The organism is Micromonospora sp. NRRL B-16802 (genome assembly GCF_001279555.1).
Classification (GTDB): domain Bacteria; phylum Actinomycetota; class Actinomycetes; order Mycobacteriales; family Micromonosporaceae; genus Micromonospora; species Micromonospora profundi.
Map to the genome: position 1 here is coordinate 1 of NZ_LGEB01000062.1, position 56,941 is coordinate 56,941.

Here is a 56,941-nt window from a genome sequence, read left to right on the forward strand (position 1 = left end):
CCGGCCTGAGGATGCCACCGGTCACACCCAGAAACCCGCCACCAACGGACATACCACCCACACCACGCCCGCAGACGCCGGCCGAACCGGGCACCCAGGGCGATGATCGACTCGGGTTCCTTGAAACCGGGGCATCCACCCCAGCCGGACACACCGATTACAAGGAACCCGAGTCGATCAAACACTGCGGTCGCCTCCGGCCACCGCGCGAAGCCCATCCCGCTGCACAAATGCCCCCAAAACCGCGCTGGGACCGCGCCGGGACCGCCCCTGGGACCGCGCCGGGACCGCCCAGCCCTACAACTCCGGTCACCTGCACCAGCCGGCAGGGCAGGCAGACACGCAGGCTCGGGCGGGCGTTAGGGCATTAGGCGGGCTTTGACCTTTGCCGCGCACAAGTCCAGCACCGTCTGCGCGTCCAGGCCCAGGCTCTCGATGGCCACCAGGGCCGTGAAGGCGACGTCGGCCAGTTCGGCGGCTACGTCCTCGCGGGTGTGGGTGACGCCTTTGCGGGGGTTCTGCCCGAGTAGGCCGATCCACGCCGCTGACGCCTCCCCCGCCTCCTCGGTGAGTTTGAGGATGCGACATGTCAGTTCCGTCTGGCCGGTGCCGTTGGCCGCGTCCAACCAGCTGCGCGAGGCGCGCGCCGCATCCCAGATCGACTCGTTCACGTCGACCAGTCAACCGGACCGCCCCGGCGGACCAGGCGACCGGGTCGCTCCCTGAGTGGCTGGTCAGTACCGCCATTGACAGTGTTCGACGGCGGTCCTAGGTTCAGGGCGCTACCGGCCGGTAGGCAACCGTCCCGCCTGCGTCCGTCCGATGGGGAGCATCGATGCTGTCCGTACCCGTTCGTACCCTGCGCCGCCTGCTCGCCACCACCGCGACGCTGACCCTGGCGGCCAGTCTCGCCGGTGCCGCGCCGGCCAGCGCCGCCACCCACGATCCGCGTGGCAGCCAGCCGCTGCCGGGCTACACGTTCGAGAATCCGCCGCTGGCGCCGCTGGTGGTGGCCGGCAAACCGACGACGATACGCCAGGGCGTACACCGTCACGCCGCGTACATCATCGAGGTTCCGGCCCGGTGGAACGGTGACCTGGTGCTGTGGGCGCACGGCTACCGCGGCCAGGGCACGGTGCTCTCGCCGGAGCCGCCGGCCTTCGACCTGCGTCAGCGGGTGCTGGCCCAGGGGTACGCGTGGGCGTCGTCGTCGTACGACCGCAACGGCTTCGACATCCGCTCGGGGGTGCTGAGCACGAAGGACCTCGCCGACCACTTCGGACGGACGGTGCGCAAGCCCCACCGCACGTATCTCGCCGGGGTGTCGATGGGCGGGTACGTCATCGGTCGCTCGCTGGAGCAGTACCCCGGCTTCTACGACGGCGGGCTGCCCATGTGCGGGGTGCTCGGCGATCAGACGCTTCTCGACTTCTTCCTCGACTACAACCTTGTCGCGCAAGCGTTGGCCGGGGTGTCGGCCTATCCGACGCCGGCGGACTACCTGACAAACGCGGTGCCCCGCATCCAGGTGGCGCTGGGTCTGGCGGGGCTCACGCCCACCGGGCAGGACACCACCACCGAGCGCGGCAAGCAGTTGCGGGCCATCACGGTGAACCGGTCGGGCGGGCCGCGTCCCGGCGCCGATGCCGCCTTCGCGGTGTGGAAGGACTTCCTGTTTTCGATCGCGGTGACCGACGGCGGCACCTCCCCCGCCCAGCGGCCCGGTCAGATCTCCACGAACCTGCTCACCCGCTACAGCCCGAACAGCCCCGTGAACGTCAACGCGACAGTGCAGCGGGTCGCTCCGGAGAATCTCGCGCAGCGGCTCCTGCCGACGCTCACCGAGGTGCCGAAGATCGCCGGCCGTCCGAGCGCGCCCGTGGTGAGCCTGCACGGCCTGGGTGACCTGTTCGTGCCGTTCAGCATGGAGCAGGCGTACGCCACCGACGTGGCGCGGCACGGTCGTAGCCGGCTGGTGGCGCAGCGGGCGATCCGCACGGCACAGCACTGCGAGTTCGGCCCGGCCGAGGCCGGCGCCGGCTGGGATGACCTGGTGTCATGGGTACGCACGGGCAAGCGCCCGGCCGGCGACACGGTGACCGACCCGGCGGTGGTGGCGCGACCCGACTACGGCTGCCGGTTCAGTGACCGGGCAGCGTACGCCGCCGGCGTCGGCACCCGCCGCCTGTATCCGGCCTGCTGACGGTACGCGGACACGACGACGCCGGCCGGCCCCGTAACGTGTGCCGGCCGGCGCGTGTGTGCGGGTGTTACGAGAGCTGCTGGACGAGGTCCGCCGCCTGCTCCTCCCACTGCGCGTACGCGTACGGGTAGGCGGAGACCTGGACGGTCTGCGCCGCGGTGGTCAGCGGCATGTCCTGCCAGCCGCCCACGTTCTTCAGGGAGTTGAAGAACGCCGTGGCGGAGTATTCCGGGTCGGTGATCTGCTCGGGCGTGCCCCAACCCGACGACGGGCGCTGCTGGAACAGGCCCTGCGAGTCGTGGTCGTTGTACGCGCCCAGGTGGCCGAGGTTGTACAGCTTCGACTCCTGCAGCGAGGTGGCGATGCCGATCACCGCGCCACGGTCGCCGACGCCGGTCTTCTTGGCGACGTCGATGATCTCGCGGGCGTTCTCGATCTGCGCGTCGTCGAGCGGGATGCGCGACTGGGCGCCCTCGACGCCGTGCGGGATCAACTCCTCGCGGCTGGGCTTGCCGGCCGGCGGCTTGCTGGTCGGGGAGCCTGTGGTGAGGCCCGACTCGACGGGCTGGTCGTCCTGGCGGGCTTCCGTTGCGGCCTTGCCGGTGGCAAGGTCGATGGCGGCGACGGCACCCTCGTGCGGTCCGGAGGTGACCGGGGCGGCGACCGCCGTGGGGGCCAGCGCGAGTCCGCCGAGGGCGGCGATGCCCACCACGCTCAGCGCGGTCTTGCGGTGTTTGTCCTTAGCGATGGCCGGGAGCCATCGAGTGAAGTCGACCTTCACGATGGTTGCCCTTTCGATCGTGCGGAACGCTCCGGGGTGAACGCTCCTCGGGAGATGACCGCGGAGGGTGTTTGGCTCCGGCGGTTCAGGGGACACAACAGGGTTGCGGTGTCGGTCATTCCGGATATGCGCAGTGCTCGCCGAGATGGGGTTCCGGTCACTCGCGGGCATGGGACAGTGCGCCCAGCACGGCCGAAATAGGTGACGGCGCACACCGACGCTCAGCGCGCTGATCGACTCGTGTTCCTAGAAACCGGGTGTCCGGGCGCATCGGATGCCCCGGTTTCCAGGAAGGCGAGTCGATCAACGACACCCGAATGCCCTGAGCGAGGACCAGGGGACGTCGGACGTAACAGCCGGTGACGGCTAACCCATGTCACGGTCGGTAACGGTGCGACGGTGAACCCGGTCGCCCGTCGCCGCTCAGGCGTCGCGTTCCGTTCCGAAGCCGTCCAACCCGGCCCGTTCCTCCGGCGTACGCAGCTCCTCGAAGACGGTGATCTGCAGGTCGGCGGGTGCCTCGAGGCGGGAGTTCAGAGACTGCCACGGGGTGAGGGTGGGCGGCGCGATCTCGGCCGCCCCGGCGGCGACAAGCCGGGCGGTGGTCGCCCTGGCGTCGTCCACCTCGAAGGCGACCCGGATGCGGGGCGCGACCTGCCGACCCACCTCGACCTCGTCGATCATGCGTTTCTGCGCCGGGTTGGCGATCTCCAGCGTGGCGCGGCCGGCGTCCAGGATCAGGACCCGGGCGTCCCCGTCGCCGCTGAACGCCGCCTCCTCGGGCAGCCCCAGGGCGTCGCGGAAGAACGCGACAGCGGCCTCGTAGTCCTCGGCCTCCACCACGAGGCGCAGCTGACGGACGACGGGCGCGGGCTGATCTGCGGTCATGACCGCAGATCGTAACGTCGGTCGGCGACGGTAGATTCAGGCAGTCCGGAAGGGGTCGAGGATGGCCGACACAGACGAGGCGTACGTGCTGCGGCCGGTCGGCCGGGTCGTCTCGCCGCTGACCGACGCGGCGAGCGCACCCCGGCAGGGCGACGAGGGTACGCCGGCCGCCTGGCTGGTCTTCGACACGTCGGTCGAACGGGCTCTGCGTGACCTGTCGGTGGGCGCGGACCTGCTGGTGCTGACCTGGCTGGACCGCGCCCGCCGAGACGTGCTGGCGGTCCACCCGCGCGGCGACGAGAGCCGACCGGAGACCGGTGTGTTCAGCACCCGCTCCCCGCACCGCCCCAACCCGATCGGCCTGCACCGTGTCCGGGTGTTGGCCGTCGATGGGCTGCGGGTGCAGGTGGCCGACCTGGAAGCCCTCGACGGCACCCCCGTGCTCGACGTCAAGCCGGTGCTCGGCGCGGTGAACGAACGCTGACCGTCGACCGACGCGCCAGCCCACAGCGCGACCCGTCGACCGACGCGCCAGCCCGCCCACCGCAGCGCGCGCCGGCCGCTGCGGCGGCGTGCCGGAGGTCAGTGACCTCGGGCGATCCACTCCTGCAGGTGGGGGACCTCCGCGCCGATGGTCGTGTCGTCACCGTGCCCGGTGTGCACGACGGTGTCCGCCGGCAGGGTGAGCAGACGGGTGCGGATCGACCCGACGATGGTGTCGAAGTCGCTGTACGAGCGACCGGTGGCACCCGGCCCGCCGGCGAAGAGCGTGTCGCCGGTGAACACCGCGCCCAGGTCCGGGGCGTAGAAGCTGCACGCGCCGGGGCTGTGCCCGGGAGTGTGCAACACCCGCAGCGTGGTGCCGGCCACCTCGATGTCCTGCCCGTCGTGCAGTTCGCCGTGCGGCGGCAGGTGGGGGTGGACCATGTCCCACAGGACCCGGTCGTCGGCGTGCAGCAGCACCGGAGCGCCGGTGGCCCGGGCCAGCTCCGGCGCGACCCGTACGTGGTCGTCGTGCGCGTGGGTGGCCAGGATCGCCCGGACGCGACGGTCACCGACGAGCGCGAGGATCGCCTCCACGTCGTGCGGCGCGTCGAGGATCACGCACTCGGTGTCGTCGCCGATCACCCAGACGTTGTTGTCGACGTCGAACGTCTGCCCGTCGAGGGAGAAGGTGCCGGCGGTGACCGCGTGGTCGACCCGGGCGGTCATCAGAACACCACCACCGAACGGAGCACGTCGCCGTGGTGCATCCGTTCGAACGCGTTCTCGACCTGGTCGAGGGCGATCTCCTCGGTGACGAAGGCGTCCAGGTCGAGGCGGCCCTGCAGGTACAGCTCGGTGAGCATCGGGAAGTCGCGGCTGGGCAGGCAGTCGCCGTACCAGCTGGACTTGAGGGCGCCGCCGCGACCGAAGACGTCCAGCAGCGGCAGCTCGACCTGCATCTGCGGGGTCGGCACGCCGACCAGGACGACGGTGCCGGCCAGGTCCCGGGCGTAGAACGCCTGCTTCCACGTCTCCGGTCGACCCACCGCGTCGATCACCACGTCGGCGCCGAAACCGCCGGTGGCGGCCTGGATCGCCTCGACCGGGTCGGTCTCGGAGGCGTTCACGGTGTGCGTGGCGCCGAACTTACGGGCCCACTCCAGCTTGCGGGTGTCGGTGTCCACGGCGACGATCGTCGTCGCGCCCGCGAGGAGCGCACCGGCCACCGCCGCGTCGCCGACGCCCCCGCAGCCGATCACCGCGACCGAGTCGCCACGGGTGACGTTGCCGGTGTTCATGGCCGCGCCAAGCCCGGCCATGACGCCGCAGCCGAGCAGGCCCACAGCGGCCGGCCGGGCGGCCGGGTCCACCTTCGTGCACTGGCCCGCGTGCACGAGGGTCTTCTCGGCGAACGCGCCGATGCCCAGCGCAGGGGTCAGCTCGGTGCCGTCGGTGAGGGTCATGCGCTGGTGGGCGTTGTGGGTGTTGAAGCAGTACCACGGCCGCCCCCGCCGACAGGCCCGGCAGTCGCCGCAGACGGCCCGCCAGTTGAGCACCACGAAGTCGCCCGGGGCAACGTCGGTGACGCCGTCGCCCACCTGCTCGACGACGCCTGCCGCCTCGTGGCCGAGGAGGAAGGGATAGTCGTCGTTGATGCCGCCCTCGCGGTAGTGCAGGTCGGTGTGGCAGACCCCGCAGGACTGGATCCGGACGATCGCCTCACCGGGCCCCGGGTCGGGCACCACGATCGTCGTGACCTCGACCGGTGCGCCCTTGCTGCGGGAGATGACTCCCCGGACTTGCTGGCTCACTTCGCCTCCTGCTGGTGGTGTGCGGCGGGGACCGGATGCCGGCAGGTGGTGAACCGGGCGCGGCGGTGGGCCCCTGCCGAACCTACCGCGACGACCACGGCCGTCCCAGCCGCCCCGGCGGCGGGTTATCGCGGGTCACGTGGGGTACGCGGGCCGCAGTTCCGACCACGGCCACCAGGAGTGATCATGAAACTCGCGCATCTGCCGCTGCGGGTCAGCATCGGCGCGTACTTTCTCAACTCGGGTTTGGGCAAGCGCAACCTGGAGGGTGAGGCGGCGGCAGGCATGCACGGGATGGCGGTGGCGGCCCTTCCGCAGCTCAAGCAGTTCGAGCCGGCGCGTTTCGCCAAGCTGCTGTCGCGCTCGGAAATAGCCTTGGGGGCTGCCCTGCTCACGCCGTTCGTCCCGACGCCGCTGGTGGGGTTGGGCCTCACCGCGTTCGGCGCTGGCCTGGTGCAGCTGTACCTGAAGACACCCGGCATGCGCGAGCCGGGCAGCATCCGCCCGACCCAGCAGGGCGCCGGGCTCGCCAAGGACGTGTGGCTGGTCGGCGCCGGGCTGACGATGGTGCTGGAAGGGCTGACCCACGGGCGCCGACGCCACTGACCCCGGCGGTGACCGGACCTCGTGCGGTACGGCCGTTCTACCGGCCGATGCGGCCTCGCAGCCGCGACGAGCCGCATCGTGCGGCCACACCGCTGGAACTCCTCTTCGACCTCTGTTTCGTGGTGGCCGTGGCGCAGGCCGCGACCAACCTGCACCACGACGTCTCCGACGGTCACCTCCGCCATGCGGTGACCAGCTACGCAATGGTGTTCTTCGCGATCTGGTGGTCGTGGATGAACTTCACCTGGTTCGCCTCGGCCTACGACACCGACGACGACGTTTACCGGATCACCACCCTGGTGCAGATCTCCGGGGCGTTGATCCTCGCGGCCGGGGTGCCGCGGGCGTTCACCGACGGCGATTTCACGATCATCACCTACGGGTACGTGGTGATGCGGCTGGCGGCCGTCGTGCAGTGGAGCCGGGCCGCCGCCGGCGATCCCGCCCACCGCGCGGCGGCCCGCCGGTACGCCATCGGGGTGACAGTGGTGCAGCTCGGCTGGCTGCTGCGGCTGGCCCTGCCCGACGGGTGGGGCATGGCGACGTTCGTGGTGCTGGGGCTTGCCGACCTGCTGGTGCCCGCGGTGGCCGAGCGCCCCGGGATGACCCCGTGGCACCCCGGGCACATCGGCGAGCGGTACGGGCTGTTCACCCTGATCGTGCTCGGCGAGGCGGTCCTGGCGATCTCGGTGGCGATCCAGACCGGCGTCGACGCGGGCAACCACGGGCTCTGGTCACTCGCGGCGGCCGGCGCGGTAATCGTCTTCGCGCTCTGGTGGCTCTACTTCGACAGGCCGACAGAGACGCCGGACCGGCTGCCGTACTCGCTGGTCTGGGGTTACGGCCACTACCTGATCTTCGCGGCGGTCGCGGCGGTCGGCGCCGGCCTGACGGTGGTGGTCGACGACGAGCGGCACCTCGCCCACGTTTCCGGAACCACCGCCGGCTACGCGGTGGCCATCCCGATCGCCGTGTTCCTGCTGACCGTGTGGGTGCTGCACGTCCGCCGGCAGCAGCATGGCGCGGTGGTCGTGGCGTACCCGGTCGTCGCCGGGCTGGCGCTGCTCGCGCCGCTGGGGCCGGCCCGCGTGCAGGTGCTCGCGCTGCTGCTTGTCGCCCTGGTAGCGCTCACAGTGGTGCTGCGCCGACGCGACGACGGTGCCGCGCCGGCGCGGACCCGGCCTGACGTCACGACGCCGCACGCGAAGCCGGCCGGCGCGGACCCGACCTGACGTCACGACGCCACCCGCAAAGCCGGCCGGCGCGGACCAGTGCTGGCCTTCACGCGGGCGACACACGCACCCGGACCGAATATGCGGCCCGCCGTTCGGGCGCGGCGGCCCGGAAGTCGGCAGAATTGCGGCATGCTTCGCCGCCGATGGCTGTTGGCCGACCAACTCGGGCCACATTTCCTCGACGACCTCGACCAGCCGGTGCTGCTGGTCGAGATCCGGGAGTTGTTCCGCCGTCGGCCGATGCACCGGCAGAAGGCACATCTCATCCTCTCGGCGCTGCGGCACCGCGCCGCCGAACTGGGCGACCGGGCGCTGCTGCTGCGGACGGACACGTTCCGGGAGGCCCTGGCGCAGGTCGCCGAACCGGTCGAGGTGTGCCATCCGCACTCCTGGGCGGCCCTGCGCTTCGCCCGCTCGGTGCCCGGGCTGACGGTGCTGCCGGCGCGCGGCTTCATCACCAGCCAGGACGACTTCGCCGTCTGGGCGGACCGCACCCGGCGCGGCCCTCTCCGGATGGCCGACCACTACCGCCACGTCCGCCGCCGGCACATCGTGCTGACAGGGCCGGCCGGCGGGGCCGGGCCGGCACGCCGCCCGCGCGCGGAGGGCCACGCCGTGCCGGCGACACCCCCGCCACCGCCGCCGATCGTCGAGGACGACATCGACGCGCAGGTCCGCCGCGACCTGGACCGGTGGGCGGCCGACGGCGTGCGGTTCGTCGGGAGGGACGGCCCCCGGCAGCACCCCGCCACCCACGCCGAGGCGCAGGCACGGCTGGAGCACTTCCTGACCCACCGGCTACCCGAGTACGGCCGCTGGGCCGACGTGATGAGCGCCGAGGACCCGCTGTTCGCGCACTCCGCGCTCTCGTCCTCGTTCAACCTCGGGCTGCTGCACCCGGAGCCGGCCGTACGCGCCGCCGAGCAGGCGTGGCGGGACGGCACCGCCCCGCGCACCGCTGTCGAGCCGTTCATCCGGGGGCTGCTCGGCTGGCGGGAGTTCCTGTGGCAGTTGTACTGGTACTTCGAGCCCCGGTTTCGGGGCTCGAACTGGCTGGCGGCCACCGAGCCGATCCCGGACTGGTTCGCCGAGCTGGACGCCGACGCTGTGGAGGCGCGCTGCCTCGCGGACGTGCTCGCCGCCGTCCGGGACCGTGCGTGGACGCACCAGACGCCCCGGCTGCTGGTGCTTGGCAACTACGCGTTACAGCGCGGCTGGCGTCCGACCGAGGTGGCGGACTGGTTCCGGCGCTGCTTCGTCGACGGCACCGACTGGGTGATGAACACGACGGTGATCGGCATGAGTCAGTACGCCGACCTGGCCAGGGTGGACACCCGCCCGTACGCGGTGGACGGCACCGACATCGACGAGATCAGCGACTACTGCGGCGGCTGCCGGTACGTGCCGGAGCGGGCGCTGGGCGACCTGGCCTGCCCGTACACCGGGGGGTTCGAGAGTTTCCTGCACCGCAACCGGGAGCGGCTGGTGGCCGACCCCCGGCTCGCCGCGGAGCTGGCGCGCCGCGACGAGCCGGAGCACCGCGAGGCGGTGGTGGCGCAGGAGGAGAAGCGGGGCGGCACCGCCCCGTGACGGGCCGCCCGGTCAGCGGTCGGACGCTCGCGTGAAGGTCATGATCCAGTTGGTCTCCCAGGTCTGCTCGCCGTCGGTGGAGAACGCCTGCTCCCAGCGGGCAGTGGTCGCGCCGATGTCCGACCAGATGAACCGACATCGGACCGGTCGCCCCTCGTGCTTGTCGTCGGCGTAGAAGCGGCCGACGCCGTCGACGAAGCGACCCACCATCGGCGGCTGCTCCAGCACGCCGCTGTCGCCGCTCATCCAGTAGATGGACCACTGCTGCCGTGCCGGGTCGAAGATCCTGATCGTGGCACCGGCGGAGCCCCTGGTCGGGAACGTGATCTCGTCGAAGTGGCCGCCGCCGTCGAAGAAGCCGTGGGCGACCGACACGCCGGGAAACTCCTCCCACTCGTCGGAGCCCACAAGCCGCTCGCGCAGCCGCCGGTTCACGACGTTCCAGGTGCCCACGAAGAAGTCGAAGTCGCCCATCAGCGGCCCACCGGCCCTTCGGCGCGCGTGTCGTTCAGGTAACCGGTCAGGTCAGGGCTCGCTGGCGCCAGCATGTGCCGGACCCAGGCGCCCCGCTCGTGCTCCAGCACCGCCAACTCCCACACGCAGCCCACGGCAGGGCGGCGCAGTGCGACGAAGTGTGCGGGGTCCAGGTCGGGGCACTCCAGCGCCGGCTGTCCCGCCACCGCGACGCGGATCTCCAACGCGTTGTCCCACACCCAGGTGTAGGCCAGCAGGTACGCGCCGGTGTCCGCGCCCCGGTGCAGCACCACCCACCCGGCGCCGGGGGTGCCGTCGCTCGGGACGTCCTTCAGCAATGTGGGCAGCAGGTCGTACGCGGCCTTCTCCACCTCCGGTTCGATGGGCCGTTCCGGCTGGTCGATGTGGTAGCGCTTGAGTTGCCGGCCGTCCACAGTGATCGGTGGAGGCGTTGTCAGATCCTTGTCGCGAAATGCCATGCCGGGACGGTACGGCCGGTCCCCTGACAGCTAGTGTCAGTGAAGTGCGGGCCAGTCGACTTCTCTCCCTCCTCCTGCTGCTCCAAGCGCACGGACGGCTGACGGCCGCGCAGCTCGCCGAGCGGCTGGCCGTGTCCCCCCGCACCATCTACCGGGACGTGGAGTCGCTGCACGCCGCAGGCATCCCGCTGTACGGGGAGGCCGGGCACGCCGGCGGCTACCAACTGGTCGACGGCTGGCGCACCCGGCTCACCGGCCTGACCGCCGAGGAAGCCGACCGGCTCTTCCTGGCCGGGCTGCCCGGCCCGGCCGACGAGCTGGGCTACGGCGACGTGGTGGCAGCGCTGCAACTCAAGCTGCACGCCGCGCTGCCACCGCCACTGCGCGACCGGGCCACCCAGCTCCAGCAGCGCTTCCACCTGGACACCCCCGGCTGGTACGCCGACGGCGACGCGTCCCCGGAACTGGCCCGCACCGCCGAGGCGGTCTGGCGTCAGCACCGCATCGAGGTGCGCTACCGCGGCTGGCGCGGTGAGGTGACCCGCGTGCTGGAGCCATACGGCCTGGTGCTCAAGGGCGGCCGGTGGTACGTGGTGGCCACCCAACCCGGCCGGGCCGCACCGGCGACCTACCGGGTCAACCAGATCCTCGCCCTGACCCCGCTGGCGCAGGAGTTCGAGCGACCGGCCGACTTCGACCTGCCGGCCTGGTGGCGGGCGCACGTCGTGGGGTTCCGGGCCCGCCTGCACCGCGACGAGGCCACCGTCAGGCTCTCCCCCGCCGGCCGCGAGCGGCTACGGGAGGTCGGCAGCGATCCGGTGGTGGCCGCCGTGGATGCCAGCGCCGGGCCACCCGACGCGCTGGGTTGGGTGACCGCTGTGCTGCCCATCGAGTCGCTCACCCATGCCCACGGTGACCTGCTGCGCCTCGGCGCCGACGTGGAGGTGCTGACCCCCGTCGCTCTCCGCGAGCGCCTGGCCGCCACGGCGGCCGGGCTGGCGGCCCTCTACGCCCCCACCGGACAGCCGGCGCGATAGTCCGCTGCTTCCACAGTGGAAGCCGGCGGGACATCGACTGTCGGCATCGTGTGCCACTCTGGGGACCGTCACCCGCGGTCACCGGAGGTGAGGGCTACGTTACGGCTACGTGCACTGGTCGCCGTCCCCGGTACCGGGCCGGTGACCCTCGACGTCCCCGCCGGCACGACGACGGCGCTTGTGGGGGCACCTGCGGTCGGCACCGCGGTGGCCCGGGTGCTTGTCGGGCTCGCCGCACCGGTCACCGGGCGGATCATGGTCGGCGTCCGGGACGTGACGGCGCTGCCGCCGCCGCGTCGGCAGATCGGCTACGTGCCGGCCGGCGGCGCGCTGCTGCCGCAGCTCACCGTCCGCCGCAACATCGAGTACGGCCAGCGCAAACGCGAGCGGGTGCACGAGGTGGCCGACGACTGGACGTCCACTGTGGTGGACCGGCTGGAGCTTGCCCCGACGCTCGGACTGCTACCGCACCTGCTCTCCGACGCCCAACGGTTCCGGGTGGCGCTGGCCCGCGCGGCGGTGTGCCTGCCCGAGGTCCTCGTGGTCGACCTGCCCACCGAGCCGGCCGGCGGCAGCCGCCTCGGCGACCTGCTGCCACGACTGTCCCCGCCGGACGCGCCCGGAGTGGCGGTGCTGGTGTGCACGGCCGACCCGGCCGCCCTTGCCGAGATCCCCCGGCGGCACGAGCTGGTCACCGAGGCCGACGGGGCGCCCCGGTGACGCCGGGCGGCCGGACCACCCGGCGTACCCTGCTGCGCGCCGCCACTGTCGGCGCGGCCGCTACCGTCGCCGGCTGCGCCGGAAGCACCCGTTCGGTGCAGGTGGCGGTGGTGTGGAGCGGCGGCGAACTGGACCGCTTCCGGCAGGTCGTGAAGGGCTACGGCCCTTCGGTACACGTGGTCAGCGCCGGCAATGACATCGACGCGTTCCTGCGCGCCCGGCATCTCGCCGGCACCGCACCGGACGTGGCGATCCTGCCGCGTCCCGGCCTGGTCACCGAGTACGCCGCCCGGGGATGGCTGCGGCCCGTGCTCCCGTCCGACGAGTACGCGGTGCCCGCCGGGCTGAACGATCTGCTGAGGACCGGCGGACACCGCTACGGCGTGTGGGTGAAGGCGGCGCACAAGTCCCTCATCTGGCACCTGCCTTCGGTGCTGCCCGACCCGCCGACCAGTTGGGACGAGCTGGTCGCGCTGACCCGCCGGCTCGGCACGCTCGCCGTGCGGGGGGACGGCCCGGCGCCGCTGGCGATCGGCGCGGCCGACGGCTGGGTGCTCACCGACTGGTTCGAGAACGTGCTGGCCGACCTGGCGCCCGCCGCGTACGACGCCCTGGCCGGGCCGGACGCCGACTGGCGGGGCCGGCCGGTGCGCGACGCCCTGGACCGGCTCGCCGAGCTGTGGAGCATCGACGGCGCGTTCGTCGGAGGCGGCCGTCGCGCCCTGCTCACCCAGTACGAGGAGTCGGTGATCCAGGTGGTGCGCTCCCGCCGTGCGGTAATGGTCTTCGAGGCCGACTTCACGGCCGAGGTGGGCAGCAGGTTCCGCAGCGGCTCCGAGGAGGCGGCCGCCTTCCGGTTCCCCAGCGCCGAAAGCGGCGGCCCGCTGATCGTCGGCGGGGACGCGGCTGTCGTGTTCGCCGACGCCCGGGGCGGGGTCGAGCTGGTCGAGTGGCTGACCAGGGCCGACTCGTTCCACCCCTGGCTTCATGCCGGCGGCTACCTGTCACCGAACACCACGATCCCGCTGGCCGACTACACGAATCCGGTCCGCCGCCGGTTCGCCGCCGAGATGCGCGATCCGGGCACGCTGCGGTTCGACCTCTCCGACCAGCTGCGCGGGGCGTTCACCGGCTCCGACGGCGTGGGCATCTGGCGGATCATGCAGGACTTCTTCGCCGACGTCACAGGTGGCGTACGCGCCGCCGAGGCGGTCCGGCGTGCCACCGGGCAGCTCGCCGCGGCGGCCCGCAGCGCGGGAGGTGGCCGATGAGCGAGACCCAGGTGCTCGGCGAGTTCGCGGTGCTCGACGACGTCGGCCCACCGCGCCGTGGCCGCGTGTACCCGGCGGCCGGAGCGACGTCCGCGCTGCTGTTGCCGGCCGCGCTGCTGCTCGGCGGGCTGTTGCTGTGGCCGGTGCTGCGCACCCTGCACGCCAGTGTCACGACAGACGGCCGCTGGGTCGGCGCGGAGCACTTCCGCACCGCCCTCGCCGCGCCGGGCACCGGCGCCGTGGTCGGACGGACAGTGCTGTGGGCGGTGCTGGTGCCGGCGGTGGTGACGGCGCTTGGTTACCTGCTCGCCGTCGCATCACGTCGCTCCCAGGAGGGCGGGCTCGTCCGGCTGATCCTGCTCGTGCCGGTAGCGCTGCCGCTCGTCGTCACCGGCGTGACGTTCCGGCTGATGTACGACCCCGACCCGGGCCGTGGCCTGGCCACCCTGGTCGCGGCACGGCTGACCGGCCGGTCCGCCGAGGACGTCCCCCAACTGCTCGGGCCGCGCCTGGTCACTGTGGCGCTGATGTCGGCGTTCGTCTGGGCCTGGGTGGGGTTGGCGGTGCTGGTCTTCCGAGCCGCACTGGACCGGGTGCCGCCGAGCCTGGCCGACGCGGTACGCGCCTACGGCGGCGGTCGCCGGCACGTCCTGTGGGACGCGCAGTGGAGGCCGCTGCTGCTGCGTACCGTCGCTGTGGTTTTCGCGCTTGTGGCGCTCGGCACCAGCCGGACCTTCGACCTGATCCTGGTCATGACGCCCGGGTCGGTGCGCGACGACGCGGCGGTGCTGGCGCTGCGGGTCTGGCAGACCTCCGGTGGCACCACCACCGGGCCGGGCGCCGCGCTCGGCGTCGTCTGGCTGGTGGCGGTCGTCGCCGGCATGCTGGTGGCCGCTCTCTTCGTCCGTCAGGCGTGGCCGCCGCCGCGCGTCGAGGCCGGCTCGGAGCCCGCCGCGCTGGCACCGCCACGACGGCTGTTCCGGCTGCTCGCCGCGGCCGCCGCGGTGGTGTGGCTGATACCGCTCGTCGTGCTCGTCGCCACCTCGGCACACGGGCAGGTGGACGCGGCGGCGCGCGGCTGGTGGTCGACGCCACCCGGTGCGGGCTCCTATCACGCCCTGCTGACCAGCGGTGAGCTGTGGCGAACGCTGGGCTTCACGCTGCTGCTTGCCACAGTGGTGACCGCCACGGTGCTGGTCATCGCGCTGCTGGCCGCGTACCCGCTGGCCTGGCTGACCGGGCCTGCCGCGCAGGCGACCGGCCTGCTGCTGATGGCCGCGACCATCGTGCCGGTGCAGGTGATCGCCGGCCCGGTCAACGAGGTGCTGGGCGTGGTCCTGTCCTCGGGGACCGCCCGAGGGTTGGCTCTTGTGCACGTGGCGCTGGGCGTGCCGTTCGCGGTGCTGGTGCTGCGCAACGCGTTCGCCGACCTGCCCGCCGAGCAGGTGCGCGGCGCCCGGCTGGGCGGTCGACGGTGGTGGGGCGCGCTGCGCCGGCTGGGCCGGCACAACCTGCCCGCCGTTGTCGCCGTCTCCGTTCTGGAGTTCGTCCAGGTTTGGAACGACCTGGTGGTTGGGTTGCTGTTCAGCGGGCCGGAGGCCACGCCGCTGGGGTTGTTCCTGGCCGGGCAGACCCGAGGCTTCGTGTCCAACAGCGGCGTCTTGGCCGCCGGGTCGGTGCTCGCCTCGGTGCTCCCGGTGGTGCTGATGGTGCTCGCCCGGCGGCAACTCGTCGCCGGCCTGGTCTCCGGCGGTGTCCGGTGACCAGGCCCGGCGGCGCTGGTCGAGGGCCGCGCTGGCCGGTGCTCATCGCGGTCGGCACGCTTGTCAGCGGGGTGCTCGGCAACCTCGCCAGCAATCTGCTGTCCGAGCTGGCCGCCAGCGTGCTCGGCCCGGCGAGCATCGCGCTTGCCGTCAGCGGCGCGGCCGGCTTCGTGGTGTTCGAGATGCGCCGACGCCGGGCCGTGCGCGAGACCGGCCCGGAACCCACCGACGTCGTCACCGCACCCGTCACCGACGTGCCGACGCTGCCGTATCCGGCCGGGTTCACGGGCCGCGACGAGCACGTCCAGACGGTGCTCGGCCTGCTCGCCCACGAACACGCGGTGGCGGTGCTGGGCCGCCGGGCTGTGGGCACCTCCGCCTGCGCCGTCCAAGTGGCGAACCTGTGCCGGGACGACTACCCGGACGGCCAGTACCACCTCGACCTGCGTCGGGGCGGTCGGCCCCGCACCGCCCGCCAGGTGCTCACCGCGCTGGCGGGTGTCCTGGGCACCGCGCCGCCCGCCTCGGGCCGGCCGGACGCCCTCGCGGCCGCCGCCGCAGCGCTACGCCGCAGGCTCGACGGCCGCAAGATCCTGCTGGTGCTGGACAACGTCGACAGTCCCGAACAGGTACGGCCGCTGCTGCCACCCACCGCCCGCACCTGCCGGCTGTTGTTCGCCGGTGGGCCCGCGCTCAGCGGGCTCAGCGGGGTGGTCGCACACTGGATCGCCGAGCCGGGCCCGGACGAGGCGGTCGAGCTGTTCGCGGCGGCCGGCAGTGCCGCGCCCGCCGCCCGGGCCCGCCGCGCCGACCCGCGCACCGATCCGGCGGTACGCGACATCGTCGACCTGTGCGGCAGGCAGCCCCGCACGATCCGCGCGCTGGGCTACCGCACCGCGCAGCACGGCTGGCGGCACTCGGACGTGCTCGACGCGCTGCGACGCGCGGTGCACACCCCGCCGCACCAGCGGGTCGCCGTGTCGCCGGCAGCCCAACTGGTCACCGAACGCGACATCGCGTACCGGGCGTTGACCCGCGAGGCCCGCCGCCTGTACAGGCTGATGTCGCTGACCCCCGCCCCGGTGGACCGGCCGACCATCACCGCGCTGGCCGCCCGGCACCCCGACCGGGTGACCGCGCTGCTGGACCAGCTCGCGGCCGCCGCGTTCGTGGTCGGCGCACCCGGTGACCGGTACGAGATCCGGCCGCTGCTCGCCGCGAACGCCCGGCTGCACCTGCGCGCCGCCGAACCGTCCCGGACCCGTGTCGCCGCGCAGGCCCGGCTGACCCGGCACCTGGCCCGTCGGGCCGAGCGGCACGCGGCCAACCTGGCCGTGCTCGGCTCACCGCCGGACCGGGAGTGGTCACTGCCGCTGGACGACGACCCGTACGGCTGGTTCGACCTGCACCAGGAGCTGCTGCTGGCGGTGGTACGGGTGCCGGCCGGCGCGGCCGAGACGCTGCCCCGTCGGGTACGCCGCTGGTGGTTCCGGCTGGCCGTGGCGCTGTGCGGATGGCTCGCGCACGTGGAACGGCTCGACGAGTGGGAGCAGGTCTGCCGTACCGTGCTGGCCACCCCGACCGCCGACGACCGGCCGGAGATCGCCGGGTGGGCGCACAACGAGCTGGGCGTGCTGCGTCGACGCCGACACGACCCGCAGGGCGCCGCCGCCGCGCTCACCCTCGCGGTTGCCGAACGGGGTCGGCGCGGCACCGCCCAGGCCCGGATGAACCTCGGTCTGGCCCTGCTCGACCTGGGGCAGCTCGACGACGCGGTGGAGCACCTGGAGCTGTCCCGCCGGCACCGCTCCTCGGCGGACCGGGCCGGGCACGCCCTCACCGACCTGGGTCTCGGCGCGGCCCAGCTGGCGCGGGGCGAGCTGGACACCGCCCACCACCACCTCGTGCGTGCGGCCAACACGTTCCGGTCGGTGGGTGACGCGCGCGGCTACGCGGCGGCCCTGACCAACCTCGTGCTCGTGCACGCCACACTCGGCGAGCACCTGGACGCCGCGCAGGCGTGGCGGGCGGCGCTGCGCGAGTACGAGTCGGTGAACGATCCGACCAGCCGGGCAGCGGCATTGCTCAACGCCGGGGCGACGCTGTTGACAAGCGCACCGGGGCAGGCGCGGGCGGCATACGAGTTGCTTGCCGAGAGCCGGCGGCTGCGTGAGGCCGGCCGGCCGACCCCGGGGCTGGCCCGGACCCTGCTCTACCTGGGCGACGCCGCCGACTCGCTGGGTGACCGCGCGGAGGCGCGGCGGCACTGGGTGGACGCGGCATCGGTGGCCGAGGAGGTCCACGACGAGCCGGTGCTGGCCGCCGCCGACACCCGGCTGGACGACTCCGACGCCGTGCGGGACGCCTCCGACGCCGTGCCGGGTGACTCCGACGCCGTGTTCGGCGACACGTGACCGCCGCCGACGGGCGACTCACCGCCGACGGCACGGTCTGGGAGAGTGTGTGACCGTGGATGCGCTCACGGTACGGGGACTCAGTCGCAACTTCGGCAACCTGGTGGTGCTCGACGACGTGAGCTTCGCGCTGCCGGCGGGCCGGATCGCTGTGGTGCTGGGCCCCAACGGCAGCGGCAAGACCACCCTGCTGCGTTGCGTGGTGGGCGCCGACCGGCCGGACGCCGGTGAGGTGCTGGTGCAGGGCCGCCGGGCCGACGAGACCGATCCGCAGGTACGGGCGCTGGTGGCCGCCGCCCTGGACGACATCGACTTCTTTCCCGACCTGTCAGTGGTCGAGCACCTGGAACTTGTCGCGTACGCGCACGGGGGCAACGCCGAGCCGGTCGAGGAGGTGCTCGTCGAGCTGGGCCTGGAGCCGGCCCGCGACCAACTGCCGGTGACCCTGTCCAGCGGGCAGCGCCGCCGGCTGGCCCTGGCGTCCTGCTTCGTACGCCCCCGTCGGGTGCTGATCCTTGACGAGCCGGAGCAGCGGCTGGACGTGCGTGGCCGGCAGTGGCTGGCGCAGCGGCTGCGCCGGGAGCGGGACGCCGGCACCGCAGTGCTGCTGGCCTCGCACGACCCGGAGTTGATCGACGCGGTGGTCGACGAGCGGATCGAGATCGGCCGGTGACCGCACCACCTGCCACGATCGCCGACGCGCCGGTCGAGGTGCCCAGCGCCCGTCAGGTGCGTACGCGCCTGCGTCTGGCCCGCCGTCGTCACCACGAGCACTCGCTCGGCGACGTGCTTGGCGACGCGTACGTCATGGTGCTGTTCGTGGGCATGTACGGCTGGTTCGCGATCAGCGCCAGCCGCGACATGCTGGCCTCCCCCACCGTCGGCCGGGCCGATCCGGGGGTGCGGTGGTGGCTGGCGGTGGCGGCGCTGCTGGCCGGCGCCGGGCTGGCCTGGCGGGGTCTGCGGGCGCTCGGCCCGCTGCTTGTCACGCCGGCCACGCAGAGCTGGGTGACAAGCGCCCCTGTCGACCGGCGGGCCTGGCTGGCGCCCCGCCTCGGTGTCCTGCTGGTGGGCGCGGCGACCGGCACGGCGCTGCTCGGCGTGGCAGTGGCGGTGCTGGGCGGCGTCACCGAGCCGGGCGCCCTGGGCTGGGCGGCAGGCGCCGGCGCCGGGTGGGGCGCTGCCGCGCTGGCCCTGAGCGTCGTCGCCCAGGGTGACCGGGCGGGCCGGCGGTGGCCGACGCTCGTCGGCGTGGTGCCGATGGTGGCGGCTGGCGTCGTCACGGCCGTGGTGGTGCTCGCCGGTCGACTCGGCAACGGGCTGCCCCAGCCGGCGACGCTGCCGACGGCCGCGCTGGTCGCCGTGGGGGTGCCGCTCGCTGTCGCCGGCACGCTCTTCGCGGTCCGCGCGCTGCCCCGGGTGGACAGGGCCACGCTGACCACCGGCGCGCAGTTCGCCAATGCCGCCGCCACGGCGACGATCCTGCTCGACCCGAGCATGCTCACCAGCCTGATGGAGAGCCGCCGGTGGCGTCGCATCGGCCGGGTGCGCAGCAGCCGGATCCGGCCCGGGCCGAGCTGGTGGGCGCTGTTGCAGGTCGACGTACGTCGGTTGCGCCGTCACCCCAGCGCCGTGCTGATCTGGGCTGCGCTCGTCGGCGTCCAGTACGCTGCCGCGCTCGCCCTGCCCGGGCTGGCCGGCGCGGCGCAGGTCGTGTTCGCCTACCTCGCCACCGACCGGCTCACCGGGGGCCTGCGGTCGATCAGCCGGTCGCCGGGGTTGCGCCGGGCGCTCGGCGGAAGCGACAACCTGCTGCGTGGAATCCACGTGGTGGTGCCGGCGATCGGTGCGGGCCTGTGGTGGCTGCTGACCCTGCCGACCGTCGAGGCCGGGCCGCCCTGGCTGGCGCCGACGTTGGCGCTCGGCGTGGTGGCCGCCGCCTGGCGGGCTGGCACCCGACCGCCGATCAACTACGGCGGCGCGACTGTCAACACGCCGTTCGGGATGGTCCCGGTGGACCTGCTGCGCCAGGGGTCACGTGGGCCGGCGTTGCTGGCCGTGCTGGTGCTCGTGCAACTGTTCCTGGGCTGACCAGCCCTGCCGACGTGCGGGCCGGTGTCGGCGTTTCAGCTGGTGGCGCGGGTCAGATCGCGCAGCGCGGCGGCGACCTGCGTGACGCCGTTCTCGATCTCGGTAGTCGTGCGGGCCGCGTAACCGAGGACCAGACCCGGCCGGTACGGGCGCTGACAGTGCCAGGTCAGAGGTTGCACCTTCACGCCGCGCGCCAGCGTCGCCGCCGCCAGGTCGGTGTCCGCCACGGCGCCCGGCACGGTGATCATCAGGTGCAGCCCGGCCGCGGCACCGTGCGCGGTGGCACCCGGCAGGTGCCGGGCGACGGCGGCGATCATCGCGTCCCGGCGGCGGATGTGCCGGCGGCGCAGCAGCCGCAGGTGCCGATCCAGCGCGCCGGAGGTCATCAGCTCCGCCAGCACCAGTTGCGGCAGCACCGCGTTGCCCAGATCGGCGTTGCGTTTCGCGGCCACCACGGCCTCGCGCCAGCGGGACGGCACGAGCAGCCAGCCGACCCGCAGCGCCGGGGCGAGCAGTTTGGACACGCTGCCGGTGTAGCAGACCTGCTCGGGCACCAGCCCGTGCAGCGCCGGCACCGGTGGACGGTCGTAGCGGTGCTCGGCGTCGTAGTCGTCCTCGATGACCACACCGCCGGCCCGCGCCCACTCGACGAGCCGCCGGCGGCGGTCACCGTCGAGCACCACGCCGGTCGGGAACTGGTGCGCGGGGGTGAGCAGCACCGCCGGTACGCCGCTTGCGGCCAGTTCGTCGACGCGCAGTCCGGCGTCGTCCACGGCGATCGGCGGGGTGGCCATCCGCCAGTTGTTCAGATGCTGGCGTACTCCGAGTGAACCCGGGTCCTCGACGGCGATCCGGTCGATGCCGGCCGGACCGAACGCCTGGGCGAGCAGCCCGAGCGACTGGGACACACCAGCCACGATGATCACGTCGGAGGGGTCGACGGCGATGCCGCGGCTGCGGGCCAGCCGGGCGGCCACAGCCTGCCGCAGCACGGGCGCGCCGCGCGGGTCGCCGTAGCCGAGGTCGGCCGCGGCCAGGCGACGCAGCACGGTCCGTTCGGCGCGCAGCCAGTCCGCGCGGGGAAAGGCCGTCAGGTCGGGTACGCCGGGTGTCAGGTCGATGGTCGCGCGGGCCGCGCGTACCGCGTCGAAGATGTCGCTGCCCGGAGCCGGCGGGAAGAGCGCCGCAGGTGCCGGCGCGGCGGTCGGGGCGGGTGCCGGCGGGGCCGGCGCGGCGGGACCGCCGACCACCACGGTGCCGGCCCGTCCCCGGCCGCTGAGGTGGCCCTCCTCGGTGAGCCGCTGGTACGCCTCGGTGACCACACCCCGGGAGACGCCGAGGTCGGCGGCGAGCACGCGGGTGGCGGGAAGCCTGTCGCCGACCGGAATCCGCCCCTCGGCGATGGCCTGCCGCAGCCGCGCGGCAAGCCAGTCGGCGAGGCCGCCGGGCGGCGCGTCGGCGATGGTCAGGTGCAGAAAATCCGACCCGGCCGATATGGACCCCTCGGACGCGTTCGGTTTGGCCCTGCTCATCGGTCCATCGTGGCAGCAGAGTGGGCAGGAGACCGCCCGCCCACCGCGCCGGAGGACAACCGTGACAATCCCGTTCCTGATCACCACGCTTGTCGTGGTGGTGACCCCGGGCACCGGGGTGTTCTTCACCCTCTCCGCCGGGCTGTCGCGAGGCGCCCGAGCCGGGGTGCTGGCGGCGTTCGCCTGCACGCTGGGCGTCGTGCCGCACCTGCTGGCGGCGATGACAGGGCTTGCCGCGCTGATGCAGGCGAGCGCGACAGCGTTCGAGGTGGTCCGGTACCTCGGCGTCGGCTACCTGCTCTACCTGGCCTGGTCGACGGTGCGCGACCGCAGCGCCTTCACGGCCGGCGGCGATCAACCGGCCCGCTCGGCGACCCGGGTGATCGTCTCCGGTGTCCTGGTGAACCTCCTCAACCCCAAGCCGACGCTGTTCTTCGTGGCGTTCCTCCCGCAGTTCGTGGACACCACCGCCCCGGGCTCGACCCGGGCGATGCTCGTCTGCGGCGCGGTGTTCATGCTGCTCACCTTCGCGGTGTTCAGCGGCTACGGCATCTTCGCGGCGCGCGTACGGGACCGGGTGCTCACCCGCCCCCGCGTCACCGACTGGCTGCGCCGATCCGTCGCCGGCACGTTCGTCGCGCTCGGCGTGACACTCGCCCTCACCGAACGATAGGAGTCCCGTGCAGTTCGAACACTCGGCGCACCTGCGCGCCGCACACCCCGACCTGGTGGCCGGCGTGGTGCAGGCGACCGGGATCACCGCCACCGCCGACGTGCGGCAGCGCGCCGCCGGCCACCTGGCCCGCGCCCGGGAGCGCCTGGCCGGCGGCCCGGAGAGCACATTCGGTGAGAACCAGGCGTGGCGGCGGGCGTACACCGCCATGGGGTTGCGACCCACGCAGTACCGGTGTGCCTCCGAGGCTCTGCTGCGACGGCTACGCCTGGACGGCGAACTGCCCCGGCTGCACCCGCTTGTGGATCTCTGCAACGCCGTCTCGGCCGCGTACGCCATCCCGGTCGCCGTGCTGGACCTGGACCGGGTCGACGGCGACCTGACAGTCCGGCCCGCGCACGGCGACGAGGATTACCTCACCTTCGCCGGAGACATCGAACATCCCGACCCCGGCGAGGTGACCTATGTCGACGCCGCCGGACGGGCCCACGCGCGGCGGTGGGTCAACCGGCAGAGCGGCCTGTCCGCCGTACGGGCTGACACGTCGTCAGTGCTGATCGTGGCCGAAGCGCTGCACGCGGACGCCGAACGGGACGTGACAGGGCTGGTCGCCGCGCTGGTGGCGGACCTGACCGACGGCTGGGGCCCACCGGTGGCGTCGGCCGTGCTTACCGCCGCGACACCCCGGTTCACCGTACGGGCGGCAGGCGTCCCCGGTGAGGAGGTGGCGCCGGCGACGAGGTGACTGTGGTCGCCCCGACAGCGGGCACCCGGCGCGTCGGTCGTGAACCGGACAGCGAGCGGCAAAGCCGGCACGTATCCTCCGCATTCCGGTGATCGTGGCCACGACGGAGGAGGACCGGATGCCCGGGTGGGCTGACCGGGGCGGCCGGCAACGACGCGCCTTCGTCGTCGGCGGAGTGCTGCTGACGGTCGCCGCCGTGATGCTGCTCGCCGCCTGGCGCAGCACCGGCTTCCTCAGCGACCTGCTGCTCAACCTCGGCTCCAGCGTGGTGCTCGCGGCCATCTCGTACGTCATCTTCGACCCGCTGTTCGAGGAGGCCCGCAGGGCGCGGGTGCAGGAGCATCTCAGCTTCGACCAACGCGCCTTCGTGACGCGGCTGCACCGCTCCGGCCGCCGGGTGCGGATCCTCGACACCTGGACGATCCTGCTGGAACGTACGCACCGGGACGAGACCCTGGGCGCGGTACGGGCGGCGCTTGCCAACGGCGCGCAGGTGCAGTTGCTCCTGCTCGACCCGGACTGCACCGCCGCGCAGCAACGCTCCGAGGAGTTGGAGCGGCAGCGGGTGGACGTGCCACGCCAGATCCGCACCAACCTGCGCCACCTGGCGGCCTTCCAGAGCACCCTGGACCCCGCGCTGCGGCACCGGCTCCAGGTGCGGCTCTATGACGCGTCCCCGTCGATCCAGCTCTACCAGTGGGACGGGCGGGCGCTGATCTCGTTCTTCCCCATCGGGAAGCTCTCGTTCAACGTGCCCCAGCTGGAAGTCGACATGGACAGCCCGTGGGGTGGGTTCGTGCACGCCCGGTTCGAGGAACTGTGGGAGCACGAGCAGGCCACCGTGAACCTGGAGCGATACTGGTCGGTCACCGTCACCCTGCGCCACGACGGCTCCGACGTGGTCGAGGTGCCGGTGCCCTACGTGACTGTGGACGGGCAGCACTACGTCGACTGCGGGAGCTTCCGGGTGACCGGGCCTCTGACCGTGCGGGCTGTGCTGCCGCCCCGCGCCCCGGGCGCGGCCCCGGCGGTGTTCGGGCTGGCCGAGCCCGCCGACACCGACCGCACGCCGGCCGCGACGGTGAAGCGGCACTTCGACCAGAAGTACGGGCGCGGCGACGAGCAGCGGGCGATCCGTCGGCTGGTGCCACCGCCGGGCGGGCCGCGTACCCCGGTGCCCCGCTCCACGGCGGCCGGCGACGCGCACGGACGGTGACCCCCCGACCGGCCCGGTCGGGTGCCCCGCGAAACAATGGTGACCCCCGGCGCTCCCAGCGCCCGAGCACCCGGAGGCCGTCTCGTGCAGCCCGACCCCGCACCGTCGCCCGGGTCGGCGCAGCTGCGCGCCGACTGCGGACGTTGCTTCGGGTTGTGCTGCGTGGTGCCCGCCTTCGCCGCGTCGGCGGACTTCGCCATCGACAAGCCGGCCGGGCGACCCTGCCCCAATCTGCGGCCGGACCACCGCTGCGGCATCCACACGCAGTTGCGGGAGCGGGGGTTTCCAGGCTGCACGGTGTTCGACTGTTTCGGCGCCGGGCAGCAGGTCGCCCAGGTCACCTTCGGCGGACGGGACTGGCGTGACGCGCCGGACACCCTGCCGGCGATGGCCGAGGCGTTCACGGTGCTGCGACCCCTGCACGAGCTGCTCTGGTATCTCGCCGAGGCGCTGACGCTGCACCCGCCGGCCGGCCTGCGCGTCGAGTTGGAACGCGCCCGCGCCGACACCGCAGCACTCACCGCCGCCGACCTGGCCCGGCTACGCACCGTGGACGTCGCCGCGCACCGCGACCGCATCAATCCGCTGCTGTCCCGGGCCGGCGACGCTGCGCGTTCCCCGGGAGGCGCCGACCACCGGGGCGCCCCGCTGATCGGGGCGGACCTGCGCCGGGCGGACCTACGCCGGGCCAACCTGCGTGGAGCGCTGCTGATCGGCGCCGACCTGCGCGGCGTCGACCTCGGCCGGGCCGACGTCACCGGCGCGGACCTGCGAGGGGCCGACCTACGCGGCGCGGACCTGCGCGGGACGCTCTTCCTGCACCAAGCCCAACTGGACGCCGCCCGCGGCGACGCGCGCACCGGACTGCCGGCGACGCTGACCCGACCGGCGCACTGGACGGCTCTGCCCCTCACGCCGGTGCGCCGCGCCACGCCGGCCGTCACCTCGACGCGCCGCCGCCGACGCCGCTGAGCCGTCAGCACGCGCGCCCGGCGGAGTCGGCGGCGGGCAGGCGCCGAGCGGGTGAGGTTTCGGCACGATGACGCCGGGTAGCCACCGCCGACGCGCAACGGCACCGACGGGGGGCACGGCGTGGGTTTCCGAAAGCGTGACGGTGAGGAGCCGGCGGACCCGGCACATGCCGAGGACGAGGCCGGCCAGGTCCCGTTGGTGCAGGTCGAGGCGGACACCGAGGTTCCGCCACCGGACGACACCGACGTACGGCCGGACATCGTGACCGAGGACAACGGCTCGGGTATGACGGGCGGCTCGTCCGGAAGCAGCGGCGGCGGATCCAGCATGCCCGGCCATCCGGACGCGGCCCGCTGACACTCGGCGCGGCGCCGGCTCAGCGCGCGGCGCGTTTGTCGGCGGCGGGCTGGCGCGGCGCTGTGGTCAGCGGATGACCGGCGCGGCGCGATCGTCAGCGGCGGCCTGAGGCCGGCGCGATCGTCAGCGGCGGGCTGGGGCGGCGGTCCGGGCCTCGGTCATGCCCTTGTTTGCCAGTCCGTCGGCGCGCTCGTTCTCCGGGTGCCCGTTGTGCCCCTTGACCCACAGCCAGGTGACCTGGTGCCGCTCGCAGGCTGCCTCCAGCCGCTGCCACAGGTCGGCGTTCTTCACCGGCTGCTTCGCGGCGGTCAACCAGCCGTTGCGCTTCCACGACGCCAGCCAACTGGTGATGCCGTTGCGCACGTAGGTGCTGTCGGTGTGCAACTCCACGCTGACCGGGCGGTTCAGGCTCTCCAACGCCTGGATGGCGGCCATCAGCTCCATCCGGTTGTTCGTGGTCGGGGTGGCCTCGCCGCCGCACAGCTCCCGCTCGTGGTCGCCGTAGCGCAGCAGCGCACCCCAACCGCCCGGCCCGGGGTTGCCACTGCACGCCCCGTCGGTCCAGATCTGCACGCCCCTGCCGGCCACCGCGTCCACCATGGCAGGCAACCTACCGGGCGCTGACGTCGTACGCCCTGCTCGGGGGGGCGGCCACGCCGGGCCGGGGACAGCGAAAATCGAGCGCGCCGGCCCGTCCCGGTCTGCCAGAGTCGATCCCATGAACGGGACCTGGGACGGCCTGCGGGCCGAGGTGCGGCAGACGATCGACGAGCTGATCAGCAACGGGCGCGAATCCGGCGTACAGGTCGCCGCCTATCTCGACGGTGAGCCGATCCTGGAGGTGCACGTCGGCAGCGCGGACCGGGCCACCGGTCGGCCGTTGACCGCCGACACACCGATCTGGAGCGTGTCGACCGGCAAGGTCCTCACCGCGACGGTGGTGCACGTGCTGGCCGAGCGCGGTGAGCTGGACTACGACCTGCCGATCGCCGAGGTGTGGCCGGAGTTCGCCCGGCACGGCAAGGACCGCGTCACCCTGCGGCACGCGCTCACCCACACCGCGGGCGTACCCGCCCTGCCGAAGGACGTCACGCCGGAGGACTTCACCGACTGGGACCGGATGTGCGCGCTCCTGGCCGACACCGAACCGATCGCGCCACCCGGCGAGTTGAAGGCGTACCACGCGTGGACGTTCGGCTGGTTGATCGGCGAGGTGGTTCGCCGGGTCACCGGCCGGCGCGTGTCGCAGGTGCTCGCCGAGGACGTGGCCGGGCCGCTCGGGGTCGCCGACGAGCTGTATCTCGCCGTACCGGCAGGCGACCTGGACCGGCTGGCCCGGGTCGAGGACCGCAACCTGTCGGCGCTGTTCGACTTCGCGAGCGCCAACCTGCCGAACTTCGACCGGGTCGCCCCGGCCGGTGTCCGACCGGGCGCGGAGATCGGCGGTCGCGCCGACTTCCTCACCGCCGAGGTGCCGGCCACCGGCACCATGACCGCCCGCGCTGCGGCTCGGATGCTCGCCGCCCTGATCGGCGAGGTCGACGGCGTCCGGCTGATCTCGCCGGCCCGACTGCGCACCGCCACGACACCAGCCGGAGCCGGCCCGGAGTGGGTGTTCGGCCAGGAGACGACCTGGGGCCTCGGGTACGCCGTGGACGCCGACGGTTCGTTCGGTGCGGCAGGCAGCGGCGGCAGCCTCGCGTACGCGTACCCGGATCTGGGGTTGACTGTGGCGGCGACGAAGACGTTGCTCGGGGCGGGTGACGGCGACCCGATGGAGGACCTGCGGGTGCTGGTCCGCGATGCGGTGGCAGCGAGGCGCTGAGCCGACCCGGGTCAGCCGGGCGGCGTGGCCGACCCCGGCCCGACGGCGTCCGGCTCGGCCTCGAGGTGAGCGCCCGGCGCGGCGCCCACCACGGCGGCCGGGATGGGCGGCGCGGGCCGGGCGGGCCGCAGCCGGTCGCGGACGCGGTGCGCGGCGTCGCCAGCGGTCGCCGCGATCATCGGCACCAGCCGCGTGGAACTCATGATCGCGATCTCCTCGGCCGGGGTGGTCGCGCCGTCGAGGAAGCGCAGCACCCGCTCGGCGGGGTTGCGGTCAAAGAGTCGGTCGAAGAACTCGGGGCCGCCGACCCCACCCCGGTCCAGCGCGCGCAGGGCCACCGCGTCCATCCAGCGGTGCCGCCGGGGGTACGCCGCGTCGGGCACCGGCGGCCGGCCGGCGGCGAGTGCGCGGGCAACCTGGTCGGCCTGGCGGTACATGGCCGAGAACGTGAAGCCGGTGGAGGGGCGGGTGGCGCCACCTGCCGTGCCGAGGCGTACGACCCGAGGTGACGGGCGGGCCGTGAACGGGGCGTCGGTCATCGGGATCACCCCGTTCTCCACCTCGCGCACCCGCAGCCCGGTCGGATCGAGGCCGAGCAGGTCCCGGTAGCCGGCCAGCGCCGTGTCGTAGCCGGCGTCGGTGAGCAGGTCCGGCGAGAACTCGGTGTACTCGACAAGGGCGTAGCGGTCGCTGACCGGCAGCACGTAGCCGAAGGAGACGCCTCGGGTCGGCTGCGGGGCGCGGAAGTCCATGAGAACCGCCCGGCGCCTGTCGAACACCGGCCGGTCGGCCTCCAGCCACCAGCCGCGGAAGTGCTGCAACCAGGTGGTCCGCCCCGGTCGCGCCGGTGGGCGGGGGCGGGAGTCGAGCACCCAGCCGGCCCGGATGCTCCGCCCGTCACCGGCGCGCACCAGCACGCGGGTGCCGTCGTCGGTCACCGTCTCGGCGGGCGCGACGATCCTTGTGACGCCCAGGCGACGCTCGGCAGCGGCAGCGGCGTCGTAGACGGGGCCGGAGCGGAGCATCGCGTACCGCAGGGGGGCCAGGTCCAGGACGCGGCGGCGCGTCGGCGTGGCCACCTCGACATGCTGCCAGCTCGCGCTGAGCAGCGGGTCGAGGTCGTTGTCAGGGTGGCCCCAGAACGCCCAGGTGCGGTCCTGGCCGCGTCGGCGCACCGGGTCGACGACGGCGATCCGCAGGTCGCGCACGCCGTGCCGGGCCAGCGCGGCGAGCAGTAGGGACGCGGCGCCACCGCCGCCGAGCAGCGCGAGGTCGACGTCGAGGGGCGCGCGTTCGGTCACCGCCCCACGCTGCCACACGACCGGTCCGGACGCCGGTCGGGGCGACACGATTGACAGGCAACCGTGCGGTTGCCTAAGTTCATGAGCAACCGCACGGTTGCCTGTTGGAGGTCTGGTGGACGAGGCGTTCCGGGCACTTGCCGATCCGAGCCGTCGCCGGCTGCTCGACCGACTCAACGAACGCAACGGTCAGACCCTGCGGGAGTTGTGCGACGGGCTGGCCACCACCCGCCAGGCGGTCAGCAAACACCTCGCGGTGCTGGAGTCGGCCGACCTCGTCACAACAGTGCGGCGTGGCCGGGAAAAGCTGCACTACCTCAACGCCGCCCCGATCACCGCCATCGCCGACCGGTGGCTCAGCCGCTACGACCGTCAGCGGGCGGCGGCGCTCGCCGACCTGAGCAGAGCCTTGGAGCGTCAACCCATGGAGAGCCCCACGTTCGTCTACACGACGTACATCACCACCACGCCGCAGCAACTCTGGGCCGCGCTCATCGAGCCGGCCTTCACCCGACGCTACTGGGGTGGGGTGGCCCTGGTGTCGGACTGGCAGGTCGGCTCGCCGGTGCTCTGGCAGGACGCGCCGGACGCCGAACCGCGCGACCTCGGGCAACGCGTCCTCGTCGCCGAGCCGTACCGGCGCCTCTCCTACAGCTGGCACGGCTTCCAACCCGAGCACGCCGAGCACTTCGGCTGGTCCGACGCCGAGCTCGCCGCACGTCTGGACGAGCGCCGGTCGACGGTGACCTTCGAGATCACGCCGCACGGGCCGTCGGCCGTACGGCTGACAGTCATCCACGACGGCTTCTCCCCCGACAGCGAGATGCACAAGGCGATCAGTGGCCAACTCGACGGCAGCGGCGGCTGGCCCGAGCTGCTGGCCAGTCTCAAGACGCTCGTGGAGACCGGTGAACCGATGCCCGAGTCGGTCCCGGCGGACCGCGCGGGCTGAGCAACTGGTCGGCGCGGCTGCCCGGCTGGTCGGCGCGGACTGATCGGCGGCTCGGCTTGGGCTGACCGGCTGGTCGGACGTCCGGGCCTTTCCGCAGCTCTCCCCGCCTTCGGGTGGACACGTGACGGCAACGAAGATTTCTCATTTTCACCGGATCGAGGTCCCAACCCACCTAGGGTTGGGCACACCGGTGCTAGTCACGGAGTTGGCCACCCGAACGACGTCCCACGTAGTCAGCGGACGAAAAGTGAGGGAAGACGCGTATGAAGGTCTCAACAGCACTCTGCTCGGCGGCGCTCGGCGTGGGCCTCGGCACGCTCCTGCTGCCGGGCGCCGCACTGGCCGACACGGTCGTGTCACCCGCCACCACCCCGGTCGGGGGGACCGTCGTGCTCACCGCGACGACCTGCAACCCGAAGTCGGGTGACGCCATCTTCCGCGTCACCGGGCCCAACCGCGACCAGAACGTCCGATCCACCACGGCCGCCGCCGGCGGCGGACTGAGCGCCGAACTCTTCACCGCCGGATTCACACTGGGCACCTACACGGTGGCCGCGACCTGCGGCGACGGCAGCTCGGCCGGCACCGCCACGTTCGCCGTCACCCCGATCGGCGGCGCACCTGCCGGCTCCGGCGGCGACAGCCGCGACACCGGCGCCCTCGCCGCCGGAGGCACGCTGCTCGGCGCCGCCGCCGGAGGCGCGGCGCTCCTGTATCGCCGGCGCCGCCCGGTGTCCACCGTCGCCTGACCGGCGGCCCGCACCATCCCTGAGAACGGGTGCCCGTGCCGGTGACACCGGCACGGGCACCCCGACCATCCGGAGGTCAGCACGTGTGGTGGCGGCGGATCCTCCCGGCGGCGGTGACCCTGCTCGGCGTGACCGGCCTGGGCCTGGTCGCCGTCGGCCTCACCGCCGGCCCGGCCCGGCCACCACAGCCGCCGGCCGGCACTCCGACCCGGATCCACCACGCACCGGATCTGGCACCGCTGACCCGCGCCGCGCCGGTCCGGGTGCAGATTCCCGCCATCGACGTACGCGCCGAGATCATCCCCGTCGGCGCGGACGCCAGCGGGGTGCTGGAGGTGCCACCGCTGGACAGGCCCACCATTGCCGGCTGGTACCGGCACGGAGTCAGCCCCGGCGAGACCGGCAACGCCGTCCTGGTGGGGCACGTCGACTCCCCGGCCGGCCCTGCGGTCTTCTTCGACCTCGGTCGACTCCGCGCGGGCCAGGAGATCCGGGTCGTCCGCGCCGACGCACAGGTCGCCACGTTCACAGTGGACGGCGTGCACGCGTACCCCAAGGATCGCTTCCCCACCGACCTGGTCTACGGCCCCGCGGACGCAGCCGGCCTGCGCCTGATCACCTGCGGAGGCCGGTTCGACAGCACAACCGGCAACTACGAGGACAACATCGTCGTCCTGGCAACCCGCACGGCCTAACCGCCCCCGCCCCGCTTCTCCCTCCCGCTCCCGCGATCTTGCACTTTGGGTCGCCGGTATGGGGGGTTTCTCACCTATGCGGGGCAGGAAGTGCAAGATCGCGGGGAGGGGTGGGGCGGGACGCAGGACGCGGGTGGGGCAGGATTTGGGGCATGGGTTCTGCGCGGCGGCGGGCTGGGGCGACTGTGGGGCGGGTGTGCCCGTGCGGCTCTGGTCAGGCGTACGCGGACTGCTGCGCCCCCGCGCACGTCGGCGACAAGCCAGCGCCGACGGCCGAGGCGTTGATGCGCTCCCGGTTCAGCGCCTTCGCCCTCGGCGACACCGACTACCTGCTGCGGAGCTGGCACTCGTCGACCCGGCCCACGTCTCTGGAGCTTGATCCGGGGCAGCGGTGGATCCGCCTGGAGATCGTCGAGACCCAGCGGGGCGGCCTGCTCGATGCCACCGGCACTGTGACGTTCCGCGCCCACTACCGGGACGCGGGTCGGACCGGCACGCTCACCGAAACCAGCCGCTTCGTCCGCGAGGACGGCCGGTGGGTCTACCTCGACGGTGACCAACTCTGACGGCTGTCCGGAGGTCAGCGTCCCGGTCCCGTCGACCGCGGAGACGAACCGAGGTGGGCAGGCGACCGACGCTGGGTGACCAACACGAGCGCCACCACGAGGTACGCCCCGGCGGTCAGCGCGAACGCCACCGCGTTGCTCGCCACCGTGGCGAGCAGGCCGTAGCCGGCGTAGGTCACGATGATCAGCACGTCGGTGGCCATCCCGGCCAGGGACGTGACAGTGGCGCGGCTGGTGCCGGTGATCCGGGCCTGGAGCCGCGCGTCGGCCAGCACCGTCGCCAGTTGCGCGGCACCGAAGGCCACAGCGATCAGCACGAAGCCGGCCGGATGCCCGATGAGTGCGCCGCCGGCCAGCGCGACCGCGACCAGGGCCAGCAGCGCCGCGTATCCCCGCGTGCCCAGCCGCTCCCCCGCCGGGGCGAGGAGCCCGCCGACTGTCACCCCGGCCCAGAGCAGCAGAAGCAGGAGGGGTACGGCCTTCGCCCCGACGCCGGTGTCCAGAGCGAGCAGCGGAGTGAACTCGTCGAGCGCGCCCCAGTCGGCGGCGACCACGGCGACCAGCAGCACGGCAGCCCGTACCGGCGGGTGGGTGCGGACCTGCGCCACCCCGGCCCGCATCGTCTCCCACCAACCCAGGTCGTCGGCATCGTCCTGATCGGATACCGGGGCATCCGACGCCACGGTCGACGTTCGACGATGCTCCGGGAAACGGGTGGCGACGGCGGCCGCCAGCTGACAGGCGAAGACGGTGGCCACACCGACCGCCGGATATCCACCGAAGGCGAGCACCGGGCCGGCGAGCACACCGGTCACCACCACGCCCAGCACGCCGGCCGTCCGTGCCCGGCCGAGCACCCGGGCGTACCGGCCGGCGGCGCCGAGACGGTCCAGTTCGGTGAAGACGAGCGCCTCCAGCGCACCGGAGACGAGCGCACCGCCGGCGCCCCAGAGCAGAAAACCGACAGCGAACGCGGGGTACGACGGGACAAGCACCCAGAGCGCGAAGCCGGCCCCGGTCACCAGCGGGGCGAGGCACAGCAGCAGCCGACGGGACACCACGTCGGCCCACGCGCCCGACGGCACCTCGAACACGATGCCGGCGGCAGACCAGAGAACGAAGAGCGACGAAATCTGCCCCACCGACAACCCGGTGTCGGCGAAGAGCACCACGTACAGCGGGTAGAGCAGGACGAGGTCACTGAGGAACGCGTACCCGTAAAGGGTGACCGTCAGCCGGCGGACCGCCGGGTCGGGCGCGCGTGAGGCGAGTTGGGTCATGGGGCCTTCCCGTGGGAGTGGAAACGGACACCGGACGTGCGGTGCCCGTGGTGGCCCACGGGAACGGCCTGCGGCACTGGATCAATGTCGCCAGGTCATGTCGGCGATGCTAGACGCGCCGCGCGCCGCCGGCCAGCGGTTTCGGCCAGCGGTTTCGGCGTGCCGGACGGGAACGGGGCGGGATCCGCATGGATCCCGCCCCGACGTCCCTCTGCCGGTCAGCGCCTGTCGGCGCTGCTCGTGGTCAGCGCCGGTCCATCGGCGGGATGACAGTGGTGGCCTCGATGTCGTCGTTGGCACGCTGCCCGGGAACCGCACCACCGCCGACCACCTGCGTGGTGTCATCGGTCCGCCGAGGCGCCGCGGCGTCGGGCGTGCCGCCCGTGACCACCTGGGTGGTGTCGGAAGAGGTCGACGGGCGTACCACCTGCGTCGCGTCCGGGTCGCTCGGGCGGGTCACGATCTGGGTGGCCTCCGGGTCGCTCGGACGGGCTCCGAACTCGGTGGCCTCCGGGGCACTCGGACGGGTCACCACCTGGGTGGCCTCGGGGTCGGTGGCCGGGGTCTTCGACCTGGCCTGTTCGGCTTCGGCGTCACGGCGGCCGGCCTGGTACGCGCGGGCGTGCGCGGCGATCTGCTGCGACTCCTGCTCGGCGCGGGTCAGCCAGGACTCCCAGCGGTTCTGCATGGGCCGGATCAGTCCCCCGCCGACGCCGACGACGAGGATGCCGCCCACTGTCGCCAGCACAGCGATCAGCACCGGCGTGGTGACTGCTGTCGCCACACCGATCTGGTTCAGCGCGGCGATGACGCCCAGGCCGAGGATGAACACCGACGCGATGGTGGCCAGCACCCTGCCGTACGACAGGCCGCCGAGCGCGCCGCTGATGAGGTCCTTCACGGCGTTGGCGATGGCGGCGGCTACCACAACGATGACGATCGCGACGAACGCCCGCGGCAGCCAGGAGACGACGCCGGCGATCAGGTCGGAGACCGGGTTCGGCCCCCAGATGCCGAAGGCGATCTGGAGGGTGACAAGCAGCAGACCGTAGTAGACGAGCTTCGCGACGAGGTCGCTGGCGTCGTACCGGGAACGGCTCAGCGCCCGACGGATGCCGCCGCGCTCCACGGCGCGGTCGAAGCCCACCCGCTCCAGGACCTTGTCCACGATCTTCCGCGCGGCCTTGGCGATCAGCCATCCGGCCACCAGGATCGCCACGAAGGCGACGGCCTTGGGCAGGAAAAGCATCACCGAGCGAAGGGCGTCGCCCACCGCGTCGCTGACGTTGTCTCTCATCGGGTTTCCTCCACGCGTGGCTGCCGGGATGGTCGGCCCCGACCTACCCCCGCCATCATGTCCGGAAACGCCGCCGCCCGAAACGTGATCAACTCGGACTCTAGCGCCCGGGCGAGTCCTGGCAATATCCTCCGGAGCGGAATGCGGTCACTGGAGTTAGTTTTCATCCCCCGCCACGGCCGCAGGAGGAGATGTCATGCACCTCGACCATTCCGAAGTGGACCGCCGGACGCTGCTGCGGGCCGGTCTCGGCGCCGCCACGGTCGCCGTGGTCGGGAGCGAACTCGCGTTCCCCGGCGCCGCGTACGCCGGCCCCGGCACCGACCTGGACTGGATCATCAGTTGCGACGAGTGGGACGCCCGGCCGCCAAAGGACCCGCTGGCGGTCAGCGCCATCGCCACCAACAAGATCATCGTGCATCACATGGCATTTCCGAACGTCACCGACTACTCCCGTGAGCAGGCCGTCAAGCTGGCCCACGACTGCCAGGACCTGCACATGGACGGCAACGGGTGGTCCGACACCGGCCAGCACTTCACGGTCAGCCGCGGCGGGTACGTCCTGGAGGGACGCCGGGGCAGCCTGGAACGCCTCGAAGCCGGCGACCGGCAGATGATCTCGGCGCACTGCCCGGGTGAGAACGGTCGGGCCATCGGGATCGAGAACGAGGGCACGTACGTCACCGAGACGCCGCCGAAGGCCCTGACCGACTCCCTCGTCAAGCTCTGCGTCGCCGTCTGCCGACAGTACGGTCTGCACGCGCACGACATCTTCGGCCACTGGGACTTCCGCACCACCCAGTGCCCGGGCGCCGCCTTCTACCGGGAGTTCCCGGCGCTGCGCCGACGGGTGTTCGCCGCCCTCGGCACCAAGCTGGGCAACGTACCAGCCCGCCGCTGGCCGGACCTCTGGCGCTTCGTCAACTCGCCGTCGGTCCGCGTGGTGCAGCACCTGCTGGCGTTCCGCGGCTACGCGGTGACGGTCAGCGGCACGTTCGACGCCGCGACGGTGGCGGCCGTGCAGGACTGGCAGGCCCGCAACGGCATCGCCGTGGACGTCGACGCCACGCTCACCGCACCCACCTGGGAAACCCTGGTGCCCGAACTGGACCAGCACGCCAGCGGCCCGCCGGTCACCGCCGTGCAGGAGATCCTCGCCACCAAGGGGTACGCGGTCACTGTCACCGGCGCGTACGACCACGCCACCCGACGCGCCGTGCAGGATCTCCAGGCGCTACACGGGTTGCCCCGCAACGGCAAGCTCAGCACGAGCACGTGGTGCACTGTCGTCGGCGGTACGGTCCGCCAGTCCTTCCAGCACCGCTGACCGCACGCCCGCCACGCGCACAGGCACGCCGGGGGTGACGCGAGTTCACGTCGCCCCCGGCCTGAGCAGGGCAGGTGTCACCGCTGCGCCGGTTTGGCAAGGGTCGTGGGCGGAAAGAGTGCCGGACATGAAATGGGCCCGTCGAGCCGTACCCGCCGTTGCAGCCGCCGTCGCCGCGCTCGCCGCGCGGGACCTGATCCAGCGTGACCACGCGCTGCTGCGCAACTTCCCGGTGCTCGGCCGAGCCCGCTATCTGTTGGAGGCTCTCGGGCCGGAGCTGCGGCAGTACATCGTGGCGGGCAACGACGAGGAGCGGCCGTTCACCCGCGACCAGCGCCGCTGGGTGTACGCCTCGGCGAAACAGCAGAACAACTACTTCGGCTTCGGCACGGACAACGACATCGAGCACACCTCCGGCTACCCGATCATCAAGCATCGGACGTTCGGCCGGGCGGTGCCACCGTCCACTCCGACGGCCGGGCACGACGTGCGGCTGCCCAGCGCGAAGGTGCTGGGTGCAGCCCGGGGGCGACCGCGCGCCTTCCGGCCGGAGTCGGTGGTCAACATCTCCGGGATGAGTTTCGGCTCGCTGTCGGGCAACGCCATCACCGCACTCAACAAGGGCGCCGCGCTCGCCGGCTGCCTACAGAACACCGGCGAGGGCGGCCTGTCGCCGTACCACCGCAACGGTGGTGAGCTGGTCTTCCAACTCGGCACCGCGTACTTCGGCTGCCGCGACGAGCACGGCCGGTTCAGCCTGCCCCGGCTGAAGGACCTGGTAGCCGGCGCGCCGGTCAGGGCGTTGGAGATCAAGCTGAGCCAGGGCGCGAAGCCCAGCCTGGGCGGTCTGCTTCCCGGGGCGAAGGTGTCCGCCGAGATAGCCGCCACCCGAGGGATCCCCGCCGGGCAGGACTGCGTGAGCCCGTCCCGGCACGCCGAGTTCTCCGACTGCGACAGTCTGCTCGACTGGGTGGAGCTGCTGGCCGCCGAGACGGGCCTGCCTGTCGGCATCAAGTCGGCGGTCGGCGACATGGGCTTCTGGGAGGAACTGGCCACCCTGATGCGGGACACCGGCCGGGGCGTCGACTTCGTGACGGTCGACGGCGGCGAGGGCGGCACCGGCGCCGCACCGCTGATCTTCACCGACTCGGTGTCGTTGCCGTTCCAGCAGGGCTTCTCCCGGGTCTACAAGGTCTTCGCCGAGCGTGACCTGCACGAGCAGGTGGTGTTCGTCGGCGCGGGAAAGCTCGGCCTGCCGGACAACGCGATAGTGGCGTTCGCGCTCGGCTGCGACATGGTCAACGTCGGCCGGGAGGCGATGCTGTCGATCGGCTGCATCCAGGCGCAGAAGTGCCACACCGACACCTGCCCCACGGGTGTGGCGACGCAGAACGCGTGGCTGGCGCGCGGGCTCGACCCGGCTCTCAAGTCGGTCCGGGCCGCCAACTACCTGCGGACGCTGCGCCGGGACCTCATGAAGGTCGCAGAGGCGTGCGGTGTGGAGCACCCCGGCCTGATCGGCACGGACGCCGTGGAGATCCTTAATGGCCGCACCGGCGCCACGCCACTGCACGAGGTGTACGGCTACCAGCCCGACTGGGGTATGCCCTCCCCCGCCGACCAGAAGGAGATAGTCCGGCTGATGATGCCGGAGGCGCCGCAGGGCGGCAGCGCCCCACCGTCGGCCACCGCCGTCGGCTGAGGTCCCGGCCGCCCTCCCCTGACGCAGCAGCCCTGGCCTGACGCTTGGGCCCAGGAGCCGAGGCCGTGGGCGTGGCTCTGGACATGGGTGTGGACGTGCCCTCGCCCCGCGCGTGACGAGGGCCTTGGCCGTAGACGAGGGCCTTGACCGTGGACGAGACGGAGGACGAAGGCGGGCCGGGGCGAAGGCGAGCCCCGGCGGCGGGCCGGGCAGAGGGCGGAGGCGAGCCCCGGTGGCGGGCCGGGCAGAGGGGGATGGCGGGGTTCCCGTGAGCTTGATACCTCAGAGTCATATTGATGACTCAGAGGTATCAGCCGTTTAACAGGTGCCTGCCCCGGCCGGGTCGGCTTCAGGTTGCCGCCCGGGTATCACGGCCGCGGACCACGGTGACGCGCGATAAACACATGGAGTTGCCGACACATGGCACCTATGGTGGCGCGGTGCTGATCAGACGCGAGACACCCGCCGACGTCGATGCCATTCGGGCGGTGCACTCCGCTGCCTTTGCCGCGGCGGGCGGCGGTGACGGCGTGCCCGTCGAGGCGACGCTTGTCGACGCGCTGCGCGGCGACGAGGGCTGGCTGCCCGCGTACTCCCTGGTGGCGACCGATTCGGACGGCCAGGTGGTGGGGCACGTGGTGGCCACCCGGGGTCGGGTGGCCGGCCAGCCGGTGGCGCTGGGCCTGGGGCCGGTCGGGGTGCTCCCCGACTGGCAGCGGCGCGGCGTGGGCAGCGCCTTGATGCACGCGGTGCTCGGCGCGGCCGACGCGCGCGACGAGCCGCTGGTGGTGCTGCTCGGGCACCCCGACTACTACCCGCGCTTCGGGTTCCGTCCCGCCGTCGAGTTGGGCATCACCCCGCCGCAGCCGTGGGGTCCCCAATACTTCCAGGCACGGCCGTTGAACGCCTGGCGCGAATCGATCCGCGGGAAGTTCCGCTATGCCCGACCGTTCGAAGACCTGTGACCCGGGCCGTCCGTCGCTAGGCCACGTCGCCCGGTGCCGCGACGCCTGGTGCCGCGACGCCTGGTGACCCCGGCGCGGCGCCGGCCATCGCCGCCAGGCGGTGGGCGAGCTGGGCGGCGGCCTGACGCAGCTCTGGAGGCTCCAACACCTGCACGTCGAGGCCCAGGCGTGCGATGTGCGCGGCGAGCCAGTCCAGGGTCTCGCCTCCGACGACCAGCAGGCACCACCCGTCGCCGTCGTCCTCGACCCGCCCGACCTGGGGCGGCACCAGCTCCCGCACCCGCTCGGACGGGGCGTGCACCCGCACCCGGGCGAGATACCGGTACGGCGCCCCGGTCACGGACCGCTGCACGAACGCGACAGGGTCCGGGTGCTCGCCCAGGCGGAAGCGCCAGGTAGTGGTGACCGCGTCGCGCATCCGGTCCAGGCGGAACGTGCGCCAGTCGTCGCGGTCGACGTCCCGCGCCATCAGATACCAGCGGCGGCCGGTCGTGACCATGCGGATCGGCTCGACAGTCCGTTCCCGGTCGGCACCGTCACGGCCGGCGTACCGGAACCGCACCCGCACCGCGTCGCGGCAGGCGCGGGCGAGCGTCACCAGCAGCTCCGCGTCGATCTCGACGACCGGTCCGATGAGGGTGTCGGTGGCGCCGTGCACGGCCCGCACCTCCGCGCGCAGCCGCGCCGGCATCACCTGGTCCAGCTTCGTCAGCGCCCGCAGCGCCGCCTCGCCCGCACCGGCGACCGTACCTCCGGACGCCAGCCGCAGGGAGACAGCTGTCGCGATCGCCTCCTCGTCGTCGAGCAGCAGCGGTGGCAGCCGGGTGCCCGCGCCGAGGCGGTAGCCACCGCCGACGCCCGACGTGCCGTGCACCGGGTAGCCGAGAGTGCGCAGGCGTTGCACGTCGCGGCGGACGCAACGTGCGGTGACGCCGAACTCGGCGGCGAGTTCGTCGGCGGTCCAGGACGACCGCCGCTGGAGCAGCGCCAGCATCCGTAGCACCCGCTCGGTCGTCGCCTCCACGGTCACCGGCCGATCGTTGCACAGATCGCGGAACGTTCCTGTCCGCCGGCTGCGGAAGGCTGGGACCATGACCGACCACACGAGAACCACTGGCGACATCCGGCAGAACCGACGGGAGGCGAGCTGACATGGCCCGCGAGGTGCAGATAACGTTCGACGCCGCCGACCCGGGCGCACTTGCCGCGTTCTGGGCCGACACCCTCGGCTACGAGGTGCAGGGCCCGCCGGGCGACTTCGAGTCCTGGGATCAGGCGCTGGAGGCGATGGGCGTGCCGCCGGAGAACCGCAACGACGCCTCGGCGGTCGTCGACCCCGCCGGGTCGGGGCCACGCCTGTTCTTCCAGCGGGTGTCCGAGGGCAAGCAGGCCAAGAACCGCGTACACCTCGACGTGCGGACCGCCCCCGAGCTGACCGGCGACGAACGGATGGCGGCGCTGGAGGCGGAGGCCGACCGGCTCGTCGGGCGCGGTGCCAGCCGGCTCGCGCGGCACGAGCCCGCTCCCCCGCTCAACGCCGGCCACCTCGTGCTGGCCGACCCCGAGGGCAACGAATTCTGCCTCGACTGAGCTGGCCCCCGGGCCGCGTCGCGAGAGCCACGCGGGGGCCGACACGTCCGCGTTCACCCAGCTCACTGCCGTGATCGTACGCGCCATGCGAACATATGTACGTGTCGCCCGGAGCCAGCATCCTGCACGCCGACCTGGACGCGTTCTACGCGTCGGTCGAGCAGCGTGACGACCCGCGTCTGCGCGGCCGTCCGGTGATCGTCGGCGGCGGCGTGGTGCTGGCTGCCAGCTACGAGGCGAAGGCGCGGGGCGTCCGCAGCGCGATGGGTGGGCAGCAGGCGCGGCGGCTGTGCCCGGACGCGATAGTGGTGCCGCCCCGGATGTCGGCGTACACGCGGGCAAGCCGGGCGGTGTTCGAGATCTTCCGGCAGACCACGCCACTGGTCGAAGGGCTCTCCATCGACGAGGCGTTCCTCGACGTTGGTGGCCTGCGGCGGCTGGCCGGTGCGCCTGTGGACATCGCCGACCGGCTGCGCCGGGAGGTCCGCGAGCAGATCGGCCTGCCGATCACGGTGGGTGTGGCGCGCACGAAGTTCCTGGCGAAGGTGGCCAGTGGGGTGGCGAAGCCGGACGGGTTGCTTGTCGTCGCGCCCGACGCCGAGGTGGCGTTCCTGCACCCGCTGCCAGTGGAGCGACTCTGGGGCGTCGGCCCGGTCACCGCCGCGAAGTTGCGGGAGCGCCGGATCCGTACCGTCGGCGATGTCGCCCGGCTCGGCGAGGCGGCGTTGGTGTCCCTGCTCGGCGCGGGCGCCGGCCGGCACCTGCACGCCCTGGCGCACAACCGTGACCCGCGGGCGGTGCAGGTCGGCCGGCGGCGCGGCTCGATGGGCGCCCAGCACGCGCTGAGCCGCACCCCGCACGCGGCCACGGAGCTGGACGCCATCCTGGCGGGCCTTGTCGACCGGGTCACCCGGCGGATGCGGGCGGCTGGCCGGTCCGGGCGCACGGTGCTGCTGCGGCTGCGCTTCGGCGACTACACCCGGGCAACCCGCTCGCACACAGTGCGCAAGGCGACCGCGGACACCACGCCCCTGCTCGCCGCCGCGCGGGCGCTGCTGCGTACGGCGCTGCCGGAGATCGACAGGCGGGGCGTCACGCTGATCGGGGTGTCGGTGGGCAACCTCGACGACAACCCTGTGCAACCGGAGTTGCCGTTCGACGCCGTCCCCGGGGCGGACCTGGACGCCGCCGTGGACGCGGTCCGGGACCGGTTCGGGTCGACGGCGTTGACCCGCGCGGTGCTGCTGGGCCGGGATTCGGGTGTCGAAATGCCTCTTCTGCCGGACTGATCCGCCTGGTGGCGGCGGATATCACAGCAGCTGGAGGGTTTAGCGACGGCATGATCGGAGACGTTGTGACGATCAGCCTTGAGGGGGGACCACCATGTCCGACGACAGCAGCAACCGCGCGAGCCGGCGTGCCGAGCGTCCGCACGACGTGACCGACCCGCTGCTGTGGCAGCTGGCGCTCGACGTGCTCGACGCCCACGAGCCGACCGAGGACGGCGTCTGCGGCAACCTGCTCTGCGCCGGGGAACCGTACCCATGCGCGGCGCGCGGGAACGCTGAACAGTCGCTGCGGCTCGCCCGAGGCGGGGCCGAGACACCGCCGACGGCCGCCCCGCAGTGGGACGGCCACGACGAGACACCGGACAACTGGTCCACCCAGGAGTCCTTCCACCCGCGGCGGACCCGGTCCGGCGAAGCGGTCTCGGCGTCGCGGGCTTCGGCCGCCTGACGCCTCCGCCACGTCAGCGACACGCCAGCGGGCGCCCGACCGGAATCCGATCGGGCGCCCGCTGTGTCGTACGTCAGAGGCTGAGCCGCTGCCCGGGGAAGATCAGGCCCGGGTCGGCACCGACGACCTGCCGGTTGCGCTCGTAGAGGGCCTGCCAGCCGCCGTCCTGCCGGTGGCTCTGCGCGATCTCCGACAGGGTGTCGCCCGACTTCACCACATAGGTGTCGCCGCTGGCCGCCGGGGCGGTGCGCTTGTTACTGCGGGTCGCCGGCTGCTCACCGCGCGACGACCGCTGGGCGGGCTTGTCGGCCTTCGGAGTGGACTTCGACTTGGCGGTCGACTTCGACTTCGTGGTGGGCTTCGTCGAGGACTTCGTGGCCGAGCCGCCCGACGCCCCGGCCTTCTTGCCGCAGGTCGGCCACGCGCCGATGCCCTGCCCCTTGAGCACCTTCTCGGCGATGGTGATCTGCTCGCTGCGGCTCGCCAGGTCGGCGCGGGCGGCGTACTTCTTGCCGCCGTAGCCGGCCCAGGTGCTCTGCGAGAACTGCAACCCGCCGTAGTAGCCGTTGCCGGTGTTGATCTTCCAGTTGCCACCGGACTCGCACTTGGCGATGGCGTCCCAGTTGACGGCGGCCTGGGCCGGGGCGGCCGGGCCGAAGAGCGCCACGGCACCGGTGACCGCGCCGACGGCCAGGGTGCCGACGGCGATACGGCGGGTGCTGACCCGTCGATGACGGGGGGTATAGACAGACGTCATGAGTGTGCTTCCTCCACGCCGGCGAGGTGAGCTGTCGGGTTCGGGCCGAGGAGCCCGGCCGCGCGATGGCGGCTTCACCCCGAGGTGACGATGCACCGAGGAACGTTTGGGTCCCCCGCTCCTGCCCGGGTGACTGGGTTCCGACGACCGGGGGCAGGATTTGGCGTTACCGGTCGTGGCGTCCGCGATGGCGAACCCGACCGACGTTAGGCACGGCCGGCATCGATCGCCCAACCCCTGTGAAGTTCTTCACCGGGCCGCGCTGAGCGGCGCGCTCAGCGGTTGCGGGCGGCGTCCAGCTCTGCAGCGGCCATGATGGACCGCTTCCGATCAGATCTGCCGATCCCCGGCCGGTGGAGCCCGACAACGCGGGCCACCACCGGCCGGGGCACCTGGCTACAGGGTGCGGGCCAGCCGGTCGGCGAGCGTACGGGTGAAGCGGGCCGGGTCGGCCAGGTCGCCGCCCTCGGCGAGCACCGCCAGGCCGTACAGCAGCTCGGCGGTTTCGGTGAGGGTCTCGGCGGAATCGCCCTGCTCGTGGGCCTTGCGCAGCGCGGCTACCAGAGGATGACCGGGATTGATCTCCAGGATGCGCTTCGTCGACGGGATCTCGTGCCCCATCGCCCGGTACATCTTCTCCAGTGTCGGCGTGAGGTCGTGCGCGTCACCCACCACACAGGCCGGTGAGGTGGTGAGCCGCGACGACAGGCGGACCTCCCGGACGCTGTCGGCAAGGGTCGTGCCGAGCCAGTCCACGAGCGCCGCGAACTCCTGCCGCTGCTGCTCGCGCTCGGACTCGGCCTGCTGCTTTTCCTCGTCGGTGTCCAGGTCGACCTCGCCCTTGGCGATCGAGCGCAGCGGCCGGCCGTCGTACGTGCCGACCCGCTCCACCCACACCTCGTCGACAGGGTCGGTGAGCAGCAGCACCTCGTGGCCCTTGGCCCGGAACGCCTCCAGGTGCGGGGAGTTCTCGATGGTGGCCCGGGAGTCGCCGGTGGCGTACCAGATGTCGCTCTGGCCGTCCTTCATCCGGGAGACGTAGCCGGCCAGGTCGGTGAGCTCGGCCGGGTCGTGGGTGGAGGCCACCGACAGGATCTCCAGCAGGGTGTCGCGGTTGTCGGTGTCGTCGATGAGCCCTTCCTTGACGACAGTGCCGAACTCCTTCCAGAAGGTCTGGTAGCGCTCGGCGTGGTTGGCCTTGAGGTCCTTGACTGCGGCGAGGACCTTCTTCACCAGGCGGCGGCGGACGATCTGGATCTGGCGGTCCTGCTGGAGGATCTCCCGGGAGATGTTCAGCGACAGGTCGTGGGCGTCGACCACTCCCTTGACGAAGCGCAGGTAGGTGGGGACCAGCGCCTCGCAGTCGTCCATGATGAACACGCGCTTGACGTAGAGCTGGACGCCCCGGCGGCCCTGCGGGGAGAACAGGTCCAGTGGGGCGTGGCTGGGCAGGAAGAGCAGCGCCTCGTACTCGAAGGTGCCCTCGCCCTTCATGTGCACGACCTCGAGCGGGTCGGCCCAGTCGTGGCTGACGTGTTTGTAGAACTCGTTGTACTCGGCGGCGTCGACCTCGTCGCGGGGTCGCGCCCAGAGCGCCTTCATCGAGTTGAGGGTCTGCACCTCGCTGGTGGGGTCCGCGCCGTCGGTGCCGGGGCGTTCGACGGTCATCCGGATCGGCCAGGCGATGAAGTCGGAGTATCGCTTGACGATCTCGCGGATGGTCCACTCGGCGGTGTAGTCGTGCAGGTTGTCCTCGGTGTCGGCGGGCTTGAGGTGCAGGGTCACCGCCGTGCCCTGGGGTGCCTCGGCGACGGGCTCGATCGAGTACGTCCCCTCGCCTGTGGACTCCCAGCGGGTGCCGCCGGTCTCGCCGGCCTTGCGGGTCAGCAGGGTTACCCGGTCGGCGACCATGAACGCGGCGTAGAAGCCGACGCCGAACTGGCCGATCAGGTCCTGCGAGGCGCGGGCGTCGGCGGACTCCCGTAGTTGGCGCAGCAGCTCGGCGGTGCCGGACTTGGCGATCGTGCCGATCAGCCCGACCACCTCGTCGCGGGTCATGCCGATGCCGTTGTCCCGGACGGTCAGGGTGCGGGCGTCCCTGTCGACCTCGATGGCGACGTGCAGGTCGTCGGTGTCGGCGGCGAGGTCCTTGTCGACAAGCGTGGCCAGCCGCAGCTTGTCCAGCGCGTCGGACGCGTTCGAGATGAGTTCCCGCAGGAAGACGTCCTTGTTCGAATAGATCGAGTGGACCACCAACTGCAGGAGCTGACGCGCCTCAGCCTGGAACTCCAATGTCTCGGCCTGGTTGCTCACACCGTCTCCCTTCTCGGCTCGTGCGGAGGTTCGCCGAAAGGATACGAGCCGTCACGGGCGAGGCGGTGGCCGCATCCGAGTCGTATTCCCGATCGAGCCGGGCCGTCCCGTGACCTAGCTGACTTTGCTTAACGCAAGCCAGGCCCGATAGCGTGACGCCCATGAAGATTGCTGGAAGCACCGCCCTCGTCACCGGCGCCAACCGCGGCTTCGGCAGGCACCTGGCCGCCGAGTTACTCGCCCGCGGCGCGACCGTCTACGCCGCCGCCCGCAATCCGGACACCGTCGACATGCCCGGCGTGACGCCGGTACGCCTCGACATCACCGACCCCGCCTCGGTGGCCGCCGCCGCCGAGCTGGCCGGAAATGTGAACATCCTGATCAACAACGCCGGCATCGACTCCCGCACCGACCTGCTCGACGGCGACCTGGACCTCGTTCGGCTCGAACTGGAGACCCACTACCTCGGCACCCTGTCGATGGTCCGGGCATTCGCTCCCGTCATCGCCGGCAACGGCGGCGGGACGATCCTCAACGTGCTCTCCGTGCTGTCCTGGCTGAACTTCCCCGCGGCCGGGGCGTACGGCGCCGCGAAGTCGGCCGAGTGGGCGATGACCAACGCGCTGCGCGTCCAGCTCGCCGAGCGGGGCATCCGGGTCGCCAGCCTGCACGTCGGGTACATGGACACCGACATGGCCGCCACCGTCACCCAGCCGAAGTCCGACCCGGCGGTCATCGCCCGGATCGGCGTGGACGGCATCGAGTCCGACGCCTACGAGATCGTCGCCGACGACATCAGTCGGCAGGTCCAGGCCGGGCTCGCCGGCGGGGTGGGCGCGCTCTACCCGCAGCTCCCCTGACCTCTCGACGCGGCGGGCCGCCGCCGGGTGTTCCCGGCGGCGGCCCACTTCAACCGGTACGCGGTCAGCTCGCCTGCAACGTCACGTCGTCGATCACGAAGCTGGTCTGCAGGGACGAGTCCTCGGTGCCGGTGAACGTCAGCGTCACCGTCTGCCCGGCGTACGCGGCCACGTTGAGCGTGCGCTGGACGTAGCTGCTGGAGGCGTTCAGGTTCGAGTACGTCGCCAGCGTGGTCGAGCCCATCCGCACTGTCAGCTTGTCGTACGCCGTGGACGTGGTCGTCTCGGCGGTGTCGATGCGCGTCCAGAACGACAGCGTGTAGCTGGCGCAGCCGGCCGGCACCGTCACCGACTGGGACAGGGTCTCGGTGCGGGTGCTGCCGTACCCGTTGAGCCACGCCTTGTACGAGCCGGTCCGGGCCGGCTTGCTGCTGGAGTTGGTGATCACGCCGGAGGACGCCGTCCACACCGTGGCGCCGCTCTCGAAGCCGCCGTTGCCGATCACCTGGGCGGCCGCGCAGCCGCCGGTGCCGGTCACCGTGAGGGTGAGGGTGGCGCTGCGGGTGACCGAGCCGGTGCCGGTGACCGTCACCGTGAAGGTGCCTGTCGCGGCGCTTGACGACGCGGTCAGGGTCATCGTCGACGAGCCACCGGAGGTCACCGACGACGGGCTGAACGAGACGCTCACCCCGCTTGGCGCGCCGGAGGCGGACAGGCTCACCGACTGCGCCGACCCGGAGGTCGTCGCGGTGCTCACCGTGGCGGTGGTGCTGGCGCCCCGGGCCACGCTACGGGTCGTGGGGCTGACCGCCACTGAGAAGTCGTTGCTCGGGGTTCCTCCACCGACGGCCAGATCCCACAGCGCGTACGCCACTCCGTCGGCCGCCCGGTTCAGCACCGTGGCGCTGACGTTCGCCGTGGTGTCACAGGACCGGTGGTAGCAGGGGTCGTAGGCGGCGTTCGCGGTGCCGCCCCACTTGGCCGCCTGGGCGCTTGTCTTGCGGGCGCTGGCGCCCGCCGCGTAGCCCGAGGTGGGGATTCCGGCCTGCTGGAAGTAGTAGTCGTCGGAGCGGCCCTGGCCCTCGACGTTCTCCTCCGGCTGCAACCCGAGCGAGTCCCAGTACGCCTTCAGCGGGGCGGCCGTCGTGGACGTGACCCGGTTGATGAAGTAGCCGCCGTTTGTCGAGCCGACCATGTCGAAGTTGTAGTAGCCCTTGATGTAGCCCCGCTGGGTGCTGCTGAGCGAGTTGACGTAGAACCGGGAGCCGTTGAGCCCCTGCTCCTCGTCGGTCCACCAGGCGAACCGGACCTTCTTGGTCATCGTCGGGTTCTGCGCGGCCAGGACCAGGGCGTTCTCCAGCAGCGTGGACGAGCCGGTGGCGTTGTCGTTGATGCCCGGGCCGGCCGACACGCCGTCCAGGTGGGCGCCGAACATGACCACCTGGTCGGTCGGGCCGCCGGGCCACTCCGCGATCAGGTTGTTCGAGGGGTACGTGCAGCTGGAGCAGTACTGCTCGGTAACTGTGTAGCCCGCCGCCTGGAGCTTGCCCTTGACGTAGTTCAGCGAGGCCGTGTAGCCGGCCGAGCCGGCCCGCCGGTTGCCGCCGTTGCTGGTGGCGATGGAGTTGAACTGGGTCAGGTGCGCCTGGACGTTGCTGACGGAGATGTCCGGCGCTGCCAGGACGGCGGCTGACGCGGCGATCGGCCGGGCCGCAGCCGTTCCGGTGGTGGGTGACGCGGATGCCGGCTGGGCGGCCAGCGTCACCGTCCCGGCGAACACGGTGAGCGCGATTGCCGCGCTCAGCGTTCTGCCTCTCATGAGGGCTCCTCGGGGGTTGGAGAGATAGGGAGACACTTACAGATATCTATTCCGCAGGCATCGGTCGTTCGTCCCAACCCCACCGGCTCGACGCCGGACATACCACCGCACAGCCGTCCGCCGGTATCACCGACCGGCGCCTCCTCCACCGTGCCGGCCACCTCGCGAATCCGCACCCGCCCGGCAGTGGGACAGGCGGGTGCCGACGTCAGCACAGGTGAGGCGAAGTGTCAGGATGGGTACGTACCACCAGCAGGGGTCGTCGGGCCCGGAACGGGGGCTTGCGATGAGGCCGGGTCGAGCGTGAAACGACCCAGCACGGACCTGTTCACCGACGGTGGCCAGGCCGGCAGGCTGATGGCCGAGCTGGACTGGGCCGGCACCCCGCTGGGCCCGGTGGTGGGCTGGTCGCAGAGCCTGCGGTCCGCTGTCCGCATCGTGCTCTCGTCCCGATACCCGATGCTGCTGCTCTGGGGCCCGGACTTCACCCAGCTCTACAACGACGCGTACGCGGCGCTGATCGGCGACAAGCATCCCGCCGCGCTCGGCGACGACGTCCGGGTGACCCTGGCCGAGGGCTGGGACGTCCTGGGCCCGCTGATCCAGGAAGCCATGGCGACCGGGGTGGCCAGCTGGGTGCCCGCCCTGCGACTGCTGCTGGAACGCGCCGGCTACCGCGAGGAGGCGTACTTCAGCGTCTCGCACGCACCCGCCCGCGACGACGACGGCCGTACCGTCGGCGTGCTGACAGTGTGCAGCGAGGTCACCGAGCAGGTCGTCGGCGAGCGGCGGCTGCGGCTGCTGCGTGACCTGTCCCTGCGCGGCGACGGCCGTACCGTCGACGTGGACGCCACCTGCGCCCGGCTGGTCGACGCGATCGGCGGCCACCCGCTGGACGTGCCGTTCGCCGCGATCTACCTGCGCGACGGCGAGGTGCTGCGACGCACCGCCTGCGTCGGCGGCCCGCCCGGTCAGACCACAGTGCTTGGGGCGCTGCCCGACGCCGTCGACCTGGCCGCTCCCGGCCCGGTCGCCCGCGCGTGGGGGCTACCGGACGCCGCCCGGGGTCGGCTCGTCGAGGTGACAGGTCTCGCGGAGCTCCTGCCCCTGCCCGCCGGCCCGTGGGACGACCCGGCCCTCGTCGCGCTGGCACTGCCGCTGCCCTCGGCGGCCGAGGACCAGCCGCCCGGCGTCCTGCTCGCCGGGGTCAGCCCCAACCGGCACCTGGACGAGGCGTACCGGTCCTTTTACCAACTGCTGGTCCAGCAGGTCGCTGTCGCGGTGGGCAACGCGCGCGAGTACGAGCAGGAGCGGCGTCGGGCCGAGGCGCTCGCCGAGCTGGACCGGGTGAAGACGAACTTCTTCACGAACGTCAGCCACGAGTTCCGTACCCCGCTGACCCTCATGCTCGGCCCTCTCGCCGACGCGCTCGCCGACTCCACCGCGCCGCTGCCCCCCGCACAGCGGGAGCGGGTGGAGACCGCCTGGCGCAACGCCACCCGCCTGTTGACGCTTGTCAACAGCCTGCTCACGTTCTCCAGCCTGGAGGCCGGGCGGGCGCGCAGCGACGCCCGCGTCGTCGACCTGGCCGCGCTCACCGCCGAGCTGGCAGGCGTCTTCCGGGCAGCCGTGGAACGGGCCGGGCTGACGCTCGACGTCGACTGCCCGCCGCTGCCCCGGCCGGTGACGGTGGACCCGGTCAACTGGGAACGCATCGTCACCAACCTGCTCTCCAACGCCTTGAAATACACGTTCATCGGGCGGATCCGGGTCGCCATGGACGCCGACGACGACGAGGTACGCCTCACCGTCGCCGACACCGGCATCGGGATCGCCGACCAGGACCTGCCGAAGCTCTTCGAACGCTTCCACCGGGTGCAGGGCGCCCGCTCACGCAGCCACGAGGGCACCGGTATCGGACTGGCCCTGGTCCGTGAGCTGGCCCGGCTGGAGCGCGGCGATGTCCGGGTGACAAGCCAGGTGGGTGTGGGCACCACGTTCACTGTCGCCCTGCCCTGGTCGACGGCGCGGCCCACGGCGGTGACCTGGCCTGCGCGCGACGGGCGGGGCGACGCCGCCCATGCCGCCGTCCAGGACGCGCTGAGCTGGCTCACCGAACCGACCGGCGGTGTCGCGGAGCCCGCCGCGGTGTCCGGGCCGGGCACCGACGAACTGGCCGGGGCGCGGATCCTGGTGGCCGACGACAACAGCGACATGCGGGCGTACCTGAGTCGGCTGCTCACCAGTCAGGGCTGGCGGGTGCGGTCGGTCACCGACGGCCAGCGTGCCCTCGACGCCATCCACAACGAGCCACCGGACCTGGTGCTCACCGACGTGATGATGCCGGTGCTGGACGGCTTCGACCTGGTCCGCCGCCTGCGCGCGGACCCGGCGACGAGGGCACTTCCGGTGCTGGTGCTCTCGGCGCGGGCCGGCGAGGAGGCGAGCGTCGCGGGCCTGAGCCTCGGCGCCGACGACTACCTGGTGAAGCCGTTCGCCGCTGTGGAGCTGATCGCCCGCATACGGGCCGCCATCCGCCGCGCCCGCGCCGCCGCCGGCGGCCCGCCCGAAGCCACGGGCCGCGTCATCGATGAGGGTCAGCCTGCCGGCGATGGTTCGCCCGTCGGCGACGGCCGGCCCGTAGGCGGTCTCCCGCCCGCCGTCAACGGCCCGCCCTCCAGCGCTGGCGTACCTGCCGCCGCGCCGCTCGCGGAGTCCGCGTACGCCTCTCCCCCGGCGCTCACGGACAGCCCTTCCGCCCCGACCACGCCGACCGAGGGTTCGGCCACGCCGACCGAGGGTTCGGCCAACGGCAGCGCCGACGCCACGTCGGTGGTCCCGCCGGCCGACACCGGCGGCGCGGTGGACGTCCGGTGGACCTACCCGTCCGCGCCCACCTCCGCGTCGGCGATGCGCAGGGACGTCCGGCGGGTCCTGGGCAGCCTGGACGTCGACCCGGACGTGTTGGAGGACCTGCTGCTCGCCACGTCCGAGGCGGTGAACAACGCCGTCGAGCACGCCCAGCGGCCCAGCCGTCCCGAGGTGCGGGTCCGGCTCCGGGTGGGCGACGGCGTGGTGCGCATCTCGGTACGCGACTTCGGCACCTGGCGCGACCGCCGCCCGGCCATGGACCGGGGCCGGGGCGCACTGCTGATGAACGCCTACGGCGACGTGCGGATGGTCTCCACCGGCGAAGGCACGACTGTGACGATCGAGCGCCGGCTTGCCGATCCGGCGTGAGCGCCCGATCTCTCCGCGGTCAACGTGCCGAACCCCCGCCCAGCGCCGTGATCGGGAGCCCGCTCGTCGCGGCTCACGATTTCCGGCCGCGCTCCTGTTCGAGTCGCTCGTCCAGCCGGCCCAACTCGTAGATGGCGTTGAGGTTTGTCGGCAGGCGACTGACGTTGTCCGGAACGGGGTCGGGATCCGCGTCCGGGTTCGGATTCGAGTCCGGGGCGGACGCGGGGGTCGGAGCGGGGGTCGCGCCCGCCGCGGCGGCTGGCCGGCGACGGCGCAGGAGCAGCAGCGCCATCATCACGAGGACACCTGCGGCCAGCAGGTAGTACCCCGGAGGCGGTGGCCAGTTGCTCCCTTCCGGGGCGCCGAGTGCTGGCCCGTCGAGTGACTCCGAGTCGTCGCCGTTCGGCAGGGGCACCGCCGCGTCGCGGGCCACCCGCCCCGGACCGGCCGGGTCCACACTGCCCGGCGCCACGCCCTGCCCCGGGGCCGACGACGGTGACCCGGACACCGCCGATGGGACGGCGGAGGCCCCGGGCGGGGCGACCGCCGCTGGCGGGCTCGGCGCGGAGCCGTCGGTCGGGCTCGGCGTCGGGCTCGGAGCCGCGGGCGAGCCGGAGGCGCTACCGCCACCGAGCAGTCCGTCGACGATCTGACCGACGCCACCGAGCAGGGAGCCGACCGGACCGGACGTCGTCGACGGCGTGGGCGTGGGCGTGGGTGTGGGAGCGGGCGTCAGCGCGAAAACCATGGTGAGCGCGACGATGGCAGGCATGTGTCCACCTCGGATGCGTCGATGTGCCAGGCACGGTACCGCAGACGGCGGTCCAGGTGAACAGACAGCGCCGGGTGGGGACGTGCTTCGCGCCCCCACCCGGCACATCGAGCACGATCAGACGGGCAGGCCGCCGACCTGGGTGGAGATCCAGGACCGGATGGACGGCAGGTCCACGTAGATGGACGGGCCGGTGGCGCAGGTGGAGTTGTTGTTGCCGGCACGACTGGTCGCGCCGATCAGGTTCCACACCCCGTTGACCCGACGCACCTGCGGGCCGCCCGAGTCGCCGTAGCAGGCGCCGGAGTTGCCGTTCGTGTTGTTGGTGCAGATCTCGTACGGGCCGTTGATGCCGGAGCACCGGCTGTCGGCCACGATGGACGTGTCCAGCTCGTTGGCCACGGTGGGGGCTGATCCGCAGCCACGGGGCGCGCACGTCTGACCCCAGCCGATGATCCGGGTGGCGGTGCCGACCGCGCCGGAGGTGCTCGGGATGGGCGCCGGGGCGTACGTCACCGAGCTGGCCAGTTGCAGCAGCTTGACGTCGACGCTCGGGTGGTTGACCGCGCGGGTCACCCGGACCACGGTTCCGCCGCTGGTGCGGTTGACGCTACCCACCCGCACCGATGTCGGCGTGGAGCAGTGCTTGGCGGTGACCGCCCAGTTGGCCTTGATCAGCGTGCCGGTGCAGCCGGAGACGTACACCATGAAGGGGTAACTCTCGCTTGCCGGCCGGCCGCCGACAACAAGCGGGCTGATGTCGCCGGCCTCGTCGGTCCAGGTGTACGTCGTGCCGGCGGCGGGCGCGGCGAGCGTGCCGGCGAACAGGGAGTTGACCCGGGACGCCTCGGTCGAGCTGGGGTTGGCGTTGCGGCAGGAGACCGGGGCGCTGCTGCCGGACATCAGGTCGGTGCAGAGGCCGGTGCGCCGGTCCGGCAGGCCGAGGATGTGGCCCAGCTCGTGTGCGGCGATCCGGTTGCGGTCGTACCCCTGGTTGACGGCGGTGCGGCCCATCCAGATCCGTCCCGAGCCGAGCCCTGTCGGTTGCGCCCGGGGCCAGCCGTCGTCGACGGTGATGGTGATGCTGGCCGGGGTGCCGGCCAGGAGCCGGACGTTGCTGACCCGGCTGTTCCAGATCTGCGCCGCCTGGTCGAAGTTGGTGCGGAACTCGCCGGTCCGGCTCGCGTCGTAGTAGATCGTCCGGACGGCGGCGGCCGGTGCGCCGGTGGCGAGCTGCATCCCGGCTGCCGCCAGGACCGCCACCAGCGCGACCTGCATCGCACGTCTCAGTTGTCGTCGGAACATCACGCACTCCCCTGATCGCCGGCGACCGCCGGTCGCCGGTCATTGATGTACGTGAATGTTAAGTGACAGCGACCGTCCTCCGGCATAGCGGACGTGTCATACCGGCCGCTGTTACCCAGCGGTTACGCCGCAGCGAACTGCCAGTGCCACGGCAGGACGACGGTCAGCGCAGAGGGTCACCGGCACCATTGCCGCCACGTGGCCCCGAGCATCGGACGGAGGCACCACGATGAGGATCAGGAGCGCACTGACGGCGCTGGCGGTCGTCCTCGCCGGACTGGTAGCCGGCGCGGGCGGCAGCAGCGCCACGGCGAGCACCACCACGGCGACCACGTCGCCGTACTGCGGGATCACCTGGGGCAGCGCGGAGAAGACAGCCGGCACGCTGAGCGACGCCCCACTTGTCGACGTACGCACCGGCCGACACGACTGCTACGACCGGGTGGTGTTCGAGTTCGCCGGCCCGGTGGACGGCTACTCGGTCGGCTACGGCGAGACGTGGACCGAGGGCGAGGGGCTGGCACTGTCGCCGTACACCGCCGGAGGCGCGCTGCTGCGGGTCTCGCTGCGGGCACCCGCCTACGACGCGGCCCACTCCGGCACGATCCCGTACGCGGTAGGCGAGCACACCGCGAACCTGCTGCGCTACCCGACGCTGCGCGACGTCGTCTTCGGCGGCAGCTTCGAGGGCTACAGCACGTTCGCGGTCGGCGTACGGGCCCGGTTGCCGTTCCGCGTGCTCGTGCTGGCCGGCCCCGGCACACACAGCCGGGTCGTGCTCGACGTGGCCCACCAGTGGCAGGAGTGACGGGCCCGGCGACGTCTCCGGCCGGACGGAACGCGACCGTCCGGCCGGGCGGGCCTCACCTGGGCGGGCTCTGCTCAGGTGCGTCCTCGGCCAGGTGCCAGACCTCCCGCATCGGCGCCCACCAGTCCCCCGACCCGGGTTCGGCGAGCGACTCCTGACACGGATCGGTCAGCTTCCACCACTCCTGCGTCTGCGGGTCCGCGGCGATGAGCTGCTGGTCGGCCTCGTAGTCGTCACCGACGTACTCGTAGTAGCCGAAGAGCAGGTCGTCGTGGAGGAAGATCGTGTAGTTGCGGAAGTTCGCCTCGCGCAGCGTCTGCTCGACGCTCGGCCAGACGTCGGCGTGTAGCCGCAGGTACGTTTCCCGCTGCTCCGGGCGGAGCCGAATCACACAGCCAAAACGTTGCACGTCGTGCCCTCTCGGGTGAGCTGACCGGGTCGGGAGCAAGGTAGTTCACCGACCCGCCACCGCGGCACCCCGCGAAGCCGGCCGGGCCGCCGACACCGACCGTTTCGCCAGGTCGCACGCCATGAAGGCGGGTCTACTCTCAGGTGATGGAGGGCCGCGTACTGGTGGTCGAGGACGACGCCTCCATCCGGGAGGTCACCGCCCTCGGTCTGCGCCGCGCCGGCTTCCGGGTCGACACCGCCGTCGACGGGCGGCAGGCCCTCGCGGCATGGCGAGCCCACCCGATCGACCTGATAGTGCTCGACGTCATGCTGCCGGGCCTGGACGGCCTTGAGGTGTGCCGGGAGATCCGGCGGATCAGCCAGGTGCCGATCCTCATGCTGACGGCTCGCACCGACACGCTCGACGTGGTGGTCGGCCTGGAGTGCGGCGCTGACGACTACCTGCGTAAGCCCTTCGACCTGCCCGAGCTGGTGGCCCGGGTCCGCTCGGTGCTGCGCCGGGCCACCGCGCCGGCGGCGTCGAGCACCATCGAGGTCGGCGGGCTGGAGATCGACCCGGGCAGCTTCGTGGTGCGCCGGGACGGCCGGGAGGTCGCGCTTACCGCCACCGAGTTCCGCCTGCTGCTGGAGTTGGCCCGGCGCCCCGGCCAGGTCTTCACCCGGGATCTGCTGCTGGACCTGGTCTGGAACCACAGCTTCCTCGGCGACTCACGCCTGGTCGACGTGGCGGTCCAGCGGCTACGCGCCAAGATCGAGGACGACCCGGCGCACCCCCTGCTGATCCGCACCGTGCGCGGCGCCGGCTACAAGCTGTCCAGCGGCTGAGAAAGAGGGGCGGCGATGGCCGGACGCGCTGTGGCACCGGGCCGCCTGCGGCGCCGGCTGACGGTCGCCTTCGTGCTCGTCGCCGGAGTGTCGGCCGGGCTGCTCGCCGGCGGGACCGGGCTGCTCCTGCGGCAGTCCTGGATGGACGCCTCGCTCCAGGAGGCCGCCGCCGACGCCCGCTACCAACTCGTCCTCGCCGGACAGTTCCTGCCGCTTACCGAGCGGCGCAGCACCGAACTGCTCACCAGCTTCGAGAGCAGCGGCCGGCACGTGGTGCTCGTCGACGGACCGGCCCGCCCCTCGCACCCGGCGTACGCCCCGGCGCTGGGCACCCGGTTGCGGGCCACCGTCGCGGGCGGGCAGCTCGGCTACCAGCGCTCCGCCCCCGGGATGCGCCCTCGACTGCTTGTTGTCGGCGGACGCATACCCGGCTCGACCGCCGAGCTGTACGTGCTCACCGACGAGGACGGCATCGCCGCCGACGTGGTCCAACTGCGCAACGCGCTGCTGGCCGGATGGGTGGTCGTGGTGCTGCTCGCCGCCGGGGTGGGGCACGCGCTGGCCCGCCGCACACTGGAACCGGTCGGTAGGGCCAGCCGGGCCGCCCGAGCGCTCACCGAAGGGCTGCTCGCCACCCGGCTGCCGGTGCGCGGGCGCGACGAGTTCAGCGACTGGGCGGCGTCGTTCAACGAGATGGCCGAGGCTCTGGAGGCGAAGATCGCCGCGCTGTCGGCGGCGCAGGCCCGGGAGCGGCGGTTCACCGCCGACGTCGCGCACGAGCTGCGTACCCCGGTGACCGCCCTGGTGGCCGCGGCCTCGCTGCTGCGCGGGCACCTCGACCAGTTGCCCGACGACGCGCGGCCGGCGGCGCGGCTGCTGGTCGGCGACGTGGTTCGGCTGCGCCGGCTGGTGGAGGACCTGATGGAGATCTCCCGGCTGGACGCCGGGCGGGAGCGGCCGAGCGTCGAGCCGGTGGACGCGGCGGCCCTGCTGCACGGGATCGTCGCGGCGCGCGGCTGGTCCGCGCGGGTGCTGATAGGTGGCGAGCCGATCGTGCTGCGCACCGACCCGCGCCGGCTGGAGCGGGTGCTCGCCAACCTGGTGTCCAACGCTGTCGAGCACGGCGGCGGCGAGATCCGGGCCACGGTGGCCAGGGCGGGTCCGCTTGTCGTCGTCGAGGTCACCGACCAGGGGCCGGGCATCCCGGCCGAGCACCTGCCCCGCCTGTTCGACAGGTTCTACAAGGCCGATCCGTCCCGCTCCGCCCCGGGCAGTGGGCTGGGGCTGGCCATCGCCCGGGAACAGGCCACGCTGCTCGGCGGCGTGCTGAGCGTGCGCAGCGAGCCGGGCGCCGGCACGCGGTTCCGGCTGGAGCTGCCCGCGCACGGTCCCGGCGGCGTGCCACGCCCGGCGGGGCACCCCGATGCGGAAACCGCCAGCCCGAAGGGTGACGCGGGATGAGCCGGCGCACGCTGGGCGTTGCGGTACTCGTCGCAGTGCTTCTCGTCGGCGGCTGCGGCACCCCGCGCTCCGGTGCCCTCGGCCCGGCGCCGACCGCACCAACGTCGACCGGCGCGCCAACCGAACGACCACGTCCCACCTCCACCCCCACACCGCGGGCCACCCCGACGCCCACGCCGACACCGGCGGTCACCGGCACGCCGCCGCGTCCGCTGGCACCGGCGCCCACCGGTACGCGCCACCAGGCCACGGTGACCATCGAGCTGTGGTACGTGCGGTCCGGGCAGCTCGTCCCGACCCGGCGGACCCGACCGGCCACCGTGGCGACGTCCCGCCTGGCGCTGACCGAGTTGGCCGCCGGACCCACACCCGCCGAGGCCGCCACCGGGTTGACCACCCGGTTGCCGGCCGGCGTCGAGGTCACCCGGATCACCGACGGCGTGGCGACGCTGCGGATCCCACCCGCTGGCGATCCGGCAGAGCAGCGCCTCCGCGAGGCGCAGGTGGTGTGGACGCTCACCCAGTTTCCCAGCGTCCGGCAGGTCCGCTTCGGTGACGGCGACCCGGTCGGCAGGGCCGACTACACCAGCTTGCTGCCGCCGATCGTTGTCACCGGCCCCACCGTCGGCGAGCGGGTCACCGCCCCGCTCACCGTCACGGGCACCGCCGACGTGTTCGAGGCCACTGTGAGTGTCCGGGTGCGGGACGCCGCCGGCCGGGAGGTCGCCACCGGATTCGGCACCGCCAGCTGCGGCAGCGGCTGCCGGGGCGCGTACCGGGTGGTGGTCGGCTGGCGTACGACCCGCGAGCAGCACGGCACTGTCGAGGTGTACGAGGTGTCAGCCCACGACGGCGCCCGGATCAACACGGTGGCCGTGCCGGTGATCCTCGCGCCCGCTTGAGGAGCGGGCTCACGTTTCGAGGGGGCAGCGATGGTTATACCGCCGCCGGGCGGGCTGTCCGGCCCGAAGGATGACCGCAGCACGGAGGCATCACCATGGCCGGAGCGACCTCGACCGCGCCCGGCGCACCTGGCGCCG

Annotated in this window: 53 protein-coding genes, 1 pseudogene and 1 riboswitch (1 of these 55 cut by a window edge); of the genes and pseudogenes, 35 read left to right on the top strand and 19 right to left on the bottom strand. The window is 72.7% G+C overall.

Features of this window, described 5'->3' with window-relative positions; translation table 11 throughout:
• Positions 1-359 precede the first annotated feature (359 nt).
• On the bottom strand, positions 360-671 hold the full coding sequence (locus tag ADK66_RS16335) for a MazG-like family protein (RefSeq protein WP_053656161.1): 312 nt from the start codon (positions 669-671) through the stop codon (positions 360-362).
• Positions 672-835: 164 nt separating this feature from the next.
• Here ADK66_RS16335 and ADK66_RS16340 point away from each other — a divergent pair, with 164 nt between their 5' ends.
• Positions 836-2,203, top strand: coding sequence for a hypothetical protein (locus tag ADK66_RS16340; protein WP_053656163.1), 1,368 nt, complete (start codon positions 836-838; stop codon positions 2,201-2,203).
• Positions 2,204-2,270: 67 nt separating this feature from the next.
• Here ADK66_RS16340 and ADK66_RS16345 read toward each other — a convergent pair whose 3' ends face one another.
• Entirely contained in the window at positions 2,271-2,984 is a 714-nt protein-coding gene (locus ADK66_RS16345; RefSeq protein WP_053656165.1) for a hypothetical protein, read from the bottom strand.
• Between the two features lie 423 nt (positions 2,985-3,407).
• Entirely contained in the window at positions 3,408-3,872 is a 465-nt protein-coding gene (locus ADK66_RS16350) for a VOC family protein (RefSeq protein ID WP_053656167.1), read from the bottom strand.
• Between the two features lie 61 nt (positions 3,873-3,933).
• On the opposite strand from ADK66_RS16350, the gene tsaA reads away from it, so the two are divergent.
• Positions 3,934-4,356 carry a tRNA (N6-threonylcarbamoyladenosine(37)-N6)-methyltransferase TrmO gene (tsaA, locus tag ADK66_RS16355; protein WP_053656169.1) on the top strand — a complete coding sequence of 141 codons (423 nt, stop codon included), beginning with the start codon at positions 3,934-3,936 and terminating at the stop codon, positions 4,354-4,356.
• Between the two features lie 98 nt (positions 4,357-4,454).
• Here the strand turns inward: tsaA and ADK66_RS16360 are convergent, their stop codons facing one another.
• Together ADK66_RS16360 and ADK66_RS16365 are read right to left on the bottom strand one after the other, a co-directional pair.
• The gene (locus ADK66_RS16360) at positions 4,455-5,084 is read right to left on the bottom strand and encodes an MBL fold metallo-hydrolase (protein WP_053656171.1); all 630 of its coding nucleotides are present in this window, start codon (positions 5,082-5,084) and stop codon (positions 4,455-4,457) included.
• Positions 5,084-6,169, bottom strand: coding sequence for an S-(hydroxymethyl)mycothiol dehydrogenase (locus tag ADK66_RS16365; RefSeq protein ID WP_053656173.1), 1,086 nt, complete (start codon positions 6,167-6,169; stop codon positions 5,084-5,086). The genes ADK66_RS16360 and ADK66_RS16365 overlap by 1 nt, the downstream gene beginning before the upstream one ends.
• 186 nt (positions 6,170-6,355) lie before the next feature.
• Between ADK66_RS16365 and ADK66_RS16370 the strand changes: the two genes are divergently transcribed.
• The 3 genes from ADK66_RS16370 to ADK66_RS16380 all read left to right on the top strand — a co-directional run bounded on the left by ADK66_RS16370 (position 6,356) and on the right by ADK66_RS16380 (position 9,600).
• On the top strand, positions 6,356-6,775 hold the full coding sequence (locus ADK66_RS16370) for a hypothetical protein (RefSeq protein ID WP_053656275.1): 420 nt from the start codon (positions 6,356-6,358) through the stop codon (positions 6,773-6,775).
• 8 nt (positions 6,776-6,783) lie between these two features.
• Entirely contained in the window at positions 6,784-8,007 is a 1,224-nt protein-coding gene (locus tag ADK66_RS16375) for a low temperature requirement protein A (RefSeq protein ID WP_197281544.1), read from the top strand.
• Between the two features lie 132 nt (positions 8,008-8,139).
• Positions 8,140-9,600 (top strand): cryptochrome/photolyase family protein, encoded by a 1,461-nt coding sequence (locus tag ADK66_RS16380; RefSeq protein WP_053656175.1) that lies wholly within the window; start codon positions 8,140-8,142, stop codon positions 9,598-9,600.
• 12 nt (positions 9,601-9,612) lie between these two features.
• Here ADK66_RS16380 and ADK66_RS16385 read toward each other — a convergent pair whose 3' ends face one another.
• Both ADK66_RS16385 and ADK66_RS16390 read right to left on the bottom strand, forming a co-directional pair.
• Positions 9,613-10,074, bottom strand: coding sequence for a hypothetical protein (locus ADK66_RS16385; RefSeq protein WP_053656177.1), 462 nt, complete (start codon positions 10,072-10,074; stop codon positions 9,613-9,615).
• Positions 10,074-10,553 (bottom strand): hypothetical protein, encoded by a 480-nt coding sequence (locus ADK66_RS16390; protein ID WP_053656179.1) that lies wholly within the window; start codon positions 10,551-10,553, stop codon positions 10,074-10,076. The genes ADK66_RS16385 and ADK66_RS16390 overlap by 1 nt, the downstream gene beginning before the upstream one ends.
• Before the next feature lie 44 nt (positions 10,554-10,597).
• Here ADK66_RS16390 and ADK66_RS16395 point away from each other — a divergent pair, with 44 nt between their 5' ends.
• From ADK66_RS16395 to ADK66_RS16425, 7 genes are all read left to right on the top strand, one after another.
• A complete protein-coding gene (locus ADK66_RS16395) occupies positions 10,598-11,590 on the top strand; it encodes a YafY family protein (RefSeq protein ID WP_053656181.1) in 993 nt (330 codons plus the stop codon).
• Between the two features lie 141 nt (positions 11,591-11,731).
• Positions 11,732-12,310, top strand: coding sequence for an ATP-binding cassette domain-containing protein (locus ADK66_RS16400; RefSeq protein WP_053656183.1), 579 nt, complete (start codon positions 11,732-11,734; stop codon positions 12,308-12,310).
• The gene (locus tag ADK66_RS16405; RefSeq protein WP_053656186.1) at positions 12,307-13,581 is read left to right on the top strand and encodes an ABC transporter substrate-binding protein; all 1,275 of its coding nucleotides are present in this window, start codon (positions 12,307-12,309) and stop codon (positions 13,579-13,581) included. Before ADK66_RS16400 ends, ADK66_RS16405 begins: the two co-directional genes overlap by 4 nt.
• Positions 13,578-15,344: an ABC transporter permease subunit gene (locus ADK66_RS16410; protein ID WP_082377482.1), complete on the top strand. Its 1,767-nt coding sequence runs from the start codon at positions 13,578-13,580 to the stop codon at positions 15,342-15,344. The genes ADK66_RS16405 and ADK66_RS16410 overlap by 4 nt, the downstream gene beginning before the upstream one ends.
• The gene (locus ADK66_RS16415; RefSeq protein ID WP_157552548.1) at positions 15,341-17,758 is read left to right on the top strand and encodes a tetratricopeptide repeat protein; all 2,418 of its coding nucleotides are present in this window, start codon (positions 15,341-15,343) and stop codon (positions 17,756-17,758) included. Before ADK66_RS16410 ends, ADK66_RS16415 begins: the two co-directional genes overlap by 4 nt.
• A 49-nt stretch (positions 17,759-17,807) precedes the next feature.
• Entirely contained in the window at positions 17,808-18,431 is a 624-nt protein-coding gene (locus ADK66_RS16420; protein ID WP_053656192.1) for an ABC transporter ATP-binding protein, read from the top strand.
• Positions 18,428-19,849: a DUF6297 family protein gene (locus ADK66_RS16425; RefSeq protein ID WP_053656194.1), complete on the top strand. Its 1,422-nt coding sequence runs from the start codon at positions 18,428-18,430 to the stop codon at positions 19,847-19,849. The genes ADK66_RS16420 and ADK66_RS16425 overlap by 4 nt, the downstream gene beginning before the upstream one ends.
• Before the next feature lie 35 nt (positions 19,850-19,884).
• On the opposite strand, the gene ADK66_RS16430 is transcribed toward ADK66_RS16425, so the two are convergent.
• Positions 19,885-21,381 carry a PLP-dependent aminotransferase family protein gene (locus tag ADK66_RS16430; protein ID WP_053656197.1) on the bottom strand — a complete coding sequence of 499 codons (1,497 nt, stop codon included), beginning with the start codon at positions 21,379-21,381 and terminating at the stop codon, positions 19,885-19,887.
• A gap of 61 nt (positions 21,382-21,442) precedes the next feature.
• Here ADK66_RS16430 and ADK66_RS16435 point away from each other — a divergent pair, with 61 nt between their 5' ends.
• The 5 genes from ADK66_RS16435 to ADK66_RS16455 all read left to right on the top strand — a co-directional run bounded on the left by ADK66_RS16435 (position 21,443) and on the right by ADK66_RS16455 (position 25,344).
• Positions 21,443-22,054, top strand: a complete 612-nt coding sequence (locus ADK66_RS16435) for a LysE family translocator (protein ID WP_053656276.1) — start codon at positions 21,443-21,445, stop codon at positions 22,052-22,054.
• A gap of 7 nt (positions 22,055-22,061) precedes the next feature.
• Positions 22,062-22,799 carry a B3/4 domain-containing protein gene (locus tag ADK66_RS16440; protein WP_053656199.1) on the top strand — a complete coding sequence of 246 codons (738 nt, stop codon included), beginning with the start codon at positions 22,062-22,064 and terminating at the stop codon, positions 22,797-22,799.
• Between the two features lie 118 nt (positions 22,800-22,917).
• On the top strand, positions 22,918-24,015 hold the full coding sequence (locus tag ADK66_RS16445; RefSeq protein WP_157552551.1) for a DUF5919 domain-containing protein: 1,098 nt from the start codon (positions 22,918-22,920) through the stop codon (positions 24,013-24,015).
• A gap of 84 nt (positions 24,016-24,099) precedes the next feature.
• Positions 24,100-24,987 (top strand): pentapeptide repeat-containing protein, encoded by an 888-nt coding sequence (locus ADK66_RS16450; protein ID WP_053656203.1) that lies wholly within the window; start codon positions 24,100-24,102, stop codon positions 24,985-24,987.
• A 120-nt stretch (positions 24,988-25,107) separates the two neighbouring features.
• Positions 25,108-25,344, top strand: coding sequence for a hypothetical protein (locus ADK66_RS16455; RefSeq protein WP_053656205.1), 237 nt, complete (start codon positions 25,108-25,110; stop codon positions 25,342-25,344).
• A 123-nt stretch (positions 25,345-25,467) separates the two neighbouring features.
• On the opposite strand, the gene rnhA is transcribed toward ADK66_RS16455, so the two are convergent.
• Positions 25,468-25,944: a ribonuclease HI gene (gene rnhA / locus ADK66_RS16460; protein WP_053656207.1), complete on the bottom strand. Its 477-nt coding sequence runs from the start codon at positions 25,942-25,944 to the stop codon at positions 25,468-25,470.
• 118 nt (positions 25,945-26,062) lie between these two features.
• Here rnhA and ADK66_RS16465 point away from each other — a divergent pair, with 118 nt between their 5' ends.
• A complete protein-coding gene (locus tag ADK66_RS16465; RefSeq protein WP_053656210.1) occupies positions 26,063-27,169 on the top strand; it encodes a serine hydrolase domain-containing protein in 1,107 nt (368 codons plus the stop codon).
• An 11-nt stretch (positions 27,170-27,180) separates the two neighbouring features.
• Here ADK66_RS16465 and ADK66_RS16470 read toward each other — a convergent pair whose 3' ends face one another.
• The gene (locus tag ADK66_RS16470) at positions 27,181-28,488 is read right to left on the bottom strand and encodes a lycopene cyclase family protein (RefSeq protein WP_053656212.1); all 1,308 of its coding nucleotides are present in this window, start codon (positions 28,486-28,488) and stop codon (positions 27,181-27,183) included.
• Positions 28,489-28,585: 97 nt separating this feature from the next.
• On the opposite strand from ADK66_RS16470, the gene ADK66_RS16475 reads away from it, so the two are divergent.
• From ADK66_RS16475 to ADK66_RS16490, 4 genes are all read left to right on the top strand, one after another.
• Positions 28,586-29,422, top strand: coding sequence for a metalloregulator ArsR/SmtB family transcription factor (locus tag ADK66_RS16475; RefSeq protein WP_053656214.1), 837 nt, complete (start codon positions 28,586-28,588; stop codon positions 29,420-29,422).
• A gap of 263 nt (positions 29,423-29,685) precedes the next feature.
• Positions 29,686-30,171, top strand: a complete 486-nt coding sequence (locus tag ADK66_RS16480; protein WP_053656216.1) for a hypothetical protein — start codon at positions 29,686-29,688, stop codon at positions 30,169-30,171.
• Between the two features lie 83 nt (positions 30,172-30,254).
• A complete protein-coding gene (locus ADK66_RS16485) occupies positions 30,255-30,866 on the top strand; it encodes a class F sortase (protein WP_157552554.1) in 612 nt (203 codons plus the stop codon).
• A gap of 152 nt (positions 30,867-31,018) precedes the next feature.
• Positions 31,019-31,432 carry a YchJ family protein gene (locus ADK66_RS16490; RefSeq protein WP_053656218.1) on the top strand — a complete coding sequence of 138 codons (414 nt, stop codon included), beginning with the start codon at positions 31,019-31,021 and terminating at the stop codon, positions 31,430-31,432.
• A 14-nt stretch (positions 31,433-31,446) separates the two neighbouring features.
• On the opposite strand, the gene ADK66_RS16495 is transcribed toward ADK66_RS16490, so the two are convergent.
• Complete coding sequence (locus tag ADK66_RS16495; RefSeq protein WP_053656220.1) at positions 31,447-32,712, bottom strand: MFS transporter; 1,266 nt, start codon at positions 32,710-32,712, stop codon at positions 31,447-31,449.
• A 585-nt stretch (positions 32,713-33,297) separates the two neighbouring features.
• A pseudogene (locus ADK66_RS16500) lies at positions 33,298-34,009 on the bottom strand (hypothetical protein); the annotation flags it as partial.
• A 196-nt stretch (positions 34,010-34,205) separates the two neighbouring features.
• On the opposite strand from ADK66_RS16500, the gene ADK66_RS16505 reads away from it, so the two are divergent.
• The 3 genes from ADK66_RS16505 to ADK66_RS16515 all read left to right on the top strand — a co-directional run bounded on the left by ADK66_RS16505 (position 34,206) and on the right by ADK66_RS16515 (position 38,003).
• Positions 34,206-35,336 (top strand): peptidoglycan-binding protein, encoded by a 1,131-nt coding sequence (locus ADK66_RS16505; protein WP_053656224.1) that lies wholly within the window; start codon positions 34,206-34,208, stop codon positions 35,334-35,336.
• Between the two features lie 127 nt (positions 35,337-35,463).
• On the top strand, positions 35,464-37,038 hold the full coding sequence (locus ADK66_RS16510; RefSeq protein WP_053656226.1) for an FMN-binding glutamate synthase family protein: 1,575 nt from the start codon (positions 35,464-35,466) through the stop codon (positions 37,036-37,038).
• Between the two features lie 440 nt (positions 37,039-37,478).
• On the top strand, positions 37,479-38,003 hold the full coding sequence (locus tag ADK66_RS16515; RefSeq protein ID WP_053656280.1) for a GNAT family N-acetyltransferase: 525 nt from the start codon (positions 37,479-37,481) through the stop codon (positions 38,001-38,003).
• A gap of 16 nt (positions 38,004-38,019) precedes the next feature.
• On the opposite strand, the gene ADK66_RS16520 is transcribed toward ADK66_RS16515, so the two are convergent.
• Positions 38,020-39,033 (bottom strand): YafY family protein, encoded by a 1,014-nt coding sequence (locus ADK66_RS16520; protein ID WP_053656282.1) that lies wholly within the window; start codon positions 39,031-39,033, stop codon positions 38,020-38,022.
• Between the two features lie 122 nt (positions 39,034-39,155).
• On the opposite strand from ADK66_RS16520, the gene ADK66_RS16525 reads away from it, so the two are divergent.
• The 3 genes from ADK66_RS16525 (at position 39,156) to ADK66_RS16535 (ending at position 41,330) form a co-directional block, all read left to right on the top strand.
• Entirely contained in the window at positions 39,156-39,593 is a 438-nt protein-coding gene (locus tag ADK66_RS16525) for a VOC family protein (RefSeq protein WP_053656228.1), read from the top strand.
• Positions 39,594-39,694: 101 nt separating this feature from the next.
• Positions 39,695-40,882, top strand: coding sequence for a DNA polymerase IV (dinB, locus tag ADK66_RS16530; RefSeq protein WP_053656284.1), 1,188 nt, complete (start codon positions 39,695-39,697; stop codon positions 40,880-40,882).
• A 94-nt stretch (positions 40,883-40,976) separates the two neighbouring features.
• Complete coding sequence (locus ADK66_RS16535) at positions 40,977-41,330, top strand: hypothetical protein (RefSeq protein ID WP_053656230.1); 354 nt, start codon at positions 40,977-40,979, stop codon at positions 41,328-41,330.
• 73 nt (positions 41,331-41,403) lie between these two features.
• On the opposite strand, the gene ADK66_RS16540 is transcribed toward ADK66_RS16535, so the two are convergent.
• Entirely contained in the window at positions 41,404-42,087 is a 684-nt protein-coding gene (locus ADK66_RS16540) for a transglycosylase family protein (protein WP_053656232.1), read from the bottom strand.
• Between the two features lie 2 nt (positions 42,088-42,089).
• Positions 42,090-42,263, bottom strand: a riboswitch (cyclic di-AMP (ydaO/yuaA leader).
• 220 nt (positions 42,264-42,483) lie between these two features.
• Positions 42,484-44,400: a molecular chaperone HtpG gene (gene htpG, locus ADK66_RS16545; RefSeq protein WP_053656234.1), complete on the bottom strand. Its 1,917-nt coding sequence runs from the start codon at positions 44,398-44,400 to the stop codon at positions 42,484-42,486.
• Between the two features lie 161 nt (positions 44,401-44,561).
• On the opposite strand from htpG, the gene ADK66_RS16550 reads away from it, so the two are divergent.
• Positions 44,562-45,260 carry an SDR family oxidoreductase gene (locus ADK66_RS16550; RefSeq protein WP_053656236.1) on the top strand — a complete coding sequence of 233 codons (699 nt, stop codon included), beginning with the start codon at positions 44,562-44,564 and terminating at the stop codon, positions 45,258-45,260.
• A 64-nt stretch (positions 45,261-45,324) separates the two neighbouring features.
• Here ADK66_RS16550 and ADK66_RS16555 read toward each other — a convergent pair whose 3' ends face one another.
• Positions 45,325-47,079 (bottom strand): M28 family peptidase, encoded by a 1,755-nt coding sequence (locus ADK66_RS16555; RefSeq protein WP_053656238.1) that lies wholly within the window; start codon positions 47,077-47,079, stop codon positions 45,325-45,327.
• 303 nt (positions 47,080-47,382) lie between these two features.
• Here ADK66_RS16555 and ADK66_RS16560 point away from each other — a divergent pair, with 303 nt between their 5' ends.
• Positions 47,383-50,319, top strand: a complete 2,937-nt coding sequence (locus ADK66_RS16560) for an ATP-binding protein (protein ID WP_053656240.1) — start codon at positions 47,383-47,385, stop codon at positions 50,317-50,319.
• A 73-nt stretch (positions 50,320-50,392) separates the two neighbouring features.
• Here the strand turns inward: ADK66_RS16560 and ADK66_RS16565 are convergent, their stop codons facing one another.
• Both ADK66_RS16565 and ADK66_RS32715 read right to left on the bottom strand, forming a co-directional pair.
• A complete protein-coding gene (locus tag ADK66_RS16565; protein ID WP_053656242.1) occupies positions 50,393-51,091 on the bottom strand; it encodes a hypothetical protein in 699 nt (232 codons plus the stop codon).
• Between the two features lie 117 nt (positions 51,092-51,208).
• Entirely contained in the window at positions 51,209-52,396 is a 1,188-nt protein-coding gene (locus tag ADK66_RS32715; RefSeq protein WP_053656244.1) for a snapalysin family zinc-dependent metalloprotease, read from the bottom strand.
• A 229-nt stretch (positions 52,397-52,625) separates the two neighbouring features.
• On the opposite strand from ADK66_RS32715, the gene ADK66_RS16575 reads away from it, so the two are divergent.
• On the top strand, positions 52,626-53,204 hold the full coding sequence (locus ADK66_RS16575; protein ID WP_053656246.1) for a hypothetical protein: 579 nt from the start codon (positions 52,626-52,628) through the stop codon (positions 53,202-53,204).
• 55 nt (positions 53,205-53,259) lie between these two features.
• Here the strand turns inward: ADK66_RS16575 and ADK66_RS16580 are convergent, their stop codons facing one another.
• Positions 53,260-53,595: an L-rhamnose mutarotase gene (locus ADK66_RS16580; protein ID WP_231640061.1), complete on the bottom strand. Its 336-nt coding sequence runs from the start codon at positions 53,593-53,595 to the stop codon at positions 53,260-53,262.
• 164 nt (positions 53,596-53,759) lie between these two features.
• Between ADK66_RS16580 and ADK66_RS16585 the strand changes: the two genes are divergently transcribed.
• The 4 genes from ADK66_RS16585 to ADK66_RS16600 form a co-directional block, all read left to right on the top strand.
• A complete protein-coding gene (locus ADK66_RS16585) occupies positions 53,760-54,440 on the top strand; it encodes a response regulator transcription factor (RefSeq protein ID WP_053656251.1) in 681 nt (226 codons plus the stop codon).
• A gap of 15 nt (positions 54,441-54,455) precedes the next feature.
• Entirely contained in the window at positions 54,456-55,901 is a 1,446-nt protein-coding gene (locus ADK66_RS16590; RefSeq protein WP_082377484.1) for a cell wall metabolism sensor histidine kinase WalK, read from the top strand.
• Complete coding sequence (locus ADK66_RS16595) at positions 55,898-56,803, top strand: Gmad2 immunoglobulin-like domain-containing protein (protein ID WP_082377485.1); 906 nt, start codon at positions 55,898-55,900, stop codon at positions 56,801-56,803. Before ADK66_RS16590 ends, ADK66_RS16595 begins: the two co-directional genes overlap by 4 nt.
• A 95-nt stretch (positions 56,804-56,898) precedes the next feature.
• Positions 56,899-56,941, top strand: partial view of an MFS transporter gene (locus tag ADK66_RS16600; protein WP_053656253.1) — the 5' portion only. 1,451 nt of this gene lie beyond the right edge of the window; only the first 43 of its 1,494 coding nucleotides appear in the window; it begins with the start codon at positions 56,899-56,901; its stop codon lies off the right edge, out of view.

Bases quoted from the DNA above. Each gene is read 5' to 3' on its own strand.
- ADK66_RS16340 (WP_053656163.1), top strand. From the start codon at position 836: ATGCTGTCCGTACCCGTTCGTACCCTGCGCCGCCTGCTCGCCACCACC.
- ADK66_RS16350 (WP_053656167.1), bottom strand. From the start codon at position 3,872: ATGACCGCAGATCAGCCCGCGCCCGTCGTCCGTCAGCTGCGCCTCGTG.
- tsaA (WP_053656169.1), top strand. From the start codon at position 3,934: ATGGCCGACACAGACGAGGCGTACGTGCTGCGGCCGGTCGGCCGGGTC.
- ADK66_RS16360 (WP_053656171.1), bottom strand. From the start codon at position 5,084: ATGACCGCCCGGGTCGACCACGCGGTCACCGCCGGCACCTTCTCCCTC.
- ADK66_RS16370 (WP_053656275.1), top strand. From the start codon at position 6,356: ATGAAACTCGCGCATCTGCCGCTGCGGGTCAGCATCGGCGCGTACTTT.
- ADK66_RS16380 (WP_053656175.1), top strand. From the start codon at position 8,140: ATGCTTCGCCGCCGATGGCTGTTGGCCGACCAACTCGGGCCACATTTC.
- ADK66_RS16385 (WP_053656177.1), bottom strand. From the start codon at position 10,074: ATGGGCGACTTCGACTTCTTCGTGGGCACCTGGAACGTCGTGAACCGG.
- ADK66_RS16390 (WP_053656179.1), bottom strand. From the start codon at position 10,553: ATGGCATTTCGCGACAAGGATCTGACAACGCCTCCACCGATCACTGTG.
- ADK66_RS16410 (WP_082377482.1), top strand. From the start codon at position 13,578: ATGAGCGAGACCCAGGTGCTCGGCGAGTTCGCGGTGCTCGACGACGTC.
- ADK66_RS16430 (WP_053656197.1), bottom strand. From the start codon at position 21,381: ATGAGCAGGGCCAAACCGAACGCGTCCGAGGGGTCCATATCGGCCGGG.
- ADK66_RS16445 (WP_157552551.1), top strand. From the start codon at position 22,918: ATGCCCGGGTGGGCTGACCGGGGCGGCCGGCAACGACGCGCCTTCGTC.
- rnhA (WP_053656207.1), bottom strand. From the start codon at position 25,944: ATGGTGGACGCGGTGGCCGGCAGGGGCGTGCAGATCTGGACCGACGGG.
- ADK66_RS16465 (WP_053656210.1), top strand. From the start codon at position 26,063: ATGAACGGGACCTGGGACGGCCTGCGGGCCGAGGTGCGGCAGACGATC.
- ADK66_RS16480 (WP_053656216.1), top strand. From the start codon at position 29,686: ATGAAGGTCTCAACAGCACTCTGCTCGGCGGCGCTCGGCGTGGGCCTC.
- ADK66_RS16490 (WP_053656218.1), top strand. From the start codon at position 31,019: ATGGGTTCTGCGCGGCGGCGGGCTGGGGCGACTGTGGGGCGGGTGTGC.
- ADK66_RS16495 (WP_053656220.1), bottom strand. From the start codon at position 32,712: ATGACCCAACTCGCCTCACGCGCGCCCGACCCGGCGGTCCGCCGGCTG.
- ADK66_RS16505 (WP_053656224.1), top strand. From the start codon at position 34,206: ATGCACCTCGACCATTCCGAAGTGGACCGCCGGACGCTGCTGCGGGCC.
- ADK66_RS16510 (WP_053656226.1), top strand. From the start codon at position 35,464: ATGAAATGGGCCCGTCGAGCCGTACCCGCCGTTGCAGCCGCCGTCGCC.
- ADK66_RS16525 (WP_053656228.1), top strand. From the start codon at position 39,156: ATGGCCCGCGAGGTGCAGATAACGTTCGACGCCGCCGACCCGGGCGCA.
- ADK66_RS16535 (WP_053656230.1), top strand. From the start codon at position 40,977: ATGTCCGACGACAGCAGCAACCGCGCGAGCCGGCGTGCCGAGCGTCCG.
- ADK66_RS16540 (WP_053656232.1), bottom strand. From the start codon at position 42,087: ATGACGTCTGTCTATACCCCCCGTCATCGACGGGTCAGCACCCGCCGT.
- ADK66_RS16550 (WP_053656236.1), top strand. From the start codon at position 44,562: ATGAAGATTGCTGGAAGCACCGCCCTCGTCACCGGCGCCAACCGCGGC.
- ADK66_RS16555 (WP_053656238.1), bottom strand. From the start codon at position 47,079: ATGAGAGGCAGAACGCTGAGCGCGGCAATCGCGCTCACCGTGTTCGCC.
- ADK66_RS16565 (WP_053656242.1), bottom strand. From the start codon at position 51,091: ATGCCTGCCATCGTCGCGCTCACCATGGTTTTCGCGCTGACGCCCGCT.
- ADK66_RS32715 (WP_053656244.1), bottom strand. From the start codon at position 52,396: ATGTTCCGACGACAACTGAGACGTGCGATGCAGGTCGCGCTGGTGGCG.
- ADK66_RS16575 (WP_053656246.1), top strand. From the start codon at position 52,626: ATGAGGATCAGGAGCGCACTGACGGCGCTGGCGGTCGTCCTCGCCGGA.
- ADK66_RS16585 (WP_053656251.1), top strand. From the start codon at position 53,760: ATGGAGGGCCGCGTACTGGTGGTCGAGGACGACGCCTCCATCCGGGAG.
- ADK66_RS16590 (WP_082377484.1), top strand. From the start codon at position 54,456: ATGGCCGGACGCGCTGTGGCACCGGGCCGCCTGCGGCGCCGGCTGACG.
- ADK66_RS16595 (WP_082377485.1), top strand. From the start codon at position 55,898: ATGAGCCGGCGCACGCTGGGCGTTGCGGTACTCGTCGCAGTGCTTCTC.